The organism is Marinobacter sp. F3R08, assembly GCF_018860425.1.
In the GTDB taxonomy this organism is placed as follows: Bacteria; Pseudomonadota; Gammaproteobacteria; order Pseudomonadales; family Oleiphilaceae; genus Marinobacter.
This window is the reverse complement of sequence record NZ_JAHKPI010000014.1, coordinates 620,329-677,999: the sequence shown is the minus strand read 5'-3', so window position 1 is coordinate 677,999 and position 57,671 is coordinate 620,329. Positions and strand designations below refer to the sequence as shown.

The 57,671-nt window shown below is 57.2% G+C and carries 55 protein-coding genes and 1 other RNA gene (1 of these 56 running past the window's edge); 36 read left to right on the top strand and 20 right to left on the bottom strand.

Annotation, left to right across the window (positions count from 1 at the left end; all coding sequences use genetic code 11):
• The 3 genes from nosP to KO499_RS06145 all read right to left on the bottom strand — a co-directional run.
• On the bottom strand, positions 1-1,005 hold the 5' portion of the coding sequence (gene nosP / locus KO499_RS06155; protein WP_416240386.1) for a nitric oxide-sensing protein NosP. Its footprint begins 165 nt before the window's first position; the window shows 1,005 of its 1,170 coding nt (coding positions 1-1,005); the start codon lies at positions 1,003-1,005; its stop codon lies off the left edge, out of view.
• Between the two features lie 239 nt (positions 1,006-1,244).
• Positions 1,245-2,348, bottom strand: a complete 1,104-nt coding sequence (locus tag KO499_RS06150; protein WP_215982816.1) for a porin — start codon at positions 2,346-2,348, stop codon at positions 1,245-1,247.
• Positions 2,349-2,526: 178 nt separating this feature from the next.
• Positions 2,527-3,942 carry a WS/DGAT domain-containing protein gene (locus tag KO499_RS06145; protein ID WP_215982815.1) on the bottom strand — a complete coding sequence of 472 codons (1,416 nt, stop codon included), beginning with the start codon at positions 3,940-3,942 and terminating at the stop codon, positions 2,527-2,529.
• A 322-nt stretch (positions 3,943-4,264) separates the two neighbouring features.
• On the opposite strand from KO499_RS06145, the gene KO499_RS06140 reads away from it, so the two are divergent.
• Both KO499_RS06140 and KO499_RS06135 read left to right on the top strand, forming a co-directional pair.
• Positions 4,265-5,188: an alpha/beta hydrolase gene (locus KO499_RS06140; RefSeq protein ID WP_215982814.1), complete on the top strand. Its 924-nt coding sequence runs from the start codon at positions 4,265-4,267 to the stop codon at positions 5,186-5,188.
• Positions 5,189-5,261: 73 nt separating this feature from the next.
• On the top strand, positions 5,262-6,011 hold the full coding sequence (locus KO499_RS06135) for an FFLEELY motif protein (RefSeq protein WP_215982813.1): 750 nt from the start codon (positions 5,262-5,264) through the stop codon (positions 6,009-6,011).
• A 9-nt stretch (positions 6,012-6,020) separates the two neighbouring features.
• Here the strand turns inward: KO499_RS06135 and KO499_RS06130 are convergent, their stop codons facing one another.
• Positions 6,021-6,299 carry a polyhydroxyalkanoic acid system family protein gene (locus tag KO499_RS06130; RefSeq protein ID WP_215982812.1) on the bottom strand — a complete coding sequence of 93 codons (279 nt, stop codon included), beginning with the start codon at positions 6,297-6,299 and terminating at the stop codon, positions 6,021-6,023.
• Positions 6,300-6,423: 124 nt separating this feature from the next.
• On the opposite strand from KO499_RS06130, the gene ubiE reads away from it, so the two are divergent.
• The 9 genes from ubiE to KO499_RS06085 all read left to right on the top strand — a co-directional run bounded on the left by ubiE (position 6,424) and on the right by KO499_RS06085 (position 12,593).
• A complete protein-coding gene (ubiE, locus tag KO499_RS06125) occupies positions 6,424-7,215 on the top strand; it encodes a bifunctional demethylmenaquinone methyltransferase/2-methoxy-6-polyprenyl-1,4-benzoquinol methylase UbiE (RefSeq protein ID WP_215982811.1) in 792 nt (263 codons plus the stop codon).
• Positions 7,215-7,856, top strand: coding sequence for a ubiquinone biosynthesis accessory factor UbiJ (locus tag KO499_RS06120; RefSeq protein ID WP_215982810.1), 642 nt, complete (start codon positions 7,215-7,217; stop codon positions 7,854-7,856). The genes ubiE and KO499_RS06120 overlap by 1 nt, the downstream gene beginning before the upstream one ends.
• Positions 7,853-9,496 (top strand): ubiquinone biosynthesis regulatory protein kinase UbiB, encoded by a 1,644-nt coding sequence (gene ubiB, locus KO499_RS06115; RefSeq protein WP_215982809.1) that lies wholly within the window; start codon positions 7,853-7,855, stop codon positions 9,494-9,496. Before KO499_RS06120 ends, ubiB begins: the two co-directional genes overlap by 4 nt.
• 27 nt (positions 9,497-9,523) lie before the next feature.
• Positions 9,524-9,940 carry a phosphoribosyl-AMP cyclohydrolase gene (gene hisI / locus KO499_RS06110; protein WP_215982808.1) on the top strand — a complete coding sequence of 139 codons (417 nt, stop codon included), beginning with the start codon at positions 9,524-9,526 and terminating at the stop codon, positions 9,938-9,940.
• Positions 9,941-9,952: 12 nt separating this feature from the next.
• The gene (locus tag KO499_RS06105) at positions 9,953-10,282 is read left to right on the top strand and encodes a phosphoribosyl-ATP diphosphatase (protein WP_215982807.1); all 330 of its coding nucleotides are present in this window, start codon (positions 9,953-9,955) and stop codon (positions 10,280-10,282) included.
• Positions 10,283-10,370: 88 nt separating this feature from the next.
• The gene (gene tatA / locus KO499_RS06100) at positions 10,371-10,610 is read left to right on the top strand and encodes a Sec-independent protein translocase subunit TatA (RefSeq protein WP_215982806.1); all 240 of its coding nucleotides are present in this window, start codon (positions 10,371-10,373) and stop codon (positions 10,608-10,610) included.
• Between the two features lie 11 nt (positions 10,611-10,621).
• A complete protein-coding gene (tatB, locus tag KO499_RS06095) occupies positions 10,622-11,095 on the top strand; it encodes a Sec-independent protein translocase protein TatB (protein ID WP_215982805.1) in 474 nt (157 codons plus the stop codon).
• Positions 11,092-11,877, top strand: coding sequence for a twin-arginine translocase subunit TatC (tatC, locus tag KO499_RS06090; RefSeq protein WP_215982804.1), 786 nt, complete (start codon positions 11,092-11,094; stop codon positions 11,875-11,877). Before tatB ends, tatC begins: the two co-directional genes overlap by 4 nt.
• Complete coding sequence (locus tag KO499_RS06085; RefSeq protein WP_215982803.1) at positions 11,874-12,593, top strand: 16S rRNA (uracil(1498)-N(3))-methyltransferase; 720 nt, start codon at positions 11,874-11,876, stop codon at positions 12,591-12,593. The genes tatC and KO499_RS06085 overlap by 4 nt, the downstream gene beginning before the upstream one ends.
• Before the next feature lie 14 nt (positions 12,594-12,607).
• On the opposite strand, the gene KO499_RS06080 is transcribed toward KO499_RS06085, so the two are convergent.
• From KO499_RS06080 to KO499_RS06060, 5 genes are read right to left on the bottom strand one after another with little or no spacing between them, the layout of a single operon-like run.
• Positions 12,608-13,522, bottom strand: coding sequence for a DUF808 domain-containing protein (locus tag KO499_RS06080; RefSeq protein ID WP_215982802.1), 915 nt, complete (start codon positions 13,520-13,522; stop codon positions 12,608-12,610).
• Between the two features lie 19 nt (positions 13,523-13,541).
• Positions 13,542-14,765 carry a UbiH/UbiF/VisC/COQ6 family ubiquinone biosynthesis hydroxylase gene (locus tag KO499_RS06075; protein ID WP_215982801.1) on the bottom strand — a complete coding sequence of 408 codons (1,224 nt, stop codon included), beginning with the start codon at positions 14,763-14,765 and terminating at the stop codon, positions 13,542-13,544.
• Positions 14,758-16,041 carry a 2-octaprenyl-6-methoxyphenyl hydroxylase gene (gene ubiH, locus KO499_RS06070; RefSeq protein WP_215982800.1) on the bottom strand — a complete coding sequence of 428 codons (1,284 nt, stop codon included), beginning with the start codon at positions 16,039-16,041 and terminating at the stop codon, positions 14,758-14,760. Before ubiH ends, KO499_RS06075 begins: the two co-directional genes overlap by 8 nt.
• Before the next feature lie 6 nt (positions 16,042-16,047).
• The gene (gene pepP, locus KO499_RS06065) at positions 16,048-17,367 is read right to left on the bottom strand and encodes a Xaa-Pro aminopeptidase (RefSeq protein WP_215982799.1); all 1,320 of its coding nucleotides are present in this window, start codon (positions 17,365-17,367) and stop codon (positions 16,048-16,050) included.
• Positions 17,368-17,393: 26 nt separating this feature from the next.
• Positions 17,394-17,993, bottom strand: a complete 600-nt coding sequence (locus KO499_RS06060) for a UPF0149 family protein (RefSeq protein WP_215982798.1) — start codon at positions 17,991-17,993, stop codon at positions 17,394-17,396.
• A gap of 136 nt (positions 17,994-18,129) precedes the next feature.
• On the opposite strand from KO499_RS06060, the gene KO499_RS06055 reads away from it, so the two are divergent.
• Positions 18,130-18,738, top strand: a complete 609-nt coding sequence (locus KO499_RS06055) for a ZrgA family zinc uptake protein (protein ID WP_215982797.1) — start codon at positions 18,130-18,132, stop codon at positions 18,736-18,738.
• A 25-nt stretch (positions 18,739-18,763) separates the two neighbouring features.
• On the opposite strand, the gene KO499_RS06050 is transcribed toward KO499_RS06055, so the two are convergent.
• On the bottom strand, positions 18,764-19,240 hold the full coding sequence (locus tag KO499_RS06050; protein ID WP_416240385.1) for a DUF3299 domain-containing protein: 477 nt from the start codon (positions 19,238-19,240) through the stop codon (positions 18,764-18,766).
• A 112-nt stretch (positions 19,241-19,352) separates the two neighbouring features.
• Between KO499_RS06050 and KO499_RS06045 the strand changes: the two genes are divergently transcribed.
• From KO499_RS06045 to KO499_RS06020, 6 genes are all read left to right on the top strand, one after another.
• Positions 19,353-20,069 carry an ABC transporter ATP-binding protein gene (locus KO499_RS06045; RefSeq protein WP_215982796.1) on the top strand — a complete coding sequence of 239 codons (717 nt, stop codon included), beginning with the start codon at positions 19,353-19,355 and terminating at the stop codon, positions 20,067-20,069.
• Positions 20,066-21,340 (top strand): ABC transporter permease, encoded by a 1,275-nt coding sequence (locus KO499_RS06040; protein ID WP_215982795.1) that lies wholly within the window; start codon positions 20,066-20,068, stop codon positions 21,338-21,340. Before KO499_RS06045 ends, KO499_RS06040 begins: the two co-directional genes overlap by 4 nt.
• A 92-nt stretch (positions 21,341-21,432) precedes the next feature.
• The gene (locus tag KO499_RS06035; RefSeq protein WP_215982794.1) at positions 21,433-21,639 is read left to right on the top strand and encodes a TIGR02449 family protein; all 207 of its coding nucleotides are present in this window, start codon (positions 21,433-21,435) and stop codon (positions 21,637-21,639) included.
• Positions 21,639-21,935 carry a cell division protein ZapA gene (locus tag KO499_RS06030; RefSeq protein WP_215982793.1) on the top strand — a complete coding sequence of 99 codons (297 nt, stop codon included), beginning with the start codon at positions 21,639-21,641 and terminating at the stop codon, positions 21,933-21,935. The genes KO499_RS06035 and KO499_RS06030 overlap by 1 nt, the downstream gene beginning before the upstream one ends.
• A 62-nt stretch (positions 21,936-21,997) precedes the next feature.
• Positions 21,998-22,178, top strand: a non-coding RNA gene (gene ssrS / locus KO499_RS06025) — 6S RNA.
• A 4-nt stretch (positions 22,179-22,182) separates the two neighbouring features.
• Entirely contained in the window at positions 22,183-22,818 is a 636-nt protein-coding gene (locus KO499_RS06020; RefSeq protein WP_215982792.1) for a 5-formyltetrahydrofolate cyclo-ligase, read from the top strand.
• Here KO499_RS06020 and KO499_RS06015 read toward each other — a convergent pair.
• Entirely contained in the window at positions 22,800-22,961 is a 162-nt protein-coding gene (locus tag KO499_RS06015) for a hypothetical protein (RefSeq protein WP_215982791.1), read from the bottom strand. The genes KO499_RS06020 and KO499_RS06015 overlap by 19 nt on opposite strands.
• Before the next feature lie 173 nt (positions 22,962-23,134).
• Positions 23,135-24,700: a threonine ammonia-lyase, biosynthetic gene (gene ilvA / locus KO499_RS06010; RefSeq protein ID WP_323133333.1), complete on the bottom strand. Its 1,566-nt coding sequence runs from the start codon at positions 24,698-24,700 to the stop codon at positions 23,135-23,137.
• 121 nt (positions 24,701-24,821) lie between these two features.
• Here ilvA and rpiA point away from each other — a divergent pair, with 121 nt between their 5' ends.
• From rpiA to ppa, 3 genes are all read left to right on the top strand, one after another.
• Positions 24,822-25,502 (top strand): ribose-5-phosphate isomerase RpiA, encoded by a 681-nt coding sequence (rpiA, locus tag KO499_RS06005; RefSeq protein WP_215982789.1) that lies wholly within the window; start codon positions 24,822-24,824, stop codon positions 25,500-25,502.
• 145 nt (positions 25,503-25,647) lie between these two features.
• Positions 25,648-26,787 carry an acyl-CoA dehydrogenase family protein gene (locus tag KO499_RS06000; protein ID WP_215982788.1) on the top strand — a complete coding sequence of 380 codons (1,140 nt, stop codon included), beginning with the start codon at positions 25,648-25,650 and terminating at the stop codon, positions 26,785-26,787.
• Positions 26,788-26,906: 119 nt separating this feature from the next.
• Positions 26,907-27,434, top strand: coding sequence for an inorganic diphosphatase (gene ppa, locus KO499_RS05995; protein ID WP_215982787.1), 528 nt, complete (start codon positions 26,907-26,909; stop codon positions 27,432-27,434).
• A 73-nt stretch (positions 27,435-27,507) separates the two neighbouring features.
• On the opposite strand, the gene KO499_RS05990 is transcribed toward ppa, so the two are convergent.
• Entirely contained in the window at positions 27,508-28,557 is a 1,050-nt protein-coding gene (locus KO499_RS05990; protein WP_215982786.1) for a DUF2333 family protein, read from the bottom strand.
• Between the two features lie 444 nt (positions 28,558-29,001).
• Between KO499_RS05990 and KO499_RS05985 the strand changes: the two genes are divergently transcribed.
• From KO499_RS05985 to KO499_RS05930, 12 genes are all read left to right on the top strand, one after another.
• Entirely contained in the window at positions 29,002-30,615 is a 1,614-nt protein-coding gene (locus tag KO499_RS05985; protein WP_215982785.1) for a diguanylate cyclase, read from the top strand.
• Positions 30,616-30,928: 313 nt separating this feature from the next.
• Positions 30,929-31,369 (top strand): type II 3-dehydroquinate dehydratase, encoded by a 441-nt coding sequence (gene aroQ, locus KO499_RS05980; protein ID WP_215982784.1) that lies wholly within the window; start codon positions 30,929-30,931, stop codon positions 31,367-31,369.
• Between the two features lie 27 nt (positions 31,370-31,396).
• Positions 31,397-31,855, top strand: a complete 459-nt coding sequence (gene accB / locus KO499_RS05975) for an acetyl-CoA carboxylase biotin carboxyl carrier protein (protein ID WP_215982783.1) — start codon at positions 31,397-31,399, stop codon at positions 31,853-31,855.
• An 18-nt stretch (positions 31,856-31,873) separates the two neighbouring features.
• A complete protein-coding gene (gene accC / locus KO499_RS05970) occupies positions 31,874-33,220 on the top strand; it encodes an acetyl-CoA carboxylase biotin carboxylase subunit (protein ID WP_228339765.1) in 1,347 nt (448 codons plus the stop codon).
• Positions 33,221-33,222: 2 nt separating this feature from the next.
• The gene (gene prmA, locus KO499_RS05965; RefSeq protein ID WP_215982782.1) at positions 33,223-34,119 is read left to right on the top strand and encodes a 50S ribosomal protein L11 methyltransferase; all 897 of its coding nucleotides are present in this window, start codon (positions 33,223-33,225) and stop codon (positions 34,117-34,119) included.
• 61 nt (positions 34,120-34,180) lie between these two features.
• The gene (locus KO499_RS05960) at positions 34,181-35,452 is read left to right on the top strand and encodes a DUF3426 domain-containing protein (protein ID WP_215982781.1); all 1,272 of its coding nucleotides are present in this window, start codon (positions 34,181-34,183) and stop codon (positions 35,450-35,452) included.
• A 225-nt stretch (positions 35,453-35,677) separates the two neighbouring features.
• Positions 35,678-36,676 (top strand): tRNA dihydrouridine synthase DusB, encoded by a 999-nt coding sequence (gene dusB / locus KO499_RS05955; RefSeq protein WP_215982780.1) that lies wholly within the window; start codon positions 35,678-35,680, stop codon positions 36,674-36,676.
• A complete protein-coding gene (gene fis, locus KO499_RS05950; protein WP_215982779.1) occupies positions 36,673-36,990 on the top strand; it encodes a DNA-binding transcriptional regulator Fis in 318 nt (105 codons plus the stop codon). The genes dusB and fis overlap by 4 nt, the downstream gene beginning before the upstream one ends.
• 85 nt (positions 36,991-37,075) lie before the next feature.
• The gene (gene purH, locus KO499_RS05945) at positions 37,076-38,656 is read left to right on the top strand and encodes a bifunctional phosphoribosylaminoimidazolecarboxamide formyltransferase/IMP cyclohydrolase (RefSeq protein ID WP_215982778.1); all 1,581 of its coding nucleotides are present in this window, start codon (positions 37,076-37,078) and stop codon (positions 38,654-38,656) included.
• A gap of 12 nt (positions 38,657-38,668) precedes the next feature.
• Positions 38,669-39,955 carry a phosphoribosylamine--glycine ligase gene (gene purD / locus KO499_RS05940; protein WP_215982777.1) on the top strand — a complete coding sequence of 429 codons (1,287 nt, stop codon included), beginning with the start codon at positions 38,669-38,671 and terminating at the stop codon, positions 39,953-39,955.
• A gap of 127 nt (positions 39,956-40,082) precedes the next feature.
• Complete coding sequence (locus KO499_RS05935; RefSeq protein ID WP_215982776.1) at positions 40,083-41,021, top strand: alpha/beta fold hydrolase; 939 nt, start codon at positions 40,083-40,085, stop codon at positions 41,019-41,021.
• 109 nt (positions 41,022-41,130) lie between these two features.
• A complete protein-coding gene (locus KO499_RS05930) occupies positions 41,131-42,705 on the top strand; it encodes a cation:proton antiporter family protein (protein WP_215982775.1) in 1,575 nt (524 codons plus the stop codon).
• A gap of 31 nt (positions 42,706-42,736) precedes the next feature.
• Here the strand turns inward: KO499_RS05930 and senA are convergent, their stop codons facing one another.
• Both senA and KO499_RS05920 read right to left on the bottom strand, forming a co-directional pair.
• A complete protein-coding gene (senA, locus tag KO499_RS05925; RefSeq protein ID WP_323133323.1) occupies positions 42,737-44,167 on the bottom strand; it encodes a selenoneine synthase SenA in 1,431 nt (476 codons plus the stop codon).
• A gap of 79 nt (positions 44,168-44,246) precedes the next feature.
• A complete protein-coding gene (locus KO499_RS05920; protein WP_215982774.1) occupies positions 44,247-45,839 on the bottom strand; it encodes an isocitrate lyase in 1,593 nt (530 codons plus the stop codon).
• A 478-nt stretch (positions 45,840-46,317) separates the two neighbouring features.
• On the opposite strand from KO499_RS05920, the gene KO499_RS05915 reads away from it, so the two are divergent.
• Together KO499_RS05915 and KO499_RS05910 are read left to right on the top strand one after the other, a co-directional pair.
• Positions 46,318-46,989 carry a transglutaminase-like cysteine peptidase gene (locus tag KO499_RS05915; protein ID WP_215982773.1) on the top strand — a complete coding sequence of 224 codons (672 nt, stop codon included), beginning with the start codon at positions 46,318-46,320 and terminating at the stop codon, positions 46,987-46,989.
• On the top strand, positions 46,976-48,889 hold the full coding sequence (locus KO499_RS05910) for an EAL domain-containing protein (RefSeq protein WP_215982772.1): 1,914 nt from the start codon (positions 46,976-46,978) through the stop codon (positions 48,887-48,889). The genes KO499_RS05915 and KO499_RS05910 overlap by 14 nt, the downstream gene beginning before the upstream one ends.
• On the opposite strand, the gene KO499_RS05905 is transcribed toward KO499_RS05910, so the two are convergent.
• From KO499_RS05905 to KO499_RS05885, 5 genes are read right to left on the bottom strand one after another with little or no spacing between them, the layout of a single operon-like run.
• Positions 48,886-49,221 (bottom strand): hypothetical protein, encoded by a 336-nt coding sequence (locus tag KO499_RS05905; RefSeq protein WP_215982771.1) that lies wholly within the window; start codon positions 49,219-49,221, stop codon positions 48,886-48,888. The two genes, KO499_RS05910 and KO499_RS05905, sit on opposite strands and share 4 nt — an antisense overlap.
• Positions 49,211-49,846 (bottom strand): helix-turn-helix transcriptional regulator, encoded by a 636-nt coding sequence (locus tag KO499_RS05900; RefSeq protein ID WP_215982770.1) that lies wholly within the window; start codon positions 49,844-49,846, stop codon positions 49,211-49,213. Before KO499_RS05900 ends, KO499_RS05905 begins: the two co-directional genes overlap by 11 nt.
• A gap of 2 nt (positions 49,847-49,848) precedes the next feature.
• Positions 49,849-51,279, bottom strand: a complete 1,431-nt coding sequence (locus KO499_RS05895) for an HlyD family type I secretion periplasmic adaptor subunit (protein ID WP_215982769.1) — start codon at positions 51,277-51,279, stop codon at positions 49,849-49,851.
• Complete coding sequence (locus tag KO499_RS05890) at positions 51,276-53,411, bottom strand: type I secretion system permease/ATPase (protein ID WP_215982768.1); 2,136 nt, start codon at positions 53,409-53,411, stop codon at positions 51,276-51,278. Before KO499_RS05890 ends, KO499_RS05895 begins: the two co-directional genes overlap by 4 nt.
• A gap of 23 nt (positions 53,412-53,434) precedes the next feature.
• On the bottom strand, positions 53,435-55,255 hold the full coding sequence (locus KO499_RS05885) for a TolC family outer membrane protein (protein ID WP_215982767.1): 1,821 nt from the start codon (positions 55,253-55,255) through the stop codon (positions 53,435-53,437).
• A gap of 451 nt (positions 55,256-55,706) precedes the next feature.
• On the opposite strand from KO499_RS05885, the gene KO499_RS05880 reads away from it, so the two are divergent.
• Positions 55,707-57,671 (top strand): retention module-containing protein (locus tag KO499_RS05880; RefSeq protein ID WP_215982766.1); only part of this gene is annotated, 1,965 nt, incomplete at its 3' end.

Below are 57,671 nucleotides of genomic sequence, written 5' to 3'. Positions count from 1 at the left end.
CAGGCGCCGGAGGAAACAATCGCAACCAATGGTTACCAGAGGCGGACCCACGACCCGTTCGGACGCCTCGATCTGGGTACGAACGCTGTCCAGAAGGGATTCCGGCTCCATGGCCGTCATCACGATGCCGGTTTCCACCGCACAGTAGAAGGTCAGACTCTTGTCCGGATTCACCCGCTGCACCGAGCGGACAAAGTAGTGACCACCGATCTTCACCCCCATGGGCCTGAGTGCGAAGATCTTGCGATCCAGCGCATTCACGTCCACCCCAACGGCCCGGGCGTAGGCGTCGGCAGCCGGCTCCGCGTTCAGCTCGAACACTGTCCGGCTTTCAGCGCAGGCGTCGGTAACCACCAGTTTCTCACTGCGCTCAACCATGTGATGGGTTGAAAACACCCTGAAATCCAGGGGTGTGTTCACCAGTAAAACCGTCGCGGCCCCGGTATGGAACTGGCCATCGTAGAACACATGAGTATTGGCCAGACGCTCGTCGTCACCGGCAGAGCCACCGAACTGGGGTATGGTCCCGAGCGCAGAGTTAAGCGTTGCCAGCACCAGTTCTTCGCGACTCGAAAGACCGTCGAGAAGCGTGATGGCAAAGGTGTTGCCTTTGATCGGCGCCAACCTGGCGTCCCGGCAAGTCGAAAGCAGGTCGTCGATCACACCCTGAGCGTCCTGCAAACTGAAACGGTCGAGTTCCCGGATTAACGCGCAGTCGATGGCAAAATAGCGACTGTCGAACCCGATAGCGGTAATGCATCCCCGGCCATACCCCTCCGGCGTAATCTCTCCGGCGGATGTACAGCCGCAAACACGGATGCCCTGGAAAGCATGCTCAAGAGCAATACCCAAACGGCCAAGATCGTATTCCGCGGAACAGAAAAACAGGACACAACCGAGATGGTCGTGGCTGAGCTGACTGGCCAGATTGCTGGCTGCCAACATCGGATCGCGAACACTGGAGCTCGCTACCCGGACTGCAGGCAGGGTCGTCGCTGGCTTCATAAACGCGGATCCTGGAAACGAATGATGTCGTACCGATTTTACGGCATCCGCAAACGCAGCCAATGCGACTTCCGTGCTTTTAATAGGTGCGCCGAAATGATCGTAAGCCATTGATTAAAATACCTCCTGAATCAATGCCTGATGGCGCTGCCGGTTTCCATACAGCTGAAACGGCACTTTAGTCTTAGACAGATCGGCGCTGCGGGCGGCATCCTGCCCCCCACAACGTCAGTTCGTCTCTAGAACATAACGATCGCGCCCAGAGCGATGGTGTCAGCGTCCGCTGCCTTGGCGCCGCTGGATTTTGTTTCCTGCTCGAACATGTTGTACTCAGCAACCAGCTTGAAATTGCTGTTCACGTCATGGAACAGAGCCACGGACGTGCTCTCGGTCTCGAAGTCACCCTGGTCGGAGTCCGTTTCCCCATAGGACAGGACCAGTCGATTGGCACCCAGTGCGTAGGCACCCTGAATCAGGAAGCCGTCAGCATCCTCTTCAGAGGCAAGCGCACCATCGGCGATCAAGACCGGCACGTCCCCTTCAGACGTGAAACCGGACGCGCTCAGCGAAAGATCGGCCACCGTCGCTTTCAGACCGTAGCCGATACCCTGGCTGTCAATTTCAGAACTGGCGCTTTCTGAGCTCTGGTGACGACCGTTCAGCCAGCCGGTAAGCGCCACGCCGCTCAGTTCGGCAGAATAGGTCAACTCGGCTTCGAATCGCGGAGCCGACTGCTCTGACTGCGCACCCGGCGTTGTGTTTGCTGGCTCAAAAATGCCCGCAGCAACGTTGAATCCGGCCATGTCAGGCGAACGATAGGTAATCTGGGCAGACGGGTTCGGATAGGGATACCCGGTGCGGATATTCCCGAAAGAGACCCCGGTTGACGCACCCGGGGAGCCAAAGCCCATGAGAATTTCATCTAGGAAAATGTTGGAGCGGGCATACAACCCGAAATCCTTGCCGAGCAGAACCTGGCCAAAGTCGCCGTCCACCGTGGCATATAACTGACGAACATCGATCGCCGTATCTGTCGGTGACTGCAAGCTATCATTGACGGTTCCCCAGAATGAAGAGCGACCGCCCAGGGTCAGATCACCCATGTCCTTGCTGAAGTTAAAACCAATGGTGTTTGGCAGAAAGCCCATCTTCACGTCGGAGTTGCGGGTATCAGAGACATTGTCATCGCGGTTTACGTAGAAGGCATTGAAGTAGCCATCAACCGAAAAGCTGGTGCCGTCCTCGTTATACAGTTCAACGGCGGCGTTAGCGCCGGCGCTGGCCCCCATGGCCGCCGCCATGGCAAGAGCCAACCCTGATTTTCTGAAATTGTTATTGTTCATAGTTCCCCCGGTTGTTTTTGGAAATCTGGGATAGAGGTTCCGGGTTCCCCGGACACTCCAGGCGTGATCTATCGCCCGAATTCCATGGTCGGCTATGCAAAGAAGGGGGAAAATGCTTCCAGTGAGCAGGTTTTCTGCTCATTTGGGAGGCATGTGAATTGAAACTTTGGGAGTAAGACTACGAGGAAAAGTGGCCCGGGAACCGATCCAGCTCCTGAAGGCAATCGTTAAGAAATGCTTCGGGATCGGCCATCACGGCTTCGTCCGCGACCACGCCAAACTGCACCTGCCCGGCGTAGCTGACAATACTGATGCCCAGACCGATATCACCGGCCTGGGGTACCCAGAACATCTGCTCGGTGATCCGGCAACCGGCAATGTAGCGAGCTTCTGCAGTGCCGGGAACATTGGACACAACCGCACTGGCCTTGCGGTAGAACACATCGGCCAACGGTTCCCGCCAGGGCTCCGGAACCACCGTGGCACTGGACGCCAGCCCCCAGGCAATGCCGGGTTGCCAGCTCTTTTTAAGCCGGCGGGTTTCATGCTTGATGCGGTAAAGGCGCTCCAGCGGACTGTCACCATCCACCGGCAAGGGCACAAACACGGTTCCGAAATAGTTGCCAAGGGTCCCTGGAGGTGGCCGTAACTCGTCCGGCAGACGACTACGGATATCGACCGGCACGGCAGCGTGCAACACGGCCTCGTCCAGATCCGTACCAGCAATCCCCAGACGCGTCCTCACCGCCGCGGCAACACAGCTCAGGAGGACATCATTGATGGTAACTCTGGCGACTCCTGCGATGCTCCTGAAACGCTCAAGAGGCACCGGTTCAGACCAGCGACAGTGCCGTCGACCGAGCAGCGGCCGCCTGAGATCGGTGGCAGTATCTTCCGGCTCTGCCAGGAATCCGGAAAACTCATGCACCAGCTTCAGGCTTTGCTGGGCAACGCGCTCGAGCAAACGACCCGCATCCTGCCATTGCTTGCTATCGGCTGTGTCCACTCCGGCTACGCCAGGCGCCCCTTCCTCCGATGGTTCTGATGCCATCAACTGTGCGAGCCAGCCCTGTGCCGCCGATGTCCACCGTGACAGCTCTGCGGTTTCCGGAGCACCGTAAACGGCTGGATGTTGCCGGGGAGAAGGTGGGCACAAACGATCAAAGATACCCAGCAGAGACAGGCCGTCAGCGTAACAATGGTGAATGCGCAGCAGTAACGCCGCCCCACCTTCCGCATTGGGTGCCAACCAGAATTTCCATAGCGGGCGGTACATGGGCAACGGCTGGTTCAGGCGCACCGACACCCATTCCTGGAGAGCCTCCGGTGTAAAACGATCCACCACTACATCGAGATGGTGCCGAACATCGAATGTCGGATCCGGTTCCCACCACCAGGCAGGTGTGCGCTTGACCGGCCGGTAGCGAAAGCGCTCCCAGGCCATCCAGTAAATCCTGAGAAACTCCCGGAAACGTGGTGCAGTCAGTCCATCAACCCGCAGCATCACGGATATGGTCATTGGGTTTTCTGGTCGCTCCAGAGCCAGCCAGGCCGAATCCGCAGGTAGCAGGAGATGCGATTGCTCGTGACTCAAACCCGAACGTCCCTGGAAAAGTAGTGGAGGTAAGTAAAAACCGAACTCCGCATTGTGCCAGACAAGGCTCGCAGGCTCCACATACGGCACTGGCGCACTTCTCAACAAAAAATTACACTTGAGCAACCGTTCAGTTCTATACTGCCGATAAGCCCTGATGCAATGGTTATTAGCGTACGAACCCGTGATTGATGGTCCCTGCAAAAGCATATAAGGGACAATCAGCACCAACAAAGCCCCGATTCGAGCGGGGCATCAAGGGTTTTCCGGCGCACCTGAACAGAAGCAACAGACTATTGCCGTGCCGGGTGGGAGAGCAGATATGAAAGCGAGCCACGTTCGTAAGCTGATAAAACCGATTGAAAGCGCCTACTCGGAGATGTTTTCCGGGCAGGTCTATCGCGTTGGCAAAGGCGCCGTATCCGTTCGCAACCACAGCGGCGTAGCCGAGCAAACCGTGATCGGCGTGCACGGTTTTCTGGAAAACCACTGCTACTTCACCCAGGCCTATGAAGCACCGACCACCGAACTGATTCTGCTCACCTGCAGTAACTACCACATTCCGGTGAACGGGGTTACTCCCGAAGTTCCGGGCTGGGAAACGCCCATCAAGCACCTGGAAGGCACGATTGAATACGATGCCTGCATCCTGAACCAGGCTCTGTGCAACCTGCCTACGGCCCGGAATGTACGGGTACACGGTCATTCCCGGGGTGGCGCCGTCGTCCTCGAAGCCATGAAACAACAGCCCACATTGTTCGAACATGTGGAGGTGGTACTGGAAGCGCCCGTGCTCCCCGATGGCCGGCTCTCTGCCCTTGTTACGACGATCCTGGAACCGGTCAGCCACGGCATGTGGCCCTGGCTGATCCGGTTGATCAACAGCGCACCTTCCTCTGCCTATGGCCAGACGTTTTTTGGCAAGATGAACCCGCGTAAAAAACAACTACTGAGCAAACTGTTCTCCGCCACCAAAGACCATCTGACCATCGTTCGCAACATCGAGAACATCATGGACTGGATGGCGCGAACGGACACCAGTGTCTATAACCTTGTGCGCCACGGCACCTTCCTGATTCCCGCGGTGGACCGCATCCTCGACCGGTCGTCCATGCTGGCCAGTGCCCGCCAGAGTCCGACCACCATGAGAATTATTGAAACCGAAGCACCCAGCCACTTTATTACCCTCGACAGCAAGGAGTGGGTGCCGGGCTTCGAGACACTCCCCTCGGCCGCTCAAGGCTAGTCTCCCTGCTGCAAGACCGCCGCGGCTCCGTTAAACTACGAGCCTCTGTTCAGGTCTAGTGGAGCTACCGCCGATGTACCGAGAGCGCCTTATCGCCACCGAAGCCCGCTCTGAAAGCGCTCGCCGGCTACAGCAGCTGCTACTGGATTACCATGACTTCCGGCAGCTGAAGGCACATCACCCCCTGCTGAACGCGACGTTCGAGGTTGCCAACTGGCAAGCTGGGCGCCTGAAAGAAACTCACAGGGATCTCTACCAGCATCCCGGCTACCATCAGGGTCTTGAGTTTCTGCTGACAGATCTCTATGCCCCGGCCGGCATGACCCGTCGCGATGACAACATAGATCGGGTATTCCCCAAGATGGTGAAGTGGCTGCCCGACAACCTTCTGAACACTTTTGCCGGCCTGGTGGAACTGAACCTGATCACCCAGCGGCTGGACCTTGAGCTCGCAGAACTGCTGCACCAGCAGGGCGCAACCAACAGCGTTCTGACCAGCGAAACATATTGCGCAGCCTACCGGGAAAGCAGACTGCAGTCGCAAAGAGAAACGCAGATTACTCTGGTGGCTGACGTTGGCCAGCAGCTTGATCGCTATGTGCGCAACCGCACCCTTGGCTGGCTGTTATCCATGAGCCGCAGCCCGGCAGAAATGGCCGGCCTGACCGATTTACACAGTTTCCTGCACCGGGGCTATTCTGCCTTTCGCAAGATGGATGATGTGGAGCTGCTGATTGACCGGCTTGTGAGCCGGGAACAGCAGGTGATGCGCAATATTCTCAGTGGTCACCCGGCACCGTTCAGCCTGCCGGACAACCTGTAAATCGCCGAATCAGGCCTTGATGATCTGGTCCAGCTGGGAGTGAATTTCCTGCTCGATCCGGGATTTGAAAGGCCGCAGCAACATGCCCAGCTCCAGATGAATGTGCAGATCAGTCGGGCTGATATCCAGCTGCCCCTTGACGCCGCTGCGCTTGAATTTGAGCTGATCGCCTTCCCACTGGTAATCCACATCAAATTGACTGGACAGATCCTGCGCCAGAGCTTCGGCAGCCTGCCTCGCGTGTTCTTTATCCAGGGCATGCGGACGGTGTACATCAATAACAGACATAAATCAGTTTTCTCTCGAGTTTGGACAGTTTTACAGTTTAAGGCGCTATTTAACTCGCCGCCACCCTTGTAGCGCCCCCGTCAGCAGTTAGAATACAGGGCTCAGATTCTGACAGGACACCCTCATGAGCGAGCAGCAAACGCCAGCCGGCCAGGCCGGAAACAGCGACGGCCAGGACGAAGTCACTCACTTTGGCTTCCGCAACGTGCCCAAAAGCCAGAAAGCGAGCCAGGTAGCGGAAGTATTCCACAGCGTGGCAGGCAAGTACGACCTCATGAATGATCTGATGTCCATGGGCATTCATCGGCTCTGGAAACGTTTCACCATTGAGCTTTCCGGCGTCCGGCCCGGCCACCAGGTATTGGATATTGCCGGTGGCACTGGTGATCTCACCATGAAATTCTCGGACCTCGTAGGCCCCTCCGGCAAAGTGGTTCTGGCCGATATCAACGCGTCCATGCTACAGGTCGGCCGCGGTCGACTGACAGACCGTGGTTATGCCGGCAACATCGAATACGTGCAGGCGGATGCCGAACACCTGCCTTTCCCGGACAACAATTTCAACGCGGTGTCCATTGCGTTCGGGCTACGCAACGTGACCGACAAGGATCAGGCTCTTCGGGATATGACCCGGGTCCTGAAACCCGGTGGCAAGCTGATGATCCTGGAGTTCTCCAAGCCCAAGAACCCTCTGCTGAGCAAGGCCTACGACACCTATTCCTTCTCGGCCCTGCCATTAATGGGCCAGCTTATCGCGGGAGACAGCGAGAGCTACAAGTACCTGGCCGAGTCCATCCGTATGCATCCGGATCAGGACACCCTCAAGGCGATGATGGAGGACGCGGGTCTGGTGAACTGCAAGTACTACAACATGACTGGCGGCATCGTTGCCCTGCATGTGGGAATCAAGCCCTGATGTTTCCCGGCCCGACCTTGCTGGCTGCCGTCTCCGCGATCCTGGAAAGCGCCCTGAACCGGGCTCTGGAACTCGATCCTGCGGGGCATCATGCCTTGATGGAAGCACTGGCAGGCCCGGTTCAGTTCACGATCACCGACCCGATTCCCCTGACCTACACCCTTGACCGTGCCGGAACCCGTATCCGCGTTGGCAGCCAGCCGGTCGACCAGCCAGCTCTGGAGATCAGCGGTAAACCCATCGCCTTTGCAGCACTGGCCACCGGCGATGACCGGGTGTTTACCGATGGCCGCCTTGAAGTGGCCGGAGACACCGCACTGGCGCACCAACTGCAGCGCGCTTTGAACCAGCTCGAACCGGACTGGGAAGCCGCCATGGCAAGACACATCGGCGATGTACCGGCACACTTTCTGGGCCAGCGCATTCGCGGTGCCACCCGCTGGAGTCGACAGGCCTTCCAGTCCCTGAACGCCAATATCGAAGAGTATGTGCATGAAGAGAGCCGCGCCTTACCAGGGCGACGGGAACTGGAGGCCACATTCGAGGCTATCGACGAACTCGATCTGCGCACTGAAAGACTGGAAGCCCGACTGAACCTGCTTGAAAACCGCGGCAAGACTGACAAACCGGAGAACCCGTGACCCGCCTGCAACGCCTGTTTCGTATTGCCTGGGTGTTCTGCCGTTACCGGCTGGACACGTTCCTGCCAATCGCCGAGCTGCCGGCGCCGCTGAAGGTCTTCTTTCTGCTGGCCCCATGGCATCTGTTCCCCCAGCCCAAGCTGGACCGGGGCGACCGCCTGCGGCTGGCACTGGAAGAGCTGGGACCGGTATTCGTAAAATTTGGCCAGATCCTCTCCACCCGACGCGACCTGTTGCCGGATGATATGGCCGAATCCCTGAAAACCCTTCAGGATCGGGTTCCTCCGTTTCCGAGTGATGAAGCCCGAGGCATTATTGAATCCTCACTGGGCGCGCCGGTCTCGGAACTGTTTGCCGAGTTCAGTCCAGACCCGTTAGCCTCGGCGTCGGTTGCTCAGGTGCATGCCGCCACACTGCTCAACGGCCAGAAGGTGGTCGTAAAAGTGCTGCGCCCCGGCATCGAAAAGGTGATCCGTCAGGATCTGGCGCTGATGTACCTGATGGCAGGTCTGCTGGAAAAATACTGGTCCGAGGGCAAACGCCTGCACCCGGTGGAGGTGGTTGCCGACTACGACTCCACCATTCACGACGAGCTGGATCTGCAGCGTGAAGCCGCCAATGCCAGCCAGCTACGGCGGAATTTCGAAGACTCTTCCCTGATCTATATCCCGTTTATCGACTGGGATTACACCCGAAAATCCGTGCTGGTGATGGAGCGCATTCATGGCATTCCCATTGCCGATACCGCCGCCCTGAGATCCGCCGGTGTCGACATGAAAGTACTGGCAGAGAAAGGAGTGGAAATTTTCTTTACCCAGGTATTCCGGGACAGTTTCTTCCATGCAGACATGCACCCGGGCAACATCTTCGTGGATACCTCCAATCCCGCTGACCCCCGGTATATCGCAATCGATTTCGGCATTGTCGGCACCCTTGCGCCGGACGACCAGAGCTACCTTGCCCGCAACCTGCTGGCTTTCTTCCGACGCGATTACCGGCAGGTGGCTCAGCTGCACATCCAGTCCGGCTGGGTCCCCCCTGATACCCCGGTGAACCAATTTGAGGCGGCCATCCGAACCGTCTGCGAACCCATTTTCGAGAAGCCTCTGAAGGACATCTCATTTGGTCATTTCCTGTTGCGCCTGTTTCAGACAGCCAGGCGGTTCAACATGGAGGTACAACCCCAGCTTGTGCTACTGCAGAAAACCCTGCTGAATGTTGAAGGACTGGGGCGCCAGCTGTACCCGGACCTGGATCTGTGGAGCACTGCCCAACCGTACCTGGAGACCTGGATGCGCAAGCGTATTGGTCCCTCGGGGCTGATCAAGTCTTTGCAGTCCCACCTGCCGTCCTGGCTGGAGCAATCACCGGAAATGCCTCAGCTCGTGCACGATGCACTGCTGCAACTGCGGCAGGCCGGGCCTACCGAGCCCCAGAACCAGGCAACGCTGGAATTGCTCCGCGAGCAGCAGATCCGCACCGAACGGCGCTGGCGACGGGCTACACTTGCGGGACTGCTGATCGCTGGCGGCCTGCTGGGCACCCAGCCTGAAGGTCAGCAGTGGATTGAAAACATGCCAACCTGGAGCTGGGCACTGTTTGCCATTGCCGGCGCACTGATGCTCCGGGGCAGCCGATAACCAATAAAGATTTCAGGATTCACAAAAATGCAAAATAGCTCGGATAACGTCGAGAACCTTGACTGGCTGGATGCCATTCGCTGGACCGCAGATGGACTGGTGCCGGCCATCGCCCAGGATGCAGAAACCGGCGACATCCTGATGATGGCCTGGATGAACCGGGAATCACTCCGTCTGACCGCCGAGGAAGGTCATGCCGTATACTGGTCCCGCTCAAGGGGCAAGCTCTGGCGCAAAGGTGAGACGTCCGGGCATGAGCAGATCATCCGGGACATCAGGCTGGACTGCGACGCAGACGTCATCCTGCTGAAAGTGGAACAAAAAGGCGGCATTGCCTGCCATACTGGCAGACGCAGCTGCTTTTACCGGACCCTGAAGGATGGTCAGTGGGTCAGTGTCGACCCGGTGATCAAGGATCCCGGCACCATCTACGGCAGCAACTGAGGAGCAAAGACCGTGAGTGACGTACTGGAAGACCTGGCTCGGGTTCTGGAAACCCGAAGGGACGCCGACCCGGAAACCTCCTATGTGGCCAGCCTACATGCCAAGGGTCTGAACAAGATTCTCGAGAAAGTAGGCGAAGAGTGCACAGAAACCCTGCTGGCCGCCAAGGACGCAGAACACTCTGGTGAAACCCGGGACGTGGTTTATGAAACCGCCGACCTGTGGTTCCACAGCATGGTGATGCTGTCGAGACTGGGCCTCGGCCCGAAGGACATCCTGGACGAACTGGCCAGCCGGTTCGATCTGTCAGGCCTGGAAGAAAAAGCGTCCCGGGACAAGTGAACGGAAATACCTTCAAGGGGGTTTCCGCACAACCGTTCTGGTAACGTACAATGTTATTGAACAGAAACATTAAAATGAGGACCCCGTCATGGGTATCAGCATCTGGCAATTACTTATCGTACTCGGCATTGTCATTCTGTTGTTCGGGACCAAAAAACTGCGCAACATCGGCAGCGATCTGGGTGGTGCCATTCGAGGCTTCAAAAAGTCCATGAACGATGAAGACTCCAAGACCGAGAACCAGGATTCGCTGGAAGGCAACGACGGGGAGCAGCCACAACAACAGGCTGCGACCGAAGAAAAGCCCCGGGACAAGTCCCCCAGCTGAGACCAGGCTGAATGTTCGATATCGGCTTTCTTGAGCTGCTCATCTGCGGCGTCATCGCACTGTTAGTGCTTGGCCCCGAGCGTCTGCCCACGGCGGCCCGTGCTGCCGGCCGCTGGGTGGGCGGCGCGCGTCGTATGGTCAGTCAGTTCACATCGGAACTGGATCGGCAGCTGAAAGCCGATGAACTGCGCGAAGAGCTTCGCAAGGCAGGGGATGTCGGCCTGGACGACGTTCAGAAAAGCGTGCGTGGCGCCCTGGACGAAGCTAAAAAGTATGAGCACATGATCCTTCCCGAGAACGAAACCCCGAAGCCAAGACCCGCACCGGCAACCCGTCGCGTTGCCGGAGCACAGGCAACGGGCGACACCTCGGACCAGGGTCAGCCCGATGCCGACACTGTCTCACAGAGACCTGACGCCGCCTCTGACGGGCACGAACAACCATCAACCAGAAGCCCACAAAGCCCGCCGGATAACCGTTCATGAATGCAAAGCCCGACGGCAACCAACTGCCTCCGGAACAACAGGAAATGCCACTGATCGAGCACCTGCTCGAACTGCGCAACCGCCTTCTGAAAATGGTGCTTGCGGTGCTGGTTTGTTTCGCTGCCATCTACCCGTTTGCCAATGAGTTATACCTGTGGCTGTCTGAGCCTATCCGCTCCTTGTTGCCTATCGGCCAGACCATGATCGCAACGGATGTCACTTCTCCGTTCTTCGCGCCACTGAAACTGGCTCTGGTTCTGTCGGTGTTCGCCGCCATACCGATTATTCTCTACCAGCTCTGGAGCTTTATTGCACCGGGTCTCTATGCCCACGAGAAACGGCTGGCCTTTCCTCTGCTGTTCACCTCGGTGATCCTGTTTTATATGGGCGCAATTTTTGCCTATTACGTGGTTTTCCCGCTGGTGTTCGGCTTTTTCACGGCCATCGGGCCAGAAGGCATTGTTGAGCTTCCGGACATCACCAGTTACCTCAACTTCGTACTCAAGATGTTCTTCGCCTTCGGCGTGGCCTTTGAAATCCCCATCGCCACCGTGCTGCTGATCCTTACAGGCGCCACCACGCCGGCAGATCTGGCGGCCAAGCGCCCCTACGTAGTGGTCGGCTGTTTCATCATAGGAATGATGCTGACACCGCCGGATATTATTTCCCAGACCTTGCTGGCAGTTCCCATGTGGATCCTGTTTGAGGTTGGCATTGTGTTCGGCCGACTGGCCAAACGGGAAGTGTCAGAGCCGGAAAGCGACAGGTCTGCCGGCGAATGAATCTGGCCTTGCTGTTCGATGAAGATTTCATCGCTGTTGATCGCGTTATTTTACGCGGTCGACGCCTGTCTCACCTGCGGTCTGTCATCAAGGCCACTGCAGGCGATACGGTACCCGTTGGCCGTGTCGATGGTCAGCTCGGGACCGGCGAGGTAGTGCAGGTCAGCGATACCGAGGCGGAACTCCGGGTGGTGCTGGATCAGCCACCACCGGCACCACTTCCCCTCACTCTGATCCTGGCCATGCCCCGGCCTAAAATGTTCCGACGTATTCTGCAAACCTGCGCCACTCTGGGTGTAAAAGACCTCTGGCTGATCAACAGTTACAAGGTGGAAAAGAGCTTCTGGCAAACGCCTTGGCTGGAACAAAAGCAACTGCAGGAAAATCTCACTCTGGGACTTGAGCAGGCAAAAGACACCCTGATGCCACGGGTGCAGATTCGCAAGCTGTTCAAGCCATTCGTGGAAGACGAATTACCGGCGCTTTTGGCGGATAAACAGGCATTGGTGGCTCACCCCGGAACCTCTACCCCCTGCCCGGTTCACCTGAACCGGCCCACGGCTCTGTGCATAGGTCCGGAGGGAGGTTTTACGGCTTACGAAGTCGGAAAACTGGAAGAGGCCGGCTGTCAGAGCGTCCATCTGGGCCCACGGATCCTGCGCGTGGAAACCGCGGTACCGGTGCTGGTCAGCCGGTTATTCGACGCCTGCCTCTGAGGACGTTGGTCCTGTCAGGCGGCTCTCGCTTGCCACCATCGTGCAAGCGGGGTAATGACGGCCACCAACACAGCACCGGCGGCTACACCGAACAGCCCATTGGCGACCGTTGGCACCACGACGCCCGCCACACCACTGAACCCCTCGGCAAAATGGTGAATGGTGTCATAGATCGGAGTAAAGCCGTGGGTCAGGATGCCTCCACCCACAAGGAACATCGCGAGTGTGCCCAGCACGGACAACGTTTTCATCAGGTAGGGCGCCAGCCATAGAATTCCCGACCCCAGCCCTTTCAGCAACGGGTTGTCTTTCTGGCTGAGGTAAAGGCCTCCGTCATCCAGTTTCACGATCCCCGCTACCAGGCCGTAGACACAGGTTGTTATCAGGATGGCAACCACCGCCAGAACCATGAACTGCATGCCGATGGTCTGGGTCGTTACCGTTCCCAGGGTGATGGCAATGATTTCGGCTGAAAGAATGAAATCCGTACGGATAGCACCCTTGATCTTGTCCTTCTCGATTGCCCGCAGGTCAGCATCCGGGCTTCGCAATGCCTCGTGCAACTCCCCTTTGCGTTTCTGGACTTCCTCCCGGTGAAGGAATTTGTGCACCAGCTTCTCAAAACCCTCGAAACACAGGAAGGCACCACCCAGCATCAGCAACGGTGTGACCAGCCAGGGCATGAAGAAACTGATCGCAACCGCCGCCGGTACCAGTATGGCCTTGTTGATCATCGAGCCCTTGGCCACGGCCCAGACCACGGGTAACTCCCGAGCGGGCTTCACGCCCGTTACCTGCTGGGCATTGAGCGCCAGGTCGTCACCGAGGACACCCGCGGTTTTTTTGGTGGCGGTTTTGGTCATCAGGGCAACATCGTCCAGCACTGTGGCGATGTCATCGATCAGAACTAGAAGACTGCTTCCAGCCATCGGAATCTTCCTTTTCTGTTTAGCCGTTCAGACCCATGGCCTCAGCAGCAATGCGATTTTTGACCGGTCCCAGCTGGTTGAGCCAGCGCAGTCCGGTATTGCGCAACCAACGGACAGACAGTTCATCACGGCCGAACAGCTGCTTGAAACCCTCCATGGCCGCCATCATGCTCAGGTTCTCACCTTTTCGACGACGCTGATAACGCGCAAGCGCCAGATCGTTGGCTGGACTCAGGCCGGCGCGTTTTGCCCGCGCGAGTTCGTCCAGCAGGGCACGTACATCACCATAGCCCAGATTAGCACCCTGTCCCGCCAATGGGTGAATGGTGTGTGCAGCGTCGCCCACCAGGGCAAAGCCGGGCGCGATGTAGTCCTTGGCATGACGCTGGCGAAGCGGGAACGCAAACCGGCTGGAAACCGCTTCAACCGCCCCGAGTTCGCGCTCAATGGCGCGTTCGAGTTGTGCAGAAAATTCCCTGTCGCCCAGGGCCATCAGCCGACGGGCTTCCCTGGTGTCCTGGGACCAGACAATGGAACAGAAATGCTCATCACCGGACTCGGTCAACAGAGGCAGGAAGGCCAGCGGACCAGTCAGTGAAAACCGTTGCCAGGCGGTAAACCGGTGGCTCTGGGTGGTTCGGACCGTGCACACAATGGCCTGCTGGTCGTAGTCCCACTCCCGGGTCGGCAGGCCCACCCACTGACGCAGACGGGAATTGGCACCGTCACAGCCCACCACCAATCCGGCACACAAAGACTGGCCATCTTCCAGTTCAACCGTATAGCCGTCCGACAACCGTCTACAGCCAGTTATTTTGGCCCCTTCCATCAGCTCAACCGCACTGTGTTCCAGAGCCCTGAACAGTGCCCGCACGATGCTGCGGTTCTCGACAATCGTGCCCAGGGCTTTAGCCTGCAGTTCAGCGGCTTCAAACTGTATTCGCCCCGTGCCGTCTCCATCCCAGACGGTCATGGTCTGATATGGACAATGCCGGCCAGCGGTAACTTCGGCCCAGACGCCAAGCTGCTCCAACAACTGCTGACTGGCAACCGATATGGCACTTACCCGCGGCTCAAAATCTTCAACGGCAACGACTGAGTGCGGTGCCTGAACCAGGGTGCCGTGATCAGAACCCTCAACCAGCCCCACACGCCAGCCCTGGCGTGAGAGCCCGAGAGCCAGAGCGGCCCCGATCATGCCGCCACCGGCCACCAGAATATCAAAGCTCTTTGCCTCACTCATGACCCGGCGCCTCCCGATTCAGATTTCCGGGTCGCCCAATCATCGCCCGGCGGCCGCCCAGGCCCATGGCCTTGCGGGCAAACCAGCGCTTTGCTCCGGGCAGAAGGTCAAGCCCCACCAGCCCGGCATCCCGGGCGGCCGTTACCGGTAGCATGGAATGCCCGAACAGGCGTACGAGGGAATCGGAAAAACGCGCGGTCTGCTGCCAGTCCCGTTTGTGCAGATCCTGGTACCGCTTCAGCACGTCAAGATCGCCAATGGATTTGCCCTGCTCTTCCGCCAGCCGAAACTGCTCGACCAGTGTCATCAAGCCTCTCAGCGCGAGATTGAACCCCTGTCCAGCCACCGGATGCAGTGCATGGGCGGCGTTGCCCACCAAAGCCACTCCGGAACGCACCGGCTCAGCCACCGTGGTCAGGGTCAGCGGGTAATGGTGGCAGGTACCGATACGGGTGAACCGGCCCAGACGCCAGCCAAACCGGTCCTGAAGCCAGCGACACTTCTCCTCGTCTGGAAGCCCCAGAACCTCCCGCAACGCCTCGTCGGATAAGGTCCACACCAGTGCGGACTGATGTGCAGCCCTGGTCGATGATCCGTGGGGCAAGAGCGCCATGGGACCTGTATCGGTGAATCGCTCAAAGGCGGTAAACCCATGGCTTTCACTGGTGGAGACGTTGGCGATCAGGGCATTCTGGCCATAGCTGTGACGATCAGGCCTGAAGCCAAGTTTTTCCCGCAGGCCGGAGCGACCGCCATCCGCGACCACCAGGCAGCGGGCTGTCAGTTCCCGGGCATCCTCGCCATCCTCCGCCAGCCGGACCCGGACGCCGCCAGACGTGGGCGTCATATCCGTCACTTCCGCCGGTGCCCGCCACTGAACTCCGGTTTCCAGCAACTCCCGCATCAGGCATAAGCCCATCCAGCGATTATCAGCCACGTAACCCAATGCCTCCTGACCATGTTCTGCAGCATGCAGTCGGGTGGCACCAAAGTGCCCGCGGTCAGAGACATGGATATGCTCAATTGGCGTGGCATGCTCGGCAAGCCGATGCCAGAGCCCAAGCTCTTCGAAAATCAACCGGGAGCCCCAGGCCAGCGCGGTAGAGCGCGCGTCGTAGCTGGGCTGATAGGCTTCCGGCAAGGCATCGGGTGACAGCGGGAACGCCTCGACCACGGTCACCCGGAGTGACGGCACCATTCGCGCCAACGCCAGGGCCAGAGTAGCTCCGGCAAGGCCTCCGCCGGCAATGATCAGGTCGGTATCAGGCTTGGTCACAGGATGTCAGTCCGCCATCAGCGCTTCGATTTCTGCAATCGTCTTCGGAACAGCATCGGTCAGGACCCGGCAGCCGTCTTTGGTCACCACGACATCGTCCTCGATGCGTATACCGATGCCACGCCACTTCTCATCCACATCGGTGTTATCGGGCGCAATATACAATCCCGGTTCGACCGTCAGAGCCATTCCCGGCTCGAGCTGACGCCAGGCATCACCCACCTTGTAATCACCCACATCGTGCACGTCCAGACCTAGCCAGTGGCCAGTCCGGTGCATGAAGAAAGGTTTGTAGGCTTCGTTGGCAATGGCATCTTCCAGTGTGCCGGACAACAGCCCCAGATCAATCAGTCCCTGTGTCAGAACCTCCAGTGCTGCCTCATGGGGCCGGTTCCAGTGATTCTCCGGAGATACCGCCTCAATGGCCTGGTATTGCGCCGCCAGAACGACTTCGTATAGGGCTCGCTGCTCATTGCTGAACGTTCCACTGACCGGGAAGGTGCGGGTAATGTCGGAGGCGTAGCACTGATACTCGCAACCGGCGTCGATCAGCACCAAATCGCCATCTTTCAGCGGCGCGCTATTCTCTATGTAATGGAGGATACAGCCATTGGTGCCACCACCCACGATCGACGGGTAGGCCGTTGATCTTGCGCCATGCTCCATGAAGGTGTGGATCAGCTCGGCCTCCAGGTTGTACTCGAAACCACCGTTGCGGGCTCTCTTCATGGCCCGGCAGTGGGCTTCGGCACTTATCTGGCCCGCCTTGGCCATGATCTTGATCTCATTGGCGCTCTTGTAGAGCCGCAAGTCATGAAGCAGGTGTTCCAGTGCCACAAATTCGCCGGGCGGGTGCGCACCACTGCGAACCTTACTACGAATCAACTTCACCCAGTCCATAACCCGGGCATCGAAATGATCGTCTTTGCCCAGGGGGTAATACACTCTGCTACGACCTTCGATCATACCCGGCAGAATGTCGTCGATGTCGGCAATCGGGAAGGCATCATCCAGTCCGTAGCTTTCGATGGCGCCCTCCGGCCCCACCAGGAAACCGTCCCAGAGCTCCTTCTCCGGATTCCGCTCCTTGCAGAACAGCACAGACTCGCCATGCTCGCGTCCCGGAATCAGCGCCAGCACGGCTTCCGGCTCACCAAAACCGGACAGATAATGGAAATCGCTGTCCTGGCGGAACGGGTGCAGTACATCCCGGTTGCGCACACGCTCCGGCGCCGCCGGGATAATCGCGATGCTCTCTGGCGCCATACGCTCCATCAGCTTACGACGGCGCTCGGCAAACTCCTTAACGGGAATCATGGAGTTCATAGTCTCTCCTGCAGTCAGGACCCTGTTCAGTGCAGGGTCGGCGAATCAGACTTCGGTGCCTCGGGGGCATTGAATTCGGTAAAGACGGCGAGCGCCCCCAAGCGGACATATTCCGTGATTTCCAGCAATTGTTGCTCGCTTTCGTCGTCGGCTTCCTCGTCGTCGGAAAGCTGGCTGATGGCCACCATATCCTCGATCAGCTCGCGGATCTCTTCGGGCGCCTGCCCCAGCGACTCTCCGGCCGAAAGCGCCATGCCCTCAAGAAACCCCCGAACCCAGGCCACCAGAGCTTCCAGCCGCTGTGCAATGGCGTAATCGTCATCTGGCAGTAAAGGATGGAAACTCATGTCAGACGATTTCAAGAGCGCCAGTGTCTGCTCATATGCCTTGCTCATGAACGGCGCAAGATCATCAGATTCTTCTGCTGCACCCTCAGGCAGGCCCATGTACTCACACACCATCGCCAGCCATTGCGGTTCTTCTATACGGGATCCGGCCGCCAGGCGACCACACAAGACACCATGCAATTCGGATGGATGACTGAACGCCTTATGAGCGGTAAAAACGTTAGCCCAGCGCTCGAACTCAGCGGCACGGGCAGCGCCGGAAGTGTCGGATTCTGACATGAAACAGGCAGTTCCTGTGTTAATGAATTAGGGCTCTATCCTAGCATTCAGGGGCTGCCAAGGCACTGCCTGTTGATTTTTATCCGGGAACTGAACACTATGTTATAACATATCTTTTTTGCACAGAGACGAGACCATGACCCCATCAAAACTATCGGGTGCCATCCTGGCCGCCACCCTTCTGACAGTCGGCTCCGTGTCCGCCAGCGATAACCCGGGCGCACACCAGCACGGACATGCCGAGCTGCAATTTGCAATTGACCAGAATCAGATCGATCTTGTGTTCACCTCTCCGGCCTACAACCTTCTGGGATTCGAACACCGTGCCCGCTCAGAGGACCAAAAAACGCTGGTTAATGAAACCACCCACTGGCTCGGAGAGACGCCCCTGGTGAATACACCAGAAGCCGGCTGTACCGTCGTCAGTGCGCAGGTGCATCATCAGGCAGGCGGGGATGACCACGAGGATGAACATGAGCATGAGCATGAACATGAGCACGAGCACGAGCACGAGCACGAGCACGAGCACGAGCATGACCACAAAGACGAAAGCTCTCACTCGGATATCGAAGTCACCCAGACCCTGACTTGCCCAAACCTGAATGTTTCTGACGCACTCTCAACGCCACTCACAGAGCGTTTCCCCGAGATTGAGCACCTTAACGTCGAGTGGGTCTGGTCAGGAGGTCAGGGTTCCGGACGCCTGAACCACGGTGAGACCAGTGTCAGCTTAGGCGCCGAATAACGGCGCGTACGGGACTGCTGCTCAGCTATTCGTCGTATGGCTCAACGTCAGTTGCAACCATGGAATAAGAAGACGTGCCAATGGCAGTCTCTGTGCGATCTATAACCAGTTTGCCTTCAATCCAGACCGGATCGTACAGAGCCTCCAGGGTAAAGCCTTCTTTATATTTGACGTGAATAATCTGATTCGGAGGTGGCGGCGGCACGTGAATGCAGGCCCCGTAGTATGGCACCAGGAAAAACTCCAGGATACGCATATCCCGGGTCGTTTTCAGGGGAACGACAAACCCGGGGATACGGCCTTCTACGTCACCCATTTCCGGCACAACCCGGCCTGTCATGATCTCGTCCGGCAGAAGCGGCGGACCATCGCCCTCATGCTCAATCTCTGGCATATTCTCCAGCAGAGCAAGATCCTCGGCCGGCATCAACTCAAGCCAGTCAATATCCCGGGTTTCGGCCCGGCCTGTCACGGGAAGCAAGAGCACCAGAGCAAGCACCATGAAAAGAGGCTGCGCAGAGCGCCAACGTGCCGGGACAAGAATCATCGGATCAAATACTCCTGAGACTGAATTCGGGAAAACGCCATCATACACCGCGTAGACAGCAACCAACATGACCAGCATGACAGGCTCAGACAACAACAGTTCCCGGCGGACAGAAACTGCCATTGACACCCGTGACCTGGGCTTCTCCTGGCACCCACAACAGGACATCCTCGCCTTTCCGGACATCACTCTGAAACGGGGCGAACATCTGTTCCTGCACGGCCCAAGTGGCAGCGGAAAAAGCACCCTGCTGAGCCTTCTCGCCGGCATGCTTCGCCCGGCAAGCGGCTCTGTCCAGGTACTGGGGACGGACATCCACAGGCTTGGCGCCAGCGCCCGTGACCAGTTCCGGGCCGACCACATGGGCGTGATCTTCCAGCAGTTCAACCTGGTGCCCTACCTGAACACTCTGGCCAACGTTACCCTGCCCTGCGGGCTGTCGCCTCTGCGCAGCAAGCGCAGCGAACCCTCGGTCTCAGCCGAAGCCGAGCAACTGCTCAACGCCCTCTCGATCCCTGAAGATCACTGGCATCGCAAAGTGACGAGGCTCAGCATCGGCCAGCAACAGCGAATCGCTGCCGCCCGGGCGCTGATAGGTGCCCCCGGGCTCATCCTCGCAGATGAACCGACCTCGGCACTGGATGCGGACAACCGGGACCGCTTCCTCGAACTTTTGTTGAATCTGGCACACCGCCACCACACCTCGGTCCTCTTCGTCAGTCACGACCAGTCCCTGGCCCATCATTTTGGCCGTCAGCTTGAACTGCGGGGTAACCGGACATGAAAGCAAGACTCGCCCTGTCACTGGCATTTGCCAGCCTCTGGCACCGCAAAAAAGTACTGGCTCTGGTATGCCTGACCCTGACCCTGAGCGTTTCCCTGCTTCTGGGCATCCAGTATCTGCGCACCGAGGTCAAACAGTCCTTCACCAGTACCATCAGCGGTACCGACCTGATCGTCGGCGCCCGCAGCGGCCAACTGAACCTGCTTCTGTACACCGTGTTTCATATTGGCGATGCCACCAATAACATTCGCTGGTCGACTTACCAGAGCCTGAAGGACGATAGCCGCCTTAAATGGTTGATCCCGATCTCCCTGGGAGACAGCTACCGGGGTTACCGGGTCGTCGCAACCGATGAAAACTTTCTGGCCCATTTCCGCTACGGCCAGGATGTGCCGCTGGAGTTGGCCAAAGGACAATGGTTTGCGAGCGTCTTTGATGTGGTCCTGGGGGCCGGTGTCGCCCGATCGCTTGGGCACCAGACCGGAGAAGACATCGTGTTGTCCCACGGCGGCGGACGAACCAGCTTCTCCAACCACGAGGACACACCCTTTACGGTCACTGGCGTATTAGAGCCCACGGGCACACCGGTAGACCAGGCCGTGTATATAAGCCTGGATGGCATGGAAGCCATGCATGTGGGTTGGGAATCCGGTGTGGCCATACCGGGCCGGACTCTGACCCGGGAGCAGGCAGAAGGCCGGAAATTCACACCCGACGCCATTACCGCCGCATTTGTCGGCATTGAACGAAAGGTACTGACCTTTCGTCTGCAACGGGAGATCAATCAGTTCGCCGGAGAGCCGTTATCAGCGATACTTCCAGGTGTTGCCCTGAGCGAACTCTGGCGCCTGATGGGCCAGTTTGAGCGGGCGTTGCTTGGCATCACCGGTTTTGTGGTGATTACCAGTCTGATCGGTCTGATCGCGGTTCTTCTTACGCTCCAGACTCAACGCGCCCATGAGATTGCAGTTTTACGCGCAACCGGTGCTTCCCCGGCACTGATCGCTTCGCTCTATATTCTGGAGTGTGTAGCCCTTGCAGTGGTCGCCTGCCTGTTGGCTCTGGCTATCGGAACAGCAGGAATCTTTCTGGCAAGCCCCTGGCTATTGGCGAACTACGGCCTGCAGATCACCCTGCGCCCCCTGACATCCACGGAATGGGCACTACTGGGCTCGGTGCCGGTGGCTGCCCTTGCGGTGGCACTGATACCAGCGTTTAACACCTGGCGGCAGAGCCGCCGGCTCGGATTCGGCGAGGCCGCGGATCAGTGACAGGCATCGCAATGACAAGCCTGTAAATTGACCGACTTAGCGTCGACACTTATAGTTAGTCGACACTACCTAAAACCACTGCTGGGCACGTCATGGAACAGTCCGAAGTACAGGCATTAGCGGACAAGCTGGACAGGCTGATCGACCGCTGTCAGAAACTTGAGCGGGACAACGCCACGTTGCGGGAACTGCAGGATGACTGGAACCGGGAACGGGCCCAGCTGGTGCAGAAAAACGATCACGCGAAGCATAAGATCGAAGCCATGATCAGCCGCCTTAGGGCCCTGGAGCATCACTGATGGCACAGCAATCCACCACGGTTGAGGTAAAAATCCTCGACAAGGAATATCTAGTCGCCTGTCCGGAGGAAGAACAGGAAGCCTTGCTCCGGGCCGCCAGACACCTGGACAACAAGATGCGGGAGATTCGCGCCAGCGGCAAGGTCTTCGGCACCGAGCGCATTGCCGTTATGGCTGCTCTGAATATTACCCATGAACTGCTCGAACGAGACACCATGTCAGATGCTACCAGCACGTTATTGCGGGCCATGGACAATAAGCTCGACGGCGCCCTCGGCGACGGTTCTGGCCAGTAAATCCGCAGAGAATGTCAGACAGGTGTTGCAATCGGCCCCGACCCTACCCGTATAATGGAATCAACTTCCTGGGCTGTTCGCTAGGTCGGATACGTCCTCGAGCCGATGCGCACTACCCAGGTGGCTACTTCAGGGCATTGTGAGCATGTCCCCGACAGGGGAAAGCCTAATATGTCACAGCGGCCACCGACCTTGAACTCTGGGTTCAAGGGCCACATCCGATAACGGCAGCCCGGGAAGCTTTATTTTGAGCCAGTTGATCGAGCCTCAACCGTTTCAATCCCATCCGGACACCCTTTCACGCAGTGAACTTCGCAGACACCTGCGCCGGCATCGCCGTGCATTGAGCTTCGAGCAACAGGAAGAGGCTGCCGAGCACCTGGCCCTGAACCTGCTCAAAAACCCCGACTTGCACCGCGCCCGGCACATTGCCATCTATCTGCCCAATGATGGTGAGATCAATCCTCACACCTACCTGGATATCGCCCGTCGCAAAGGTATTCACTTCTACCTGCCGGTACTGCACCCGATTCATGAAGGAAGGCTGGTGTTCAGCCCCTACCGCGATGGTACGGAGCTCACGGCTAACCGTTTCGGTATCCCGGAGCCAGCGTTCAGTAAAGGCTTGCGGCGCCCGGCCTGGGCACTGGATGCGGTATTATTTCCATTGGTGGGATTTGACGAACAGGGCGGAAGACTGGGAATGGGCGGCGGCTTCTACGACAGGACCTTTGCCTTCAGCCGGACACGGCCAAGACTCGCCCCGAAACTGATCGGCCTTGCCCATGATTTCCAGAAGGTAAAAAAGCTGCCGGTAGAGCCCTGGGACGTGCCCCTGCACAGCGTGGTAACTGATAAACGGCGCTACCGGTTCAACGGCTGATTCATAACCTGAACAGAACCGACAAGGCTGCTTACCCTGGCGCTTTTACTTTCAGAAGCGTGGATGGATGCGAAACCGGTTATCACAAGGCCGATGGAAAAAATCAGCAAAATGGCTTTGATGATGTCAGGCTTGCCGCCCATGGCTTCAGTTCCTCAAGATTCGGTTTTAAAAAGATTAGGAAATCAGTGAGCTATTACTGAAATCAAGAATCAGAAGAAAGACTAACAGCTATCTCTGCCTTTACAATTTTTTACAGATTAAAGTTCGGTAAGCTTGAAGCCAGGCCTACACTCAGAGCCCGGCTCAATCCGCCTTAACTCGAACTAGCGCTCCCCTGCCCCAAAAACAGCTGATAGGCCTCATTGTCCGTCATGTTCTCGTAGCGGAAGCCGACCTTATCAAGCATTGCCTCAAAGTCCTTTACTTCATCGTCATCAACCTGCGCGCCCAGAAGAACACGACTGTATGCTGCACCATGATTCCGATAGTGAAACATGGAGATATTCCAGCGGGTCCCCAATGACATCAGGAACTTCAGCAATGCTCCCGGGCGCTCCGGAAACTCGAACTGGAAGACCTTCTCATTGGTGATCGTGGGCGCGTGCCCGCCCACCATGTGGCGAATGTGCTGTTTGGCTACGTCGCTGTCGGTGAGGTCAACCACCGAGTACCCGTTTTCCCGCAGATCCTGAACCAGATCATCACGCCCATGGCCGCCCGCAGCAATCTGGATGCCAACAAAAATTGTGGCGCTGGCAGCATCGGCATACCGGTAGTTGAACTCGGTAATACTGCGTTTGTGCAGAGCATTGATGAAGGTCTTGAACGCACCCGGCTTTTCCGGAATGGTCACCGCCAGGATCGCCTCGCGCTTCTCGCCTACTTCTGTGCGCTCGGAAATATAACGCAGGCGGTCGAAGTTCATGTTGGCACCACTCAGGGTGGCAATCAGGTTTTCGCCCTCAACCTTTTCCCGCTCGATGTATTTCTTGATACCTGCCACGCCCAGCGCACCAGCCGGCTCGGCGATAGAGCGGGTATCCTCGAACACATCCTTGATAGCAGCGCAGATTTCGTCGGTGGAAACAGTGATCACCTCGTCCACATGATCCTTGCAGATATCCCAGGGGTGCTTGCCAATCTGCTTGACCGCCACACCGTCGGCAAAGATACCCACTTCGTCCAGCACCACCCGCTTGCCCGCCTTCATGGCAGCCTGCAGGCAGTTAGAATCTTCCGGTTCAACGCCGATCACCTTGATTTCCGGACGCAGATACTTGATATAGGCCGCCATGCCGGCAATCAGCCCGCCACCACCCACACAGATAAAGATCGCGTGGATCGGCTTACTGAACTGCCACATGATTTCCATAGCCACCGTACCCTGACCGGCAATGACATCGGGATCATCGTACGGTGGAATGTAGGTATAGCCGTGCTTCTCAATCAACTCCTGCGCGTGGGTAGCCGCCTCATCGAAGGCATCGCCCTTGAGAACCACCCTGGCACCGTGATCACGCACCGAACGCACCTTGATCTCTGGCGTCGTCTGCGGCATGACAATCACCGCCTTGATACCCAGTTTCTTGGCTGCCAGGGCGACACCCTGGGCGTGATTACCGGCAGAAGCACAGATTACGCCCTTGGCTTTCTGTTCCTCAGAGAGCTGCGCAATCCGGTTGTAGGCACCGCGAATCTTGAAGGAAAACACCGGCTGAAGATCTTCACGCTTGAGCAGAATATTGTTGCCAAAGCGCTTGGACAGACTACGAGCTTCAGTCAGGGGTGTTTCGATGGCCACGTCATAGACGCGCGCATCGAGAATCTTCTTGATGTAGCGTTGCGGCATAGCAGTTCCGGCTTTTGGTTGATGTGTGATTGATAACTGGCTGGGAAAAACCGACAGTGTAGAAAGTTTGCACGGCAGCCGTCTATAAGCAGACAGCTCTTAGGCGCTATAATGCGCGCAAATTCAACCTGATTTGCACCCGGAGCCTCCCATGACCCAGGACGAACTGAAAAAAGCCGTCGCCCAAGCTGCCATTGACTACATTGCCCCCCGCCTTGATAGCGAGAGCGTGATTGGCGTGGGCACGGGGAGCACCGCCAATTTCTTTATCGACATGCTGGCCGGACTGAAAACCGAATTCGACGGTGCCGTTGCCAGTTCCGAGGCAACCGCCGAGCGCCTGAAAAGCCATGGTATCCCGGTCTATGACCTCAACAGCGCGGGTACGCTGGAGTTCTACGTGGATGGTGCCGACGAATCCAACGAGCGACTGGAACTGATCAAGGGTGGTGGTGCCGCACTAACGCGGGAGAAGATCGTGGCCGCGGTTGCCAAGACGTTTATCTGCATCGCCGACGAATCCAAGATGGTGGGCGTTCTGGGCACATTCCCCTTGCCGGTAGAAGTAATCCCCATGGCGCGCAGCCATGTTGGCCGGGAAATCGTGAAGCTTGGCGGCGATCCGGTATACCGGGAAGGGGTCGTCACCGACAATGGCAACATCATTATCGATGTCCACAACATGGATATCTCTCAGCCGATCCGCGTGGAGGAGCAGCTCAACAACATCGTCGGCGTGGTCACCAACGGCCTGTTCGCTCGCCGACGCGCAGACCTGCTGTTACTTGGCACCAAGGACGGCGTCAAAAGCATCCCCAGCGAAAGCGCCTGACCAACATCCGCCGTTTACCGATTTTCCAAGCTGGCCCACAGGCCAGCTTTTTTATTGCCTGACTGGCACAAAACCAAGCGCTTGCTTGGTGCCGGTATTTGAGTGACACTGCTTTGCATTGATTCCGATCAGAGGGAGCTTCCCAGTGTCCGACTACTTCAACGAAACCCACGAGCACGTCCGTGCGACCGCCCGCAAGTTCATCGAAACCCAGGTTCTGCCGAACATTGAAGCCTGGGAGGAAGCAGGAGAATTTCCCCGAGATCTCTACAAGAAAGCAGGCGACGCGGGCCTGCTGGGCATTGGCTTCCCCGAGGCATTGGGAGGCATCGGAGAAGGCGACATCTTTATGAAAGTGGCGGTTTCCGAAGAGTTGATGCGCTCCACCTCCGGCGGCCTGGTCGCCGGCCTAGGCTCCCTGGATATTGGGCTGCCGCCAGTTGCCCGGTGGGCAAAAAAAGACATCCGGGAACAGATCGTGCCGCCGGTTCTGCGAGGCGAAAAGATCGCCGCGCTCGCCGTAACCGAACCTGGAGGAGGTTCCGATGTTGCCAACCTGAAAACCCGGGCGGTCAGGAACGGCGATCATTACCTCGTCAACGGCAGCAAAACCTTCATCACCAGCGGTATGCGCGCCGACCACTACACCGTTGCCGTACGCACCGGTGGCGAAAGCCATGGCGGCATCAGTCTGCTATTGATCGATCGGGACATGCCCGGCTTCTCCACCGGTAAAAAACTGAAGAAAATGGGCTGGTGGGCCAGCGATACCGCAGAACTTTTCTTCGAGGACTGCCGGGTTCCTGCAAACCGTCTGATTGGCGCCGAAAACGCCGGCTTCATTGCCATCATGAGCAACTTTCTGTTTGAACGACTCAGCCTGGCCATCATGGCCTACATGACTGCCCAGCTCGCCTACGAGCAGGCACTGGAATACACCCAGCAACGAAAGGCGTTCGGGCGCAACCTCACAGGGTTCCAGATAACCCGCCACAAACTGGTAGATATGGCCACCCAGATCGATGTGGCCCGCGAATACACCTACCGCTGCGCGGCACTCATGCAGGCCGGCAAGAACCCCATCAAGGAGGTGGCTATGGCCAAGAACTTCTCGGTGGATGTCTGCGAAAAAGTCACCCGGGAAGCGGTACAACTGCTCGGCGGTATGGGGTATATGCGGGAAACCGTAGTCGAGCGTCTGTATCGGGACGCCAAAATCCTCTCCATCGGTGGCGGCACCACCGAGATCATGAAGGAGCTTATTGCCAAGCAGATAAAACTATAGCGGCCCGCCCTGAATTCAACGACCAAGGTTTAGTTTCGAACTGCAGGAGACTCCCGTATAATTGCGCCCACTTTTTAACCGCAGTTAAACGTACCTTAACGTACCAGGAAGGATCGCACATGCAATTCGACAACATCCCCGCAGGCAAGAACCCGCCTGAAGACATCTACGTTGCTATCGAAATTCCGGCCAACAGTTCACCCGTAAAGTACGAGCTGGACAAAGACATGGGCGCTCTGCTGGTAGACCGCTTCATGGCCACCCCCATGTTCTATCCGGCCAACTATGGCTTCATCCCGCACACTCTGGCTGATGACGGTGACCCGCTGGACGTGCTGGTTGTCACCCCCTACCCGATCCAGGCAGGCTCAGTGATTCGGTGCCGTCCGGTGGGTATCCTGAATATGGAAGACGAAGCCGGTGGTGATGCCAAGCTGGTTGCGGTTCCCCATGACAAGCTGACCACCACCTACCACGACGTAAAAGAAATCGACGATCTGCCGGAACTGCTTCGCAACCAGATCCAGCACTTCTTCGAGAACTACAAGACACTTGAACCAGGCAAATGGGTCAAGGTGCAAGGCTGGGACAATGCCGAAGCCGCCAAGAAGGCTATTGTGGACTCCGTAAACGCCTACAAAGGCTAAGCCTCTCTTTCGAGGGCACAAAAAAACCGGGCTCTACGCCCGGTTTTTTGTTTCTGGAATCAGTGCTCTGTCATTAGCCCCGAGACAGCAGATCCCGCATATCACTGATCGCAGAGTTAGCCCGGGAAAGGTAAGCTGCCATAGTCAACGAATGGTTCGCCAGCACACCAAAACCACTGCCGTTGAGGATAACGGGGCTCCACATGTCGCCCTGGGCACCTTCCAACTCGATGATCACCTGCCTCACGCTGGCCATGGCGTTCTTGTCCTGCAGCACTTTCCGGAAATCCACTTCGATTGCCCTGAAGATGTGCAGAAGCGCCCAGGAACTACCGCGAGCTTCATAGAAAACATCGTCGATTTTCGTCCAGGCGGTTTTCACATCTTCGCCCGCGGCGCTCTCAGCCAGCGGATCCTGATCACCCGCACTCTCAACGGTATCTGCTACCGAAGCCTTGCCGACGCTTTCACCAAGGGTGCGCGACAGACTTCCGAGCCGAGTCTCCAGGTCCGCAAGCCAGTTACCCAGGTTATCGGCACGAGCAAAAAACTGGGCGTCGGCCTGCTGAGGATCCGACAACCGGTCCAGATAGCGTTTTAAAGCAGTGATGCCGCGTCGATACTCAGCTTCGGTCGACGGAATTGCCCAGCTCTCGCTGTCAAAATGGAACTGGGGCTCGGCAATAATCAGATCCTTGTCTTCCGCTGACTGGCTCTGGGATCGACTGACATCTTTGCGCATGGCCCGAGAAAGGTCACGCAACTGGACCAGCACGCCGTATTCCCAATTCGGCATGTTATCCAGCCAGAGTCCCGGCGGAAAAATGTCGTTGGAAATGTAGCCGCCAGGTTTGTCCAACAGGGTTTCCGCAATGCGGATCATGGTGACCGTTGTGGCAAAACCGGTGATAGGCTCCCTTTCCATGGTATTGGCAACCGAGCGGGTATGCTCGCGCACAGAAAAGGTGTCAGGCTCACTGCTCCAGATCATGCCCAGCACAAGTGCCACCAGCAAATAGACCACAATCAGCGCCAGAACCAGCTTGCCAATCACACCGCCGCCGGAATAATCCTGAACATCGTCTTTCTTGTCCCTGAAGTACTGTCTGATTTTGCCTGGCATATGACTCTTGATCCCCTGTCTTTGAATTATCAGCAGCAAACGGCCAGCCCAGATGGTAACCCATGGCTCCGCCAATACCCAGTTTACAGAGTACCGAGGATAGCGCCGCGGTTTCCACTCCTGCGGCAAACACATTTACGCCGAGGACCTGTGCAACAACACCGCTGGAGGATCACCCGCAGGCGCATTGCGCGACGGACTACCACACACTTCTGTTTCGGCGTTCCCGGGACCTGCTTCCATGCCGTTACGAAATTCTTGAGATTGGCTGTGAACCAGCCGACCACATGATTGTGACCTGTACCGCAGAGTTGACAAACATTTACAAAGCACGGCCTACGCCGGCAACGTTAAACACTATAGACTCAGAAACAGGACTACAGTTGAAAATCGTCCGCACCGGGGAACGACGACCAACAACGAAAAGGGACAGGCCCGAGCAACATGAACGATGAAAGCCAGAAAGAAAAACTCAGGCAGCACTTTGCCCGCCGTGTAACGACCCAGGCCCGGGTTGTTCTGGATACCTGGCAGAAAATACACGAAGACCGCGACAAGGCCGCGGCCCATCGTGACGAATTTGCCGCCGCCGCGGACAAGCTCGTGCGCTACGCCCAACGCTTTGAAATGGATGGACACGCGAAGGCCGGGCAGACCACCCTGAAACTCATACAACAGTGGGAACCGGGCCGGGCACTGAACGAAAGCCTTGAGCGGCAATTGCAGGACGCCATTGAAACCCTGTCTCAGAGCACACTGCGCAGAACCGATCTCAACAGCTCAGAGGCACCACATCAGTTTCGTCGCACGCCGGTTTACATCGCTCTCGCCAACCAGGAAATGGCAGGCCGCCTGATCAGACAACTGGAGTTTTTCGGCTTCCGGGCCTCAGCGTTTCCCAGTGCGGAAGAGCTGACAGAGGCCTGCGGCCTCCATAAACCGGAAACCATCCTGGTGGATGTCAATTTCGGTGGCACTCCCAATGCCGGCATCACCACCATTGAGCAATTACAGGATCGCCACGATACCCCTATCCCCATCATCTTCATGAGCGATGAGGACGGCTCTATCGAAACCCGCCTGCAGGCTTCCCGATGCGGGGGAGAAGAGTTCTTCTATCCAGCGGTAGATCCCGGCCAGCTCATCGAAAAGATAGAAACCTACACACATGGCAACACAGTAGAACCCTACAAGGTGCTGGTGCTCGATGACTCGCGCGCGCAGGCGAAATACATGGAGACGGTACTGAAGAAGGCGGGCATGTCCGCTCACATCATTACCGATCCAATGCAGATCATCCACGCCCTGGAAGAGTTCTCCCCAGAGATCATTATCCTGGACATGTATATGCCCGGCTGCACGGGCATGGAAATCGCCCGGGTGATCCGCCAGCAGGACCGATTCCACAGCGTGCCGATCATTTACCTTTCGGCAGAAGAAGACGTCAGCAAACAGCTCCATGCCATGAGCCTCGGGGGCGACGACTTTCTCACCAAACCGATCGATCCGAAGCACCTGATTGCCACCATACACAACCGTGGACGGCGTGCCCGTTCGCTGCTGGCGCTGATGATCCGCGACAGCCTGACCGGTTTGTTTAACCACACCCACACGCTCCACCTTCTTGACCAGGAAATCGTCCGGGCACAGCAAAAAAGCCAGTCTCTGTGCTTTGCAATGATTGATATCGACTACTTCAAAAAGGTGAACGACACCTTTGGCCATCCCATCGGCGACCGGGTGTTACGAAGCCTGTCCATGTTCCTCAAGCAACGCCTGCGAAAGACCGATCACATCGGCCGGTATGGCGGCGAGGAATTTGCCATTATCCTGCCCAATACCCGGCCTAGCGACGCCCGTAACGTTCTGAACGAAATCCGGGAGCGGTTCTCTGAACTGCAGCAACCGGCCGGCGACCGGGAATTTAACGTGACCTTCAGCTGCGGAATCGCGGCCTGGGACGGCGGCAACTCCCAGGTATTATGCGAAAGGGCGGATCGGGCGCTTTACGCGTCCAAGGAACTTGGCCGCAACTGCGTAACGCTCGCCGACACCTGATTCCGGGCCAACCTGACCCGCTCGACCCTCGATAACTCTCCCGACAATTTGTCGGCGGACATGGCTCAGAGCCGGCCTGACTGCTACCTTTTATGAAACCAACGTCGTATAGAAGTTCGGAACGCCGTTCACGACAATGATTGTCATCAGCGAGAGGGGTTCGTTTCCGTTCATTTGCCGGCTTTTTACGACTAAATGACAACAGGGACGATGATCAAAAAGTGTTGATCTGAACAAAACAAGCACGCACCATTGACGGAAACTGCCGTTAACTTCGGCGATCCTGTAAAAAGACATCAAGGCAGACAGAACCATGTCGACAATCCTCGTGCTCCATGGCCCTAACCTCAACATGCTCGGTACACGCGAGCCGGAGGTCTATGGATTCGAGACACTGGCGGACATTGACGACCGATTGCGCTCACAGGCAGCAGAGCATGGTCACCATCTTCTGCACCTGCAATCAAACGCTGAATACGAACTGATTGACCGGGTTCACGAAGCCCGGGCGGAGGGCGTGGATTTTATCATTATCAATCCCGCGGCTTTCACCCATACCAGCGTAGCTCTTCGGGATGCCATGCTGGCTTCGGGAATTCCGTTTATTGAAGTGCACCTTTCCAACGTGCATGCACGGGAACCGTTCCGGCATCACTCCTATTTCTCGGATATCGCCGAAGGCGTTATCTGTGGACTCGGCAGCCAGGGGTACGACCTCGCACTCCTTGCGGCCCTGAAACGCATTCATCGATAGACCTGACAAAACGGGACTGGACTGACTATGGATATTCGCAAAATCAAGAAACTGATCGAGCTGCTCGAGGAATCTGACGTCGAAGAGCTGGAGATTCACGAGGCCGACGACTCGGTACGCATCTCCCGCCGTCGCGAGCCGGCAGCCGGCGCACAATATGTAAGTCACTATCCGGCGCCAGCGCCTGCTCAGCAACCAGCGCCGGCTCCCGCGGCACCTGCCCCGGCCGCTGAAGCGCCAGAAGCGCCTTCCGGACACGCCGTGAAGTCACCCATGGTCGGCACGTTCTACCGCTCACCCTCGCCCACCGCCAAGGCGTTTGTGGAAGTGGGCCAGACCGTCAATGTGGGTGACGTCATCTGCATCGTGGAAGCCATGAAGATGATGAACCAGATTGAAGCCGACAAGAGCGGCACAATCCAGGACATCCTGGTCGAAAATGGCCAGCCGGTTGAGTTTGACCAGCCCCTGGTCGTCATTTCCTGAACACGGTGATAGCTACTCATGGCCATGTTAGAAAAAGTTCTGATCGCAAACCGGGGTGAAATTGCCCTCCGGATACTGCGTGCCTGCAAGGAGCTGGGCATCAAGACCGTGGCAGTGCATTCCCAGGTCGATCGAGACCTTATGCACGTGCGTCTCGCCGATGAATCCGTCTGTATTGGCCCGAACAGCCCGACCGACAGCTACCTGAATATCCCGACCATCATCAGCGCCGCAGAAGTGACCGACTCTGTGGGTATTCACCCCGGCTACGGTTTCCTTGCAGAGAACGCCGATTTCGCCGAACAGGTGGAAAAAAGCGGCTTTCGCTTCATCGGCCCGAAGGCCGACACCATTCGCCTGATGGGCAATAAAGTGTCGGCCATCAATGCCATGATCAAGGCCGGCGTGCCTACCGTGCCTGGCTCGGATGGCCCTCTTGATGACGATGAAGAGCGGACGTTGCGGATTGCCCGGGAAATTGGCTACCCCGTCATGATCAAGGCCGCATCCGGCGGCGGCGGTCGCGGAATGCAGGTTGTTCATTCGGAAGCCGCGCTGCTGAAAGGTGTCCAGATCACCCAGACTGAGGCCAAGAACGCGTTCGGCGACCCGACGGTTTACCTTGAGAAATTCCTGGAAACCCCACGTCATGTCGAAGTACAGGTACTGGCCGACATGCACGGCAACTGCATTCATCTTGGCGACCGTGACTGCTCTATGCAGCGTCGGAACCAGAAGGTGATCGAAGAAGCCCCGGCACCGGATATCAACCCGGAATCCCGGGAACGCACCCTGAAAGCCTGTACCGATGCCTGCAAGGAAATCGGCTATGTGGGCGCTGGCACCTTCGAATTCCTGTACCAGGACGGCGAATTCTATTTCATTGAAATGAATACCCGGGTCCAGGTAGAGCACCCAGTCTCCGAAATGGTCACCGGCGTTGACATCGTCCGTGAGCAGCTGCGCATTGCCAGCGGCCTGCCGCTGCAATATTCGCAGGATGACATCCGCATTTCCGGGCACGCCATGGAGTGCCGGATTAATGCGGAAGACCCGAAAACCTTTGTTCCCAGCCCAGGCAAGGTCAAGCATTTCCATGCTCCCGGCGGCAACGGCGTCAGGGTCGATTCGCACCTGTACAGCGGTTACACAGTTCCTCCTTACTACGATTCCCTGGTGGCAAAATTGATCACCTGGGGCGATGACAGGGATATCGCACGGCGCCGAATGAAAAATGCATTGGATGAACTGGTGGTTGAAGGAATTAAAACCAATCAGCCTCTGCATCGGAAATTGGTACGCGATGGTGGCTTTAAACAGGTAGACTTCACCATCCACTACCTTGAGAAACTGATGCGGGATTAATCATGCCCTGGATACAACTCCAGATCCCGGCTGATCCGGACAATGCGGATCAGCTGGAAGATTTGCTCATGGAGATGGGCTCTGACGCCGTCTCTATGGAAGATGCTGCCGACCAGCCCCTGTATGAACCTGACCCCGGCACCACCCCTCTCTGGAGCCAGACCACTGTGACCGGATTGTTTGAATCCGGTCGCGACATCGAACAGTTGTGTGCCGATATCCGGAACGCCTGGCATCAGCAAACCCAGCAGGCACTGTCGGACATCGACGTTACGCTGGTTGAGGATAAGGACTGGGAGCGGGCCTGGATGGACGATTTCCATCCCCTGAAATTCGGAGAACGGCTCTGGATTGTGCCCAGCTGGCACGATGCTCCGGACCCTGACGCAGCCAATCTGATGCTGGATCCTGGCCTGGCTTTCGGTACCGGTACCCATCCGACGACGGCCCTGTGCCTGGAGTGGCTGGATGGCCAGAACCCCGAGCGCAAGCAGGTCATCGATTACGGTTGCGGCTCCGGCATTCTTGGTCTGGCGGCACTGCTGCTTGGCGCGGACCATGTCATTGGCGTCGATACAGACCCCCAGGCTCTCGAAGCCAGCCGGGAGAATGCCCGGCGTAATGGTGTCAAAGACAGCAAGCTGGATCTGTTTCTGCCAGACAACGAACCCGAGACCAAAGCCGACATCATGCTCGCCAACATCCTGGCCCAGCCTCTTATCAGCCTGGCTCCGCATCTGGCATCCCGGACCAGAACCGGGGGTGACCTGGTGCTGTCTGGCATACTGTCCAGTCAGGCCAGAGAAGTGATGGCCGCCTACGAACCCTGGTTCGTAATGGACGAGCCTGAACAGCGGGAAGAGTGGATACGCCTCACAGGACGGCGCAACGACAGGTGACGAACTCGGTCTTAACATCTAAACTCGGACACTCGTAGCCTCCTCGCTTTCAGGAAGAAGCATGACCCAGAGCAGCTTGCAGACCCAGTGCCCCAATTGCCAGACCCGCTTCCGGGTAACCGAAGAACAGCTTGGTATTGCCAAGGGCAAAGTGCGCTGCGGGAACTGCATGAAGGTGTTCAATGCCATTGAACACCAGGTTATCCCCGGCGAAGGTGGACGAACACAGGCGTCCCAAACCCAGCCAAAGCCCGCAGACTCCTCGTCATCGGACACCTCAGGCTCCGGCCTTAGCGAAGAGGATTTCGTCTTTGCCGACAACCCCGAAGAGGATGCGGCCGAAGGGCGTTACGAAGGCACAAAGCTCACCTTCTCCGACGATGAACTCAGTGACAGTTTCCGCAACTTTGATGAACGTGATGAAGCGGTCTTCGAAGACACTGATACCGAAAACGCCGGTGAGAAGATCGATGAAAGCTGGGCCGAAGCCATTCTGCAGGATGACGAGTTTACGCCCGAGAAACCCTCGGCTGTCGAGCCCCCCGAACCGATTTCTGAACCAGAGCCTGAGGAACCGGCACCAGAAGAACCCGAGCCGGAGCCGGAGCCGGAAGCCAGACCGGAACCCGACTATGAGCTAGGTTTTGAAGAAGAGCCCGTGTTCGAGCATATCGAAGCCCCCTCTTCCAATGACCGTCAGTCCGACCAAGATACCGATCCATTCAATGACTATGTGGATGAATCCGGTTTCGATCTGGATGAACCGGATCGGCCAGCGGACACCTTTCACGCCGAGCCCCCCTTCCGGGACCTGCGGCGTGATCCCATTGCCGTCGATTCCGGAAGCAGCGGAATCAGAACCATGATCTGGAGCTTTATCGTATTGGGCTTGATAGGCGTTCTGATTGCGCAGGTCACCTGGTTCCAGTTCGACCGTCTTTCAGCTATCCCTGAATTGCGCCCGTTTTACGAGAAGGGCTGTGAACTGGCCGGCTGTGAGCTCAACCCCCTGATCAATGTCGAAGCCATACAAAGCCGGAAGCTCGTGGTTCGGACCAACCCGGACAATCGCTCGCAACTGGTAGTCGATGCGGTGATCATCAACCGTGCCGATTTCGAACAGCCCTTTCCTGCCATTGCCCTGACCTTCTCCAACCTGAACGGCGACGTGGTTGCCCAGAGCCTGTTTACGCCGGATGAATACCTTTCCGGAGCCGGCAGGGAACTGGACGCCATGCCAACGGACACCCCCGTGCGAATTGCCATCAATATCCGGGACCCCGGCCGGGACGCGGTTAACTACAACATCCTGTTCCGCCCGGACAGTCCTTAATGCGGTAAGCGAGCGTTTACTCGACAAGCATTGACTACGGGCATCGCATAGAACAAAAGTCAACCAGACAGGGCGAAAAATAATCAGTTTTTTCAACGCCCAGCCCCTTCAATCACAGCCCACCCGGCGGTATCATTACCGCCCTTCGGATGCTGGGTCGGTTACTTATTGAACAACGACCCAGAGCCGACCTTTGCTTAACCCGCTGTGACACGGACTCAGATCATGCTGCCAACGGCAAAAATCGGGCCGTACACCTTGCCCAACCCTCTGATTGTTGCGCCGATGGCTGGCGTGACAGACCGACCGTTCCGACTTTTATGCCGGAGGTTGGGTGCCGGACTGGCAGTGTCAGAGATGGTCATAGCGGACAGCAAACTCTGGCATACGCGCAAGTCCCGGACACGCCTGAATCATGAAGGCGAACCGGAGCCCCGCTCGGTACAGATCGCCGGCGGAGACCCGCAAATGCTGGCCGACGCCGCACGTCAGAATGCGGAGTTCGGTGCACAGATCATCGACATCAATATGGGCTGCCCGGCCAAGAAAGTCTGTAACAAGGCCGCTGGCTCCGCGCTAATGAAAGATGAGGCCCTGGTTCGGGACATCCTGGAGGCAGTGGTCCAGGCAGTGGATGTTCCCGTGACCCTTAAAATGCGAACCGGCTGGAACCGGGACAACCGCAACGCGCTGGTCATTGCCCGGATGGCCGAAGAGGCCGGTATTCAGGCCGTCGCCATCCACGGCCGGACCCGTGCGGATAAATATGAGGGTAGCGCGGAGTACGACACCATCGCCGATGTGAAGTCGCGCATAGGCATCCCGGTGTTTGCCAATGGCGATATTACCTCGCCTGAGAAGGCCAGGGACGTGCTTCGCCATACCGGTGCCGATGGCTTACTGATTGGCCGCGCCGCCCAGGGCAGCCCCTGGATTTTCCGGGAGATCCGGCATTTCCTGGAGACCGGCAGCCACCTGCCGGCAGCTGAACTCGATGAGGTCGAAGAAATTCTGACAGAGCACCTGCAGGCATTGCATGCCTTCTATGGCGAAACCATGGGTGTTCGCATTGCCAGAAAACATGTGGGCTGGTACCTGCAGTCCCATGATCCGGGCAAACAGTTCCGCAAACGCTTCAACGCCATCGACGATGCGCTGGAGCAGAGAGACACGATTCAACAGTATTTTGACGGCTTACGAAATGGAGAGGTATTCGCAGCATGAGCGCTGAGACTTTGGCAAATGACACCCTGAGCACCCCGGCCAACGATGATATTCATCAGTTGCAGACGGTGAACAGCAGCGGAAACAGCGTCACCCTGCGCGACAGCGTTGAGGTTGCCCTGACAAACTACTTCGCCCAGCTGGACGGTGCTCCGGTCACCGAGGTCTACCAACTGGTGCTTTCAGAAGTGGAAGCCCCGTTGCTGGAACAAGTGATGAAATACACCCGCAACAACCAGACCAAGGCCTCCACCATGCTTGGCCTGAATCGCGGGACCCTGCGCAAGAAGCTGAAGCAGTACGGTCTGCTATAATCCAGACACCCTGATTTGAAGAGGGCCTCCCGGACACGAATTCGCGAGGCCCTTGTTCGTTCATCTCCAGCGAAGAAAGTGACCCATGGCAAACCAGGCTAACACCTCCGTCCGTCGCGCACTGATCAGCGTGAGTGATAAAACCGGCATCGTCGATTTCGGCCGTGCCCTGACCGAGCGCGGCGTAGAGCTGCTCTCGACCGGTGGCACCTACCGGCTCCTGAAGGAAAACAGCATTCCGGTAACGGAAGTCTCTGACTACACCGGTTTTCCCGAGATGATGGATGGCCGCGTCAAAACCCTGCATCCGAAGATTCATGGCGGGATTCTTGGTCGCCGGGGCACCGACGACGCCATAATGACCGAACACAGCATCAACCCCATCGACATGGTCGTGGTCAATCTGTACCCCTTCGAGGCGACGGTGGCAAACCCTGACTGTGATCTGCCAACCGCCATTGAAAACATCGATATCGGTGGGCCCACCATGGTTCGCGCTGCGGCGAAGAACCATAACGACGTCGCCATCGTGGTGAACGCCTCCGATTACAGCCGTGTCCTGAAAGAGCTGGATGCCAACGAGGGTCAGCTGAGCTACAGCACCCGCTTCGATCTGGCGGTCAAGGCCTTTGAACACACGGCTGGCTATGATGGCGCCATTGCCAACTATCTGGGCGGCCGCACGCCGGACAATGACAATGCTGACTTCCCACGCACCTTCAACGCACAGTTCGTGAAAGTCCAGGATATGCGCTACGGCGAGAATCCACACCAGCGAGCCGCTTTCTACACCGAGCGCAATCCGAAGGAAGCCTGTGTGGCCACAGCCAGACAGCTGCAAGGTAAAGAACTGAGCTACAACAACGTGGCCGACACTGATGCCGCCCTGGAATGCGTCAAGCCCTTCGCGGATCCGGCCTGCGTGATCGTCAAGCACGCCAATCCCTGCGGTGTTGCCATCGGAGCCGATATCCGGCAGGCCTACGATCTGGCCTTCGCTACCGACCCCACATCGGCGTTCGGCGGCATCATTGCCTTCAACCGGGAACTTGATGCGGAAACCGCCAAAGCCATTATCGACCGCCAGTTTGTCGAAGTGATCATCGCTCCCACCGTCGCTCCGGAAGCTGTGGAACTGGTATCCGCCAAGAAGAACGTCCGCCTGCTGGCCTGCGGTGAGTTCGATGGTGACCGTGCCCGCTCCCTGGACTACAAGCGTGTTACCGGTGGCCTCCTGGTACAAGACCGGGATCTCGGCATGGTCGCCATGGAAGATGTCAAGGTGGTCACCGAACGCCAGCCCTCCGAGCAGGAACTCAATGACCTGCTGTTTGCCTGGGAAGTGGCCAAGTACGTCAAGTCCAACGCCATTGTCTATGCCAAGGCCGGTCGTACCATTGGCGTCGGCGCCGGCCAGATGAGCCGGGTCTACAGCGCAAAAATCGCTGGCATCAAGGCCGCCGACGAAGGCCTGGAAGTGAAAGGCTCGGTCATGGCCTCCGATGCCTTCTTCCCGTTCCGGGACGGTATCGACGCCGCCGCCGCGGCTGGCATTAACGCCGTTATCCAACCTGGCGGCTCCATGCGCGATCAGGAAGTGATCGATGCAGCCAACGAACACGGCATCGCCATGGTCTTCACCGGCATGCGCCATTTCCGGCATTAAGGGGTTTCAAGCATGAATATTCTCGTTATTGGCTCTGGCGGCCGTGAACACGCCCTGGCCTGGAAAGCGGCGCAATCCCCACAAGCAGATCGCGTCTTCGTGGCACCCGGTAACGCCGGCACAGCCCGGGAAGCCGGACTGGAAAACGTCGATATCGACGTAATGGACCTGGAAGGCCTGGCCAACTTCGCGGCCACCAATAATGTGGGACTGACTATCGTCGGCCCCGAGGCCCCGCTGGTCGCCGGGATCGTGGATAAGTTCGAGCAGCGCGGCCTGCGGGTCTTCGGCCCCAGTGCGGGTGCTGCCCAGCTCGAGGGCTCAAAAGCCTTCACCAAGGATTTTCTGGCGCGCCAGAAGATCCCGACCGCCGGCTACGGCAACTTCACAGATGTCGACGAGGCCCTCGCCTACGTCCGCCAGCAGGGCGCACCGATTGTGGTCAAGGCCGATGGCCTGGCCGCTGGCAAAGGCGTGATCGTTGCCATGACGCTGGATGAAGCCGAAGACGCAATCCGGGACATGCTCGCAGGCAATGCCTTTGGTGATGCCGGCAGCCGAGTGGTCATTGAAGAATTCCTCGACGGCGAGGAAGCCAGCTTTATCGTGATGGTGGATGGCGAGAATGTTTTGGCCATGGCCACCTCCCAGGATCACAAGCGCGTCGGCGATGGCGATACCGGCCCCAACACCGGCGGCATGGGCGCCTACTCGCCTGCTCCCGTGGTGACTGGCGATGTCCATCAGCGCATCATGGATGAGGTCATCTACCCGACCGTGCGCGGCATGGCGGCTGAAGGCCATCCCTACAAAGGCTTCCTTTATGCGGGCCTGATGATCGATGGCAATGGCGCACCCAAAGTCATCGAATTCAACTGCCGCTTCGGGGACCCGGAAACCCAGCCGATCATGCTGCGGATGAAGTCCGATCTGGTCGAGCTCTGCGACGCTGCCATTGATGGCAAGCTGGACCAGTGCCCGTCCGAATGGGATGACCGCGCCTCTGTTGGTATCGTTCTGGCCGCGGGCGGATACCCTGGCAGCTACAATAAGGGTGATGCCATCTCCGGGCTGCCGGACACTGAAACCGACGGCGAAAAAGTGTTTCACGCCGGCACCCGACTCAACGGCGATCAGGTGGTCACCAACGGCGGACGCGTACTCTGCGCCACGGCGCTGGGCAGGACCGTCACCGAAGCCCAGAAACGTGCCTATGAGCTGGCCTCACGAATCCAGTGGGATGGAGCCTTCTATCGCAAGGACATTGCTTATCGGGCCATTGCTCGCGAGCAGTCGTGAACGGAGCCATCAACATTCCGAACCAGTACGCGAAAACAAGACCCGGTCATTGACCGGGTTTTTTTATGGCGTAATGTAAATACTTTGCCCAGGACATCGACAGGTCGCCAGCCAGGAGCTCCCCTTGATGCAACGCCCGGTTACACTGAACCTCCAGTTTGCTCTGATTATTGCTCTGCTTTTAAGTGCCTGCTCACGTCAGGACATTTACGAAACCGCCATTGGCTTTGAGCGATCGTCTGCAGGCCTTCAAGCGGCCACCGTGACTGTCGACAACCTGGAAATTGCTTACCTGAAAAATCACCAGCTGGTTAATGGCGATACCATTGTCATGATCCATGGTTTCGGAGCCAACAAGGATAACTGGACCCGTCTGGCCGGGCACCTGACCGACGACTTTAATGTCTATGCCATCGACCTGCCCGGCCATGGTGACAGTAGCAAACCCCTGGATATCGGCTACAGCCTGGAAGAACAGGCCGGTTATGTGTCACGAATTCTGGAAGCACTGGCGGTTGATAAGGCGCACATCATGGGCAACTCCATGGGAGGCGCGATTACGGCTCTCTATGCCGCGAATTATCCCGACAAAGTGGCATCTGCGGTACTGTTCGATCCTGCGGGCATCCTGGAGTATGAAAGCGAGCTGATGGACCTGGTGATGGAAGGAGACAATCCCCTGATTCCGAAGCAGCCAGGGGACTTTGAGCGCCTCATGGATTTTGCCCTGGAAAAAGAACCTTTTGTACCCTGGCCGATCATGGGTGTCATGGAAGAGCAGGCCATCGCCAACCAGGACGTCAACGAGGTCATTTTTGCCGCCATTCGCGATGCCGGTTTCGAACCTGACTTTCGCACCGCTATCACCCGCATCAAGGCACCGGTCCTGGTCATCTGGGGCAAAGAGGACCGCGTCATCAATTACCGGAACGGCAGAGTTTTTGCCGCCGCCATCCCGGATGCCAGGCTGGAACTGATGGAGGGTATTGGGCACGCGCCAATGGTCGAAGCGCCAGCCAGATCCGCAGAACTGTTCCGGGGGTTTATCGGGCAACCGGCCCAGTGACCTCTATCGGAATATAAGTAACCGCCTTCCACCTTCAGCGACTACATGGGCATGGTAAAACAGGGTAGTCTAACAATAATTGTGTTCTTAACGTTCAAGCCGGTATCTCATGCCTGAAGCGATCTGGATTACTTTTGCCTTCAGCCTTGGCTTGCTGGTCAAACTGGTCGGCTTGCCCCCCCTGATTGGTTACCTGGCCGCAGGCTTTGTTCTCAGCGGCATTTCAGAGGTCTCCGCCGTTGTGGTCGAAGAGACCGATGTTCTCCAGCACATCGCGCATCTGGGCGTTCTGTTGTTGCTATTTACCGTTGGTCTCAAGCTGAAGCTTCGCTCAGTCATCAGGCCAGAGGTCATTGGCGGAAGCCTGATCCATTTCGGTATCACGTGCGCAGTCTTCGCTCCGGGGATCTACCTGCTGATGGACCTTGATTGGCCAACGGCCCTGATGCTGGCCATCGCACTGTCATTTTCAAGCACCGTACTTGCTGCCAAAGTCCTTGAATCTAAACGCGAACTCCGGGCTTTCCATGGCCGGGTAGCCATTGGCATCCTGATCATGCAGGATCTGATTGCACTGGTCGTCATGAGCCTGGCGGCCGGCAAAACCCCGTCTGAATGGGCTTTGATTGTCTTCGGGCTACCCTTGCTGCGGCCTTTACTGTTCAGATTACTGGATGCCAGTGGCCACGACGAACTGCTGGTGCTCCTGGGGTTGCTGCTTGCACTTGTTGTCGGCGGGCTTGGCTTTGAGGCCGTCGGTCTCAGCTCCGAGCTTGGCGCGCTGGTTTTCGGGGCCATGCTGGCCAACCACCCCCGGTCCCAGGAGCTCTCCAAGTCGCTCTGGAGCGTCAAGGAAGTCTTCCTGGTGGGCTTCTTTCTGCAGATCGGTATAGGCGGCCTGCCCGATGGCGACGCACTTATTTTCGCTGTGGTTGCTGGCCTGATCCTGCCACTGAAAGGTATCCTGTTCTTTTTCCTGCTCCTGGCTTTCCGCTTACGAGCCCGCAGTGGTTTCCTGAGTGCTCTGGCACTGACCAACTACAGCGAATTCGGCCTGATTGTTGCCAGCGTGGCATTGCCGGAATGGCTGGTTCCGCTGGCCATTTCGGTGTCTCTTTCTTTCCTCTTGTCGGCCCCCATCAACCGGTTTGCACACGGCCTCTATGAACGCTATGCCCATGGTCTGGGGCGCTTCGAGAGCAGCAAACATCATCCGGATGAGCAACCGTTGTCACTGGGAGACAACCAGGTTCTGGTCATGGGCATGGGCCGCACAGGAACCGCTGCCTACGACTGGCTTTGTGCAGATCAGCCAAAATTGATCGGACTGGATTCCGATCCGGCAAAGACAAACCTGCATCAAAAAGCAGGACGCAACGTGGTTTTCGCAGACGCCGAGGACGCCTCCTTCTGGAATGGACTGCACATGCCTGCCGTGCACTCCGTTATCCTGGCCATGGGGGATATCGAGGGCAAACTGATCGCCGCCCGAATGCTTCGGAAAATGGGCTTTGATGGCTATATCGTGGCTCACACCATGTACGAGGATGAAGCGAGACAGATCCGGGAAGCCGGCGCAGATGAAGCCTATCTGACCATGAGCGAAACCGGCGTTGCACTGGCCAGCCACGTGGTCGCCAAGGCCCCCTCAAACACCTCCCCGGTTACCGGCCTGTCAGACTAGCGCGGCCGCCCGCCCCCCGGTACCGAGCGGTCTAAAGCGCACAGGTTCGGAAACCGGTATAGGCATCGTTACGCAACGGCAGATACGCCTGACGATAAGTGCCTCGAATCAGGCATGATGAGGTCGCACAACTGCCACCGCGCGTGACCTTGTGATCACCAAACTGCAGGGTCGACATGAATGGGTATACATCTACCTTGAAGCCGTCGTATGGCAAGAACTGGCTGCTGGTCCACTCCCAGACTGTGCCAGTCATCTGGCGGCAGCCAAAGGGACTGTCTCCATCCGGAAAATCAGACACCGGGCTCTGGGCCATGGCGCGTCCGTCCAGGTCAGCCCGTTGCTCATCCGGTGTTGAGTTGCCCCATGGAAAGCGCCTGAATGGCTCACCTGGCCTATTCCCCAGGGCCGCCACTTCCCATTCAAGCTCTGTCGGCAGGCGACGCCCAGCCCAGCGGCAATACGCCTCTGCCTCCCAGTAAGTCACGTGGGTGACCGGTGCATCCGGATTCAGAGACTGCCAGCTGTCGAATACCCGCTCCTGCCATTGGTCACCGTGCCAGCGCCAGTATATCGGGTGCCGGGGAGCGCGAAACAACGGCGCTTCAATGCCATGAACAAGGGCCACATCGGTTTCGGTCTGAAGCCACTTCTGGCCGCCAAACGACCAGAGATCGGGTTTTCGGTAGCCACCGTCCTCCACGAACGCCATGAACTGACGATTACTGACCAGGCATCTGGAAATGGCGAACGGGGCCAGCGTCACCGTAAAACCGGGTTTCTCATTATCGAACCCAAAGTCCTCGCCGGCATAGTGTTCCGACGCACCCGGCATACCAATCAGCCACTCTCCGGCGGGAATAACCGCATCGCCCTCCTGGCATACGCCCGGAGCTGGACGGTAAAAATCCGTGCCCGGGGGGGCCGGATAGCCGACCGTCTGGCGGCACCAGATCATCGATTCAATGTGCATGTTCTGGTGGTAGATCGCGTACCGGTATAGATACCGTGCCTGGTCGGTAAGGGGCTCTGTTCGTATCCTGTCGGCTACGCGGTCATAAATGAGGTTGAAATACTCGAGGGTTTTCTGGTGTCCGGGAAAGAGCTCCCGATTCCAACGGTCACGATGTTCGATATGAAATGAATCCCACAGATCGTCCATGGCCGGATCATGGCTGGGCGTGCCATCCAGAAGATTGAATACGAAAACCTCGTAGAAAAAGGCCGCATGCCCCATTTCCCAGAGGGGTGGGTTGACCCCGGGATGGTAAGGAACGTCCAGCAACTCAGGTGGCAAAGAGCCAACCAGATACTCTGTACGTTTTCGTGTCCAATTCAGTTGCTGGAGAAGTTCTGCCTTCGCCTGATCGATTCGCTCTATCGTTGTCACGCTCACCATCACCCGTCTCTCCGCAATCCCGCTACAGCATAGCAGATCCGGAATAATCAGAGCGTCAGACACAAAAAACCCCGCACGAAGCGGGGCTTTCTGAATTTGAAGCGAGCAATACTGCCCGCCTCAGCAACATCCGAACCGTCGATTAACCGAACTGGTTCATGGTGTTGTCTTTACCACCGGCCTTCAGGGCCGCATCACCAGCGAAGAATTCCTTGTGGTCGTCACCGATGTTGGAACCAGCCATATCCTGGTGCTTGACGGTGGCGATGCCCTGACGGATTTCCTTGCGCTGTACACCGGCAACGTAGGCCAGCATGCCTTCGTCACCGAAGTAGCCCTTGGCCAGGTTGTCAGTAGACAGGGCCGCAGTGTGGTAGGTCGGCAGCGTGATCAGGTGGTGGAAGATACCCGCTTCACGTGAACCGTCACGCTGGAAGTTACGGCACCACTCGTCGGCCAGCTGACCCAGCTCGGTGTTGTCGTACTCTTCGCCCATCAGCTTGGCGCGATCGTAGGCAGAAACGTCCTTGCCTTCTTCCTTCCAGGCGTCGAATACCTGCTGACGGAAGTTCAGGGTCCAGTTGAAGGACGGGCTGTTGTTGTAAACCAGCTTGGCGTCCGGCACCACTTCCTTGATGCGGTTAACCATGGCAGCGATCTGACCAACGTGGGGCTTCTCGGTTTCGATCCACAGCAGGTCAGCGCCGTTCTGCAGGCTGGTGATGCAGTCCAGCACAACACGGTCTTCGCCAGTGCCTGGCTTGAACTGAAACAGGCCGGAAGCCAGACGCTTCGGACGAACCAGCTGACCGTTCTGCTTGATGACAACGTCGCCGTTGTTGATGTCTTCAGCTTTCTCGATCACTTCGCCATCGATGAAGCTGTTGTACTGGTCACCCAGATCGCCCGGCTCTTCAGTAACCGCAATCTTCTGGGTCAGGCCAGCGCCCAGGGAGTCGGTACGGGCAACGATAACACCGTCATCAACACCCAGCTCCAGGAACGCCAGACGAACAGCGTTGATCTTGGACAGGAAGTCTGCGTGCGGAACAGTTACCTTGCCGTCCTGGTGACCACACTGCTTCTCGTCAGAAACCTGGTTCTCGATCTGGATGCAGCAGGCACCGGCTTCGATCATCTGCTTGGCCAGCAAGTAGGTTGCTTCGGCGTTACCGAAACCAGCGTCAATGTCGGCAATGATCGGCACGACGTGAGTTTCGTGGTTGTCGATCTGCTTGATCAGCTCTTCCGCCTTGGCGTTGTCACCAGCGTTCTCAGCTTCTTCCAGGGCGCGGAACAGGTGGTTCAGTTCCCAGGCATCAGCCTGACGCAGGAAGGTGTACAGCTCTTCAATCAGGCCGGAAACCGCAGTCTTCTCGTGCATGGACTGGTCAGGCAGCGGGCCGAACTCGGAGCGCAGGGCGGCAACCATCCAGCCAGACAGGTACAGGTAACGGCGCTTGGTGTTACCGAAGTGCTTCTTGATGGACAGCATCTTTTGCTGACCGATGAAGCCATGCCAGCAGCCCAGGGACTGAGTGTACTGGGCAGTGTCGTTGTCGTAGTTAGCCATGTCTTCCCGCATGATCTTCGCGGTGTACTTGGCGATGTCCAGACCGGTCTTGAACTTGTTCTGGGCGCGCATGCGAGCGGCGTGCTTCGGGTTGATAGCGTTCCAGGTCGGGTGCTGTTTCAACAGGGAAGCAATCTGGTCAACGTCGTTTGCGTAGGGCATGATCTCAATCCTTTCTACGTTGGTTTTCTTTATCTGTACGGAGCAGCTTTCTGCGACTTCCGAAGCCAACAACCTGCTCACTTTTTGAGCTAAGCGCTGACGTTGATGATTACTTTAGTGGTTTAAATTTTATAATTGAAATTTATATAATCTATTTTCGGCATTTTTTTGATGAATACCCAAAGAGCCTCTTTCTTGAGCTGGATCAACACACAAACAATAGCCGTCCCAGGCCACTCAGAACTCTCCCGGGTTGCCCATTGCACTGGCTCATGATCACTCGTTATCCGGAGGCCCCAGGCATTCAAGTTACAAACCCACTACTGACAACGAACGGACAGTGAGACACACTCTGGTTTCCGTTATTTGGCTCATTCGAGATCACATCAATCGAATTAAGTGGACGTCGATGGGCGTTGATGGCAACCGATTAATACTCAGGAAACTGAAAAGACCTAGCAGGTTACTGACTGCCATTATGCTGTGTCTGGCCCTCCTACCCCACCTCCCCCAGGCTTCCCAACGGCCGGTATTTGCAGCCATCGATTTTACTAAGGCCCAGTCGCAATGGCGCAAAAGTGGCCTGCAAGGCAGACAAGAGGTTCTCGAACAATGGCAATCCATGCTCCAGCGAGTGAGCACGCTGGATACCGCTGAGAAGCTAAAGCAAGTAAATGCTTTTGTTCACGACACACTCGCGTATCAACAGGACCTGTCACTGTGGGGACGTGAAGACTACTGGGCCACGCCTCTTGAAACTCTGGCAAAGGGCCGGGGCGATTGCGAGGACTTCGTCATCATCCAGTATGTCAGCCTGCTTCATGCCGGAATCAGCGATGATAAACTCAGACTGATCTACGTCCGGGCCAGGATTGGGGGGCCCGCCAGTCCGGTCACCCAACCCCACATGGTTCTTGGTTACTATCCCGAGCCCGGGGCAGAACCCATACTGCTGGACAGCCTGATAGAGGACATTCTGCCAGCCAGCGAACGCACAGACCTGACCCCCGTATTCAGTTTCAACAGCAGTGAACTCTGGGCCGGAGGAGTCGGCGCCTCGGCCGGCAGTTCCACTGCCCGGCTATCGCCTTGGCGAAACGTATTAAACCGAATGAAACGTGAAGGAGTGAGCCTGAATGTCTCTCGTTAAACAATTATGGCTGCTTATCAGTTTTCTGATATTTACTGCCTTTGCCGCCAGCCTCGCTGGCAGTTTGCTTTCCGCGCAGGGCTATTATCAGGAACAGCTGTCGATCAAGAACATTGATAATGCCAACTCTCTGGCGATCACACTCTCCCATACGGAAAAGGAGCCCGCCCTGCTCCGTTCGTTTCTGGACGCCCAGTTTGCCACCGGTCACTATCAGAAAATTCAACTTACCCTTCCGGGAAACAAGTCTGTAGAACTGACAGGCCAGGTTGAAAGCAGTGACTCGCCAGCCTGGTTTCAATCACTGCTTCCGCTAGACATTCCCGCTGGCCATGCAACAGTCACCGATGGTTGGGTGAACTACGGCAGCCTGATTGTTGAAAGCGACACCATCCACGCCCAGAACTCGCTGTGGACAACCGCACAACGGCTTTTCACATGGCTGCTGATTGTGGCCGTGCTGGCAGGACTGGGCGGAAGCTGGCTGGTGCGGCGCATAAGCCAGCCTCTGAAGGGCGTAGTAGACCAGGCAGAAGCCATCGGGGATAAGCGGTTTGTGGAGCTAAAGGAACCGACCACCGATGAGTTCCGGCGTGTGGTTAAAGCCATGAACACCCTATCGGGTCGAGTGAAGACGATGCTCGAGCGGGAATCACAGGCTTTGGCCGATATGCGCAAGAAAGCTCTGAACGATGCGGTGACAGGCGTCGCCAACCGAGAATTTTTCATCAGCCGGTTGGACGGGCTCATCAGTGAGTCAGACGAAGACACGCGACACACTTTGATTCTGACAAGAATATCGAACCTGACCCACCTGAATGCCGAGATTGGTCATCAAAAGGTTGACGAAGCTCTCCGGGACTTCTGCCTGAGGTTATCGGACATTCTTAGCACCAGCGGGCTGCATTTCACGGACCTGTTTATGGGCAGGCTCAATGGTTCCGACTTCGGCATTATTCTGACCGACTTTGATGACACTAATGAGCTTGGCAAGCGCCTGACAACGGCCGTTCCCGGACTGTTTGATCGCGACGGCGAAGCCGCACCAAGCTGGTCTGCCAGTGTTTTCGATACCCGCGTCAGCCGCTCTGAAATTCTGATGAAAGCTGACCACCTACTGGCTCAGGCAGAGCAGGATCAGGAACATATCGCAGTGGACGCAGGAGCCGAGGGCCCCATTCCATTCCAGAGCGCACAGCAATGGCGTGAAGCGATCAGTGGGGCTGTCAGCAACGAGAATGTTCAAGCCGTTCTGCATCCTTTGATTCGTCCAGATGGAAAGGTCATTCACCGCGAGGCAAAGGTTCGCCTGAAGCTCAACAACGAATGGCGTGCAGCGGGCTTCTTCCTGCCCTGGAGTCGACGCCTGTCTCTGACACCGTTAGTTGATGCCGCCATGCTGAAGCATCTGATGGCGACCCCTGAACTACTTGGCGATACGCCGGTGATTGTGCATCTGGCGCCCCAGAGTCTTGGTAGTGAACAGGCACGACGCCATCTTCTGGCCAGTTTCCCAGCTTCAGGGCAACTGCCTGGAGAATTACATTTCGAGGTGCCAGAGTCGGTCCTGAATCTGGACGATCAGTCTTTGCGCTCATTCATTGAAGACATTCGACGCTACGGCTGTCGGGTTGGCGTTAGTGGCGTCGGCCAACATCTGGAAAATCTACCGAAAATCCGGGAGCTTGGACTCAGATATATCAAAACCGATTCCGCCTACGCCCAGCGACTGGCGTCTGATCACAGCACCCGTCAATACATGCAGCGCCTGACGGGCATGGCCCACGGGATCGGCCTGCCCATCTATCTGGCAGGAGCGAACTCCCCGGATATAGTTCTGGCTGCATGGGAACTGGGATTCGATGGTGCTACAGGGCCGGGAGTAGACGCCGTCAGTTAGTCGAAGTCGAAGAGATCGTCGCCGTGGATGTCGATAAGGTTCAGGTTGTCGTCATCCCTGCGCATGGACTTACGTTCCATGAGTTTTTTCTGAGCTTCGGGCGGCAGGTCGGTAAAGCGAATAATCCCCTTGGAGGAAAGCAGGTCCACCAGATCTTCAATCACCCGTATCAGCGAGGAATCCGACTCCCGGAAACGCCGGGTTGCATCAGGATCGACCTTGTCTGCCAAAAAGCTCTGGAGTTGCGGGTCTGTCGGGTCAATTTCTTCAAAACCGTCCAGATAGTCCTCACTGGCCGCCACAATCCGGTGTTCGTTGCGTTTAACGTACATTTTCCCCTCCGCCTGCCGGACGCTGCCCGGTAACCAACAACATCAGTTGCATGCGATCTTTAACACCCAGCTTCCGAAAGACAGCCCCCATGTGTTCTTTGACAGTTCGCTCCGTTATGCCGAGGGATTGGGCGATGGCTCGATTGCTTTCACCTTTGGCTGCATAGCGGGCCACTTCATGCTCCCGCGCTGTGAGCATCGAAAGATCCGCCTCCGTGCCCGGATGTCCGGTTTGATCCAGAGCACCAGAAACCAGGCGCAGAAGCGATCCCAACAGCTCTTCGGGAAACCACAAGCCACCAGAGCCTACAATCTCTGCCGCCTGCCGCATGACCCGTGCGTTCGCAAGGGCCGGCAGATAAGCCCGCGCACCGCAGGCCAGCGCACGATTCATTTCAGTGGGGTCTGGGAGTCGGGTCAGCAGAAGGACGCGACTGCCGGTGTCTGACCAGCGCTGACACAGGGTTTGCCAGTCTGGCACGTCCGCGCTCAGCCACAGCAACGAACCTTTCTGGGGCGCGGTCTGAAACTTCGAAACCTCACACGGATGGGCGTCCGGGAGTACCCGATGCCAATGATCAAGCGGCGCGAAACGGCGGTCGTAAACAAGAAACGACAAAGACATGATCAGCGTTCACTCATTGCTTGAGACGTCGCCCGGACAACGGGCTTCAAGAGATAGTTCAGTACCGTTTTCTTGCCCGTCAGGATATCCACCTGTGCAGTCATACCCGGAATAATTGACAGTTTGTCCGAAAATCCCTCGGCTTCTGTCCGCAAGCGAATCAGGTAAAACGTGTTGTCCTTCTCATCGGTGATGGTGTCAGCACTGATGTGCTCCACAGTCGCTTCAAGGCCGCCGAATACGGCAAAATCATAAGCGCTGAATTTCACAATGGCTTCCTGGCCTTTTCGGATGAAGGCAATGTCTTTGGGCGAGATTTTCGCCTCCACCAGCAATTCGTCGTTCAGTGGCACGATCTCAACCACATCCTGCCCCGGCGCAACAACTCCACCCTCGGTTTTGGCAAACAGCCGCTGGACGGTTCCATCCACCGGCGAAACAATCTGTGTTTTGCTGACCCGGTCATCAAGGCCTTCCAGAACATCACGAATGGCCGCCAACTCGCTGATGGACTCTGACAACTGCTGACGCCATTTGTTGGTCATCACCAATCCCGTTTCTCGGATTTTTGACCGGGCCTCGGTGATTGCCGAACCGGCACGGGATATGGCGGCGTTCGCCTGATTCACTTCACCGCGTGCGTTACTGATTTCCCGCTCGAGCTTGATCAGATCGACTTCCGAGACGGCGCCGGAAGCTACAAGCGGGCGTTTAAGCTCCAGTTCCCGCGAGGCCAGATTCAGAACCTCCTGATACTGCGTGCGTGCAGATTCCGCTTCCCGAAGATCAGCCTGGCGCTGTTCAAGCTGCTGCTGATAGATCAACCTTTGCTCCTGCAGCTCCTTACGGCTGTTCTCAAACAGAGACTGTTGGACATCAACCAGCTCCGGAGCGGTTTCCCCAAACTGGGCAGGAAACTGAATTTCCGTACCCTCAACCAGCGCCCTCAAGCGCACGATATCGGCTTGCAATGCCAACTCACGGGATTTCTGCTCTGCCAGGTCCGACGCAAACCGGGTCGATTCAATGCTTACCAGCAGATCACCCTGAGTTACCAGATCCCCTTCCTGCACAGCGACCTCTTCCACAACGCCGCCATCGAGTGTCTGTATAACCTGTAGCTGGCTTGAGGGGATCACCTTACCCTCACCCCTGGCAACTTCGTCTATCGGCGCCAACGCCGCCCAGATCAGCAAGGCCACGAACGCAAGAAACACCATCCAGAGAAGGCCACGGGCACTCATCGGTTCCTGCTGCACCCTGGCCCACTCGCTGTCGACCTCCCAACCGCCGGTGTCAGGCACGCTCAACCAGCGTCCGAATACCCGATCAAACAGACCTTCGGATTTTCGGCCCATACGGTCGCTTCCGCGACCTATACCATGAAAGCCTTTCTCCGCCAGGGTCCGGTGCGTTTTTTTCTCGTCGCTCATGACGCCCCCCGGATTTTTCCCTGGCGCAGCGCTTCGATAACCGTTTCTTTGGCACCATCGGCCACAACCCGCCCGGCATCGAGGACAACGATGCGAGTGGCAAGCTCCAGCAGGGACGTTCGATGGGTCACCATTATCACAGTCTTCCCTTCCGAAGCCTTGGCTAGACTGCGCTTGAAATGCTCCTCACTGGAATGATCCAGTGAGCCACTGGGCTCATCCAGCAACAGAATTGGCGGATCTCCGACCATCGCCCTGGCAATCGCAACCGACTGGCGCTGACCACCAGACAGGCGCTGACCACCCTCACCCACCTGCAAGTCAAAACCTTCCGGATGAGCGTCGACAAACGCCTTTAGCCCGCTGATTTCCGTTACCCGCAGTAACTCTTCATGGGACACTGGTCTTGATAATGTAATGTTTTCGCGCAGGCTGCCGTAGAACAGCTCTACGTCCTGAGGCACATAGCCAATGTTGCGACGCAACTCAGCCGGGTCCAGCTGACGCAGGTCAACGTTATCAACACTGATGCTTCCGGAACCTGGGTGATACAAGCCAAGCAACAGACGCTGAATCGTACTCTTACCAGACCCGTTCTTGCCCAGAATCGCCACTCGCTCGCCGGCTTTCAGCTTGATTGAAGCACCGGTCAAAGCATGATGCCCGGACTCCGGATACTGGAATTCAACATCGCGAAACTCAATATTGCCTTTAAGAACCGGGCGGGAGACCCAGCTTTTTCCTGCCGGCCGCTCCTGAGGCGTGTCCATGATCTCATCCAGCGCCCGCAACGCGGTGGAAGCCTGATGATATTGGGCCAGTAGGCCCGCTGCCTGACTGACCGGTGCCATGGCCCGGGATGACAACAAGTAGGCCGCAATCAATCCGCCCTGGGTCAATTCACCCGCGATGATGAGGTACACACCAAGGATGATGATGGCAACAGACACCAGGTGTTGGCACCACTGGGCACCATTCTGGATGGTGGAGGCAATAAACTTCAGTCGGGCACTGACATTACTGATATAGAGCGACGTGCGCTCATAGGAACTCTGAATCCTGCTTTCCACTCCAAAGCTCTTTACAGATTCCAGATTCGACAAACCTTCGACCAGCGTTGCGTTTCGCTGAGAGCCCGCCGCCATGCTTTCTTCTGAAAGTGCCCTCAAACGCCTCTGTGCAATTGATGCGTATATCACCAGACCAATTGCGCCCACAATCACCGGCACACCCAGAGGCCAGCTGATCAGCATGATCACACCAAGGAAAAGCAGCACGAAGGGGAGATCCACAAGCCCGACGACGGTCATCGAACTGACAAAAGACCGAACCAACTCAAACGACTGCACGTTGGCCGCAAAAGAGCCTGCCGATTGCGGCCGATGACTGAGGCTGAGGCCGAGTACGCGCTCCATGATGGATGATGAAAGTTTGGCGTCAGCCCGACTGGCGGCCAAATCAATAAACCAACCCCGCATCAACCTCAGAGTCAGATCCGCTGACAGCGCAATGATCAGCCCCACAGCCAGTACCCAGAGAGTGTGTGTGGCATTGTTGGGGACCACGCGGTCGTATACGTTCATGACAAACAACGGCATGGCGACCGCGAACAGATTGATCATCAGCGCGGCAATGCAGATATCACGGTACAGGCGGCGGTTCTCTGCGATAACGCTCCAGAACCAGTGCCCCTTCCTTACCTTGGTCGTCTTTTGTGAGCGCTGATCCAGCAGGAACTTCGGGCGGCAGTAGATGACATTCCCGGTAAAATCCTCAGCCAGCGATTCTAAAGGAATTTCAGCATTCGATTCCGGCAGCTCAGGGTAGATGAGCGCTGCGGTTCCCTTTTCGTGATCGATACCGCTAACAATGCAGGCCCGGTCATCCCTGAGCAGCAAAACCGCAGGGAGCAGCGCGTCATTCAGGCGGGTTAGTGACTGGTATTCGATATGGCTGGCGAAGCCCAGACGGGCAGCGGCCCGCCCAAAACTTGAGGGCGAGAGGCGCCCCTCGTCGAGGGGCAACCCAAAGGTGATACTTTCCGCAGAAGCTGGCTGACCATGAAACTTGCAGATAACCTGCAAACAGACCAGCAGGTGATCGGTGTGACTCGCCTTCTCAGTGTGTTCCACCCTGAATCCTATTTATCGAGGCATCAATGGGCCTCTGAGTGTTTGCCCGGGACGCGGATTGTCAGGTCTGCGCGACGATTAGCGCCCAAAGCCGCCTCAGACTGTATGGAAAAGCGAGGCTGGTAATAGCCCTGGCCGGTGGCCGTCATCTGCGACCGCTTCACGCCGAAATCAGATGCCAGACGATTTACAACCGCCTCGGCACGACGGACGGACAACGACTGATTGTAGCCCGGCGGCCCCACTTTTGAAGCATGACCGACAACGATCAATTCTGCTTCCGGATTGCTGGCCAGCACGCGCCCGATTTCCTCAATCAAATCATCGCTTGCAGAAGCAATACTGGCAGAGTCATTGGCAAATTCAACAATACCCGTCCGAATGACTTTCATCTCAGCCGAAATCGCGCAACCGTTCAGGTCGACCTGGACACCAGGCGGCGTTTCCGGGCACTGATCCTTATAATTCCTGACACCGTCACCATCGTCATCCAGCAACAGCGAGACCGAGCTGTCCAGCGGCACAGGTGGGCAGGCGCTCGCGGTGACGGTCAGTGGTTCTGCGCCCAGCTCTTCAAGAGTTGGGAGTCCGCTACGCACCAGACCAAGCGATGTCACCAAGTGCCCCATACCGGCCTGCACGCGGGCTACGGCCAGCCGACGGTCAAACAGTGCGTTCACATAGGCGCGGCTGGCATCAAAGTATTCGTTTTCTGCGTCCAGCAGATCCAGCAGCGTGCGCTCGCCGATGTCGAACTGATCCTTGTAAGCCGTCCGGACACGTGCCGATGACAAGCGATGATTGTTCAGCACCGGGATCTGGGTTTCCAGGTTACGTACATCATTATAGGCAATCTGGATTTCCTGACGCAGGTCCACACACGCCTTATCCCGCAAATCCTTGGCAACATTCACCTGGTTGTATGCACTGCGAACTCTGGCTCTGTCGGAGCCGCCACGGTACAGGTTCATGTTCAGTTCAATGCCAACGCGGCCCTCGGTTTCCGAGTTATCAAACCCCAGGTCATCAAACGAGCGATGGCCATAACTGGCAACCAGATCCAGACGTGGTTGGTAGCCGGAGCGATTCTCACGAACGCCTGCCTGGGCAGCCTCGATCTCCCGGTGGGCTGCGCGGAAGTCAGGATTGGCCTCGTAGGCAATGGTCAGTGTTTCAGCCACTGTGGCTGGCAAGAGGTCCGCACCCAGGCGCACCTCACCCATTTCGGCCGGCGGCAATTCGCCAACAATGCGCAGGTACCGGGCTTTCACATCGTGAAGATTACTGGCCACGGTCACCAGATTGGACTCCGCAAGCGAGAGACGACCACTAATCTGTTCCAGATCTGCCGCTCTTGCAACACCGGCCTGAGCACTACTGCTCACCTGCTGGTAGACATCCTGATGAGTTTCGAGATTCTGACGCGCCAGCTCCAGAAGTTCACGCTGACGAGTAACATCCAGATAGGCACGGAGCGCTTCCAGTGATGTGTCTTCAATGCTGGATAAAAGCTCAAAATAGGCCGCCAGTTTTTGCTCTTCAAAGCGCTCAACAGAACTGCTCGTCTGAAAGCCATCGTAAAGCATCTGGGTCAGGGTAATCTGGCCATTGTAGCCATCAAATTCACTGACGGACTCATAGTTACGGTGTTCAAAACCGTAGCGGGCCTGGGCATCAATAGACGGGAGGTAATCTCCGAAAGCCGCATCCTTATCATCGCCTGCAGACAGGAACTGATGCCAGCTGGCACGCACTTCCGGGTTGCTTTCAATCGCGGTCTGAATCGCATTGGTTACACCTACGCCAACGGACAGGCGTTCTGCCGTTACCTGCGATGCGGGCATCTGACCTGCTTCATCAGGGGCAGCATGCGCTGACGCCGGGACCCAAAAACCAAAGGTAACCCCTAACACGGTCAACGCGCAGCTGATCCGTTTTACCATATATACCCTGAACAAGATTCGAACCTCCAGATCCAATATCGTGCAGCCGTCAACGCGACATCGCTGGGTTCATTTTTCAGCGATGACTAATGACACGAGCCAACTACAAGAAAGTTGCAGACGATAGGTGATGCGTTACAAGTTTAAACAAACCGACGAAAAATCATACCATTTTACATTTGTTAACAGTAATTTACATTTGTGACCCTGGAATCGTCCAAACCTGTACCCCAGTCCAGTATTCAAGTCGTGACCACAACGGTAACGTACCGGCTCATCAAAAATTTAAGTGTCGTCCGTACTTATACCGACGTCGAATTTCCGATTACCGCCTGCCTGTGAGGGGCCCCGTATGAGCGTCACCGTTGCCATTGTTCTGAACACCACCGGGAAAGCCTGGGCGGAAGCCCCGGATGGAAGCCGACGCCTGCTTGAGACCGGCGATGCCCTGCGTGCTGGCGATATTCTGATAACCGAAGACAACGCCCGGGTCCTGCTCGACTTCGGATACAGCAACACCGCCACTATTGATGGTGGTATCCGCATTCTTGCTTCCGCTGAAATGGCACCTGATTTTAACCCGGCGGTCGACGATACCAGCGTGGCGCAAGACAGTGTGGCGGAAGCTCTGGCTTCTATCGAGGCGGCTCTGGGCAGCTCCCTTGACGACATTGATGCGCCAGCGGCAGGCCTCGATGGCGGCAGCGCCGGAGGTAGCAGCTCGGTACGTCTGGCCCGCATTGTTGAAGGTACCAGCCCCGCTGATCAGAGCATTGCCTATAACTCAGTAGAATCGAACCGTCAGTCAGACGTTAACGGAGACGGCACCGAAACTGACGCTCTGCCACCAGGCACCATTGTTATCGACAGCCTGTCGCAAGGGTCAGGGGTTGCACCCAACTTCACGGCTACCGGTTCAGTAACCAATCTGGCACGAGGCTCCTCCGTAGAGATCACCCTCACCGATCAGGATGGAAACACTCTGGTTCAGACCGTGACTCCGGGATCAGGCGGTCAGTTCACAGCCGTCTTCTCGGATTTCACTGACATTGTCGACGGCCCCGTTTCCGTTCAGGCAACCGCTACCGGCGCCGACGGCGTTCCCGTTTCCGATTCTGCCGACAGCACTCTGGATATCACCACGGGCGCTCTGGATGTCACCATTGACGGTATCGATAATGCCGCCAATACAGCGGAGCTTTCTGGCACCACAACAGACGTGGCTCCGGGTGAAACCGTTAACATCTCGATTACCGACGCAAATGGAAACGTTGTAAATACCACAGCCATCGTTGGCACTGACGGCTCCTATGACGTGCCGGATGTCGATTTATCGGGCCTGGTTGACGGCACTATAACCGTTGATGCGTCTGGTACAGACCGCAATGGCAATCCCGTTTCCGATTCCGAGACCGCTACCCTGGATGCGCTACCCGGCGACCTGACACTTTCCATCGACAATATTGACAGCACCGACGGAACCATCGATCTGTCCGGCACCACGACCGATGTCGTTCCCGGCGCGACCGTTACCATTACCATTACCGATGCCGATGGCACCGTGGTGAATACCTCGGCGATCGTGGCCAGCGACGGCTCTTACTCCGTTCCCGGTGTGGATGTGTCCAGCCTGGTGGACGGTACGGTCACGGTGAACGCCTCCGCTACCGACCGTAATGACAACCCCGTATCGGATTCCGGGACCGGAACGCTGGACGTCACCGCCGGCACCCTCAGCCTTTCCGTTGATAGCGTGGACGACACGAGCGACACCGTCGATCTGTCCGGGACCACCGAGGATGTTGCTCCGGGCAACTCCGTCACCATCACCATCACCGATGCTGACGGCACTGTGGTGAACACCTCGGCGATCGTGACCAGCGACGGTTCTTACGCCGTTTCCGGTGTGGATGTGTCCACCCTTGTGGACGGCACGTTCACGGTGAACGCCTCGGCCACCGACCGTAATGGCAATACTGTCTCCGACTCGGGAACAGGAACACTTACCGCACCGGTTGGCGACCTGACACTGAGCATCGACAATGTTGACAGCTCCAACGGAACCATCGATCTCTCCGGCACGACAACCGAGGTGACGCCCGGCGACCTGGTTACTATCACCATCACCGATGCCGATGGTTCTGTCGTTAACGTGTCGACAATGGTTGCCAGCGATGGCTCTTACTCGGTTTCCGACGTGAATGTGTCCAGCCTGGTCGATGGCAGACTCACCGTTACCGCCTCGGCCACCGACCGTAATGACAACCCTCTGTCAGATTCCGGAGTTGGAGTGCTGAACGCCACCACCGGCACCCTC

Coding starts and splice junctions, on each gene's coding strand:
- KO499_RS06055 (WP_215982797.1), top strand. CDS start 18,130: ATGACCCCATCAAAACTATCGGGTGCCATCCTGGCCGCCACCCTTCTG.
- KO499_RS05985 (WP_215982785.1), top strand. CDS start 29,002: ATGAACGATGAAAGCCAGAAAGAAAAACTCAGGCAGCACTTTGCCCGC.
- KO499_RS05910 (WP_215982772.1), top strand. CDS start 46,976: ATGTCTCTCGTTAAACAATTATGGCTGCTTATCAGTTTTCTGATATTT.
- dusB (WP_215982780.1), top strand. CDS start 35,678: ATGCTGCCAACGGCAAAAATCGGGCCGTACACCTTGCCCAACCCTCTG.
- purD (WP_215982777.1), top strand. CDS start 38,669: ATGAATATTCTCGTTATTGGCTCTGGCGGCCGTGAACACGCCCTGGCC.
- KO499_RS05900 (WP_215982770.1), bottom strand. CDS start 49,846: ATGTCTTTGTCGTTTCTTGTTTACGACCGCCGTTTCGCGCCGCTTGAT.
- purH (WP_215982778.1), top strand. CDS start 37,076: ATGGCAAACCAGGCTAACACCTCCGTCCGTCGCGCACTGATCAGCGTG.
- KO499_RS05935 (WP_215982776.1), top strand. CDS start 40,083: ATGCAACGCCCGGTTACACTGAACCTCCAGTTTGCTCTGATTATTGCT.
- tatA (WP_215982806.1), top strand. CDS start 10,371: ATGGGTATCAGCATCTGGCAATTACTTATCGTACTCGGCATTGTCATT.
- ubiE (WP_215982811.1), top strand. CDS start 6,424: ATGAGCGAGCAGCAAACGCCAGCCGGCCAGGCCGGAAACAGCGACGGC.
- KO499_RS06060 (WP_215982798.1), bottom strand. CDS start 17,993: ATGTCAGAATCCGACACTTCCGGCGCTGCCCGTGCCGCTGAGTTCGAG.
- accC (WP_228339765.1), top strand. CDS start 31,874: ATGGCCATGTTAGAAAAAGTTCTGATCGCAAACCGGGGTGAAATTGCC.
- KO499_RS06045 (WP_215982796.1), top strand. CDS start 19,353: ATGACCAGCATGACAGGCTCAGACAACAACAGTTCCCGGCGGACAGAA.
- tatB (WP_215982805.1), top strand. CDS start 10,622: ATGTTCGATATCGGCTTTCTTGAGCTGCTCATCTGCGGCGTCATCGCA.
- KO499_RS05885 (WP_215982767.1), bottom strand. CDS start 55,255: ATGCCCGCATCGCAGGTAACGGCAGAACGCCTGTCCGTTGGCGTAGGT.
- KO499_RS06130 (WP_215982812.1), bottom strand. CDS start 6,299: ATGTCTGTTATTGATGTACACCGTCCGCATGCCCTGGATAAAGAACAC.
- tatC (WP_215982804.1), top strand. CDS start 11,092: ATGAATGCAAAGCCCGACGGCAACCAACTGCCTCCGGAACAACAGGAA.
- pepP (WP_215982799.1), bottom strand. CDS start 17,367: ATGAACTCCATGATTCCCGTTAAGGAGTTTGCCGAGCGCCGTCGTAAG.
- KO499_RS06075 (WP_215982801.1), bottom strand. CDS start 14,765: ATGAGTGAGGCAAAGAGCTTTGATATTCTGGTGGCCGGTGGCGGCATG.
- KO499_RS06080 (WP_215982802.1), bottom strand. CDS start 13,522: ATGGCTGGAAGCAGTCTTCTAGTTCTGATCGATGACATCGCCACAGTG.
- KO499_RS06120 (WP_215982810.1), top strand. CDS start 7,215: ATGTTTCCCGGCCCGACCTTGCTGGCTGCCGTCTCCGCGATCCTGGAA.
- hisI (WP_215982808.1), top strand. CDS start 9,524: ATGCAAAATAGCTCGGATAACGTCGAGAACCTTGACTGGCTGGATGCC.
- KO499_RS06035 (WP_215982794.1), top strand. CDS start 21,433: ATGGAACAGTCCGAAGTACAGGCATTAGCGGACAAGCTGGACAGGCTG.
- aroQ (WP_215982784.1), top strand. CDS start 30,929: ATGTCGACAATCCTCGTGCTCCATGGCCCTAACCTCAACATGCTCGGT.
- accB (WP_215982783.1), top strand. CDS start 31,397: ATGGATATTCGCAAAATCAAGAAACTGATCGAGCTGCTCGAGGAATCT.
- KO499_RS06015 (WP_215982791.1), bottom strand. CDS start 22,961: ATGGGCGGCAAGCCTGACATCATCAAAGCCATTTTGCTGATTTTTTCC.
- prmA (WP_215982782.1), top strand. CDS start 33,223: ATGCCCTGGATACAACTCCAGATCCCGGCTGATCCGGACAATGCGGAT.
- KO499_RS05960 (WP_215982781.1), top strand. CDS start 34,181: ATGACCCAGAGCAGCTTGCAGACCCAGTGCCCCAATTGCCAGACCCGC.
- KO499_RS06040 (WP_215982795.1), top strand. CDS start 20,066: ATGAAAGCAAGACTCGCCCTGTCACTGGCATTTGCCAGCCTCTGGCAC.
- KO499_RS06140 (WP_215982814.1), top strand. CDS start 4,265: ATGAAAGCGAGCCACGTTCGTAAGCTGATAAAACCGATTGAAAGCGCC.
- KO499_RS06050 (WP_416240385.1), bottom strand. CDS start 19,240: ATGGTGCTTGCTCTGGTGCTCTTGCTTCCCGTGACAGGCCGGGCCGAA.
- rpiA (WP_215982789.1), top strand. CDS start 24,822: ATGACCCAGGACGAACTGAAAAAAGCCGTCGCCCAAGCTGCCATTGAC.
- KO499_RS06085 (WP_215982803.1), top strand. CDS start 11,874: ATGAATCTGGCCTTGCTGTTCGATGAAGATTTCATCGCTGTTGATCGC.
- KO499_RS05990 (WP_215982786.1), bottom strand. CDS start 28,557: ATGCCAGGCAAAATCAGACAGTACTTCAGGGACAAGAAAGACGATGTT.
- KO499_RS05920 (WP_215982774.1), bottom strand. CDS start 45,839: ATGCCCTACGCAAACGACGTTGACCAGATTGCTTCCCTGTTGAAACAG.
- KO499_RS05915 (WP_215982773.1), top strand. CDS start 46,318: ATGCTGTGTCTGGCCCTCCTACCCCACCTCCCCCAGGCTTCCCAACGG.
- fis (WP_215982779.1), top strand. CDS start 36,673: ATGAGCGCTGAGACTTTGGCAAATGACACCCTGAGCACCCCGGCCAAC.
- KO499_RS05905 (WP_215982771.1), bottom strand. CDS start 49,221: ATGTACGTTAAACGCAACGAACACCGGATTGTGGCGGCCAGTGAGGAC.
- KO499_RS06030 (WP_215982793.1), top strand. CDS start 21,639: ATGGCACAGCAATCCACCACGGTTGAGGTAAAAATCCTCGACAAGGAA.
- KO499_RS05895 (WP_215982769.1), bottom strand. CDS start 51,279: ATGAGCGACGAGAAAAAAACGCACCGGACCCTGGCGGAGAAAGGCTTT.
- KO499_RS06135 (WP_215982813.1), top strand. CDS start 5,262: ATGTACCGAGAGCGCCTTATCGCCACCGAAGCCCGCTCTGAAAGCGCT.
- KO499_RS06150 (WP_215982816.1), bottom strand. CDS start 2,348: ATGAACAATAACAATTTCAGAAAATCAGGGTTGGCTCTTGCCATGGCG.
- ppa (WP_215982787.1), top strand. CDS start 26,907: ATGCAATTCGACAACATCCCCGCAGGCAAGAACCCGCCTGAAGACATC.
- KO499_RS05930 (WP_215982775.1), top strand. CDS start 41,131: ATGCCTGAAGCGATCTGGATTACTTTTGCCTTCAGCCTTGGCTTGCTG.